The organism is Dysgonomonas termitidis (assembly GCF_042654545.1).
Taxonomy (GTDB): domain Bacteria; phylum Bacteroidota; class Bacteroidia; order Bacteroidales; family Dysgonomonadaceae; genus Dysgonomonas; species Dysgonomonas termitidis.
This window is the reverse complement of the sequence record NZ_JBHSGN010000071.1, coordinates 57,672-102,006: the sequence shown is the minus strand read 5'-3', so window position 1 is coordinate 102,006 and position 44,335 is coordinate 57,672. Positions and strand designations below refer to the sequence as shown.

At 41.1% G+C, this 44,335-nt stretch carries 39 protein-coding genes (1 of these 39 running past the window's edge); 23 read left to right on the top strand and 16 right to left on the bottom strand.

What is annotated here, in order from left to right; translation table 11 throughout:
* Positions 1–692: 692 nt before the first annotated feature.
* The 3 genes from gnd to pgl all read left to right on the top strand — a co-directional run bounded on the left by gnd (position 693) and on the right by pgl (position 3,966).
* Positions 693–1,589, top strand: coding sequence for a phosphogluconate dehydrogenase (NAD(+)-dependent, decarboxylating) (gene gnd / locus ACFO6W_RS11355; protein WP_379996460.1), 897 nt, complete (start codon positions 693–695; stop codon positions 1,587–1,589).
* A gap of 116 nt (positions 1,590–1,705) precedes the next feature.
* On the top strand, positions 1,706–3,241 hold the full coding sequence (gene zwf, locus ACFO6W_RS11350) for a glucose-6-phosphate dehydrogenase (RefSeq protein ID WP_379996458.1): 1,536 nt from the start codon (positions 1,706–1,708) through the stop codon (positions 3,239–3,241).
* Positions 3,238–3,966 carry a 6-phosphogluconolactonase gene (gene pgl, locus ACFO6W_RS11345; protein ID WP_379996456.1) on the top strand — a complete coding sequence of 243 codons (729 nt, stop codon included), beginning with the start codon at positions 3,238–3,240 and terminating at the stop codon, positions 3,964–3,966. Before zwf ends, pgl begins: the two co-directional genes overlap by 4 nt.
* Positions 3,967–4,012: 46 nt before the next feature.
* Here pgl and ACFO6W_RS11340 read toward each other — a convergent pair whose 3' ends face one another.
* Together ACFO6W_RS11340 and ACFO6W_RS11335 are read right to left on the bottom strand one after the other, a co-directional pair.
* The gene (locus tag ACFO6W_RS11340; protein ID WP_379996454.1) at positions 4,013–5,524 is read right to left on the bottom strand and encodes a GH3 auxin-responsive promoter family protein; all 1,512 of its coding nucleotides are present in this window, start codon (positions 5,522–5,524) and stop codon (positions 4,013–4,015) included.
* Entirely contained in the window at positions 5,521–6,222 is a 702-nt protein-coding gene (locus tag ACFO6W_RS11335) for a Crp/Fnr family transcriptional regulator (protein WP_379996452.1), read from the bottom strand. The genes ACFO6W_RS11340 and ACFO6W_RS11335 overlap by 4 nt, the downstream gene beginning before the upstream one ends.
* A gap of 265 nt (positions 6,223–6,487) precedes the next feature.
* On the opposite strand from ACFO6W_RS11335, the gene tig reads away from it, so the two are divergent.
* From tig to ACFO6W_RS11305, 6 genes are all read left to right on the top strand, one after another.
* A complete protein-coding gene (gene tig / locus ACFO6W_RS11330; RefSeq protein ID WP_379996450.1) occupies positions 6,488–7,870 on the top strand; it encodes a trigger factor in 1,383 nt (460 codons plus the stop codon).
* A gap of 236 nt (positions 7,871–8,106) precedes the next feature.
* Complete coding sequence (gene clpP / locus ACFO6W_RS11325) at positions 8,107–8,775, top strand: ATP-dependent Clp endopeptidase proteolytic subunit ClpP (RefSeq protein WP_379996448.1); 669 nt, start codon at positions 8,107–8,109, stop codon at positions 8,773–8,775.
* Positions 8,776–8,829: 54 nt separating this feature from the next.
* Positions 8,830–10,065, top strand: a complete 1,236-nt coding sequence (gene clpX / locus ACFO6W_RS11320) for an ATP-dependent Clp protease ATP-binding subunit ClpX (RefSeq protein WP_379996446.1) — start codon at positions 8,830–8,832, stop codon at positions 10,063–10,065.
* 97 nt (positions 10,066–10,162) lie between these two features.
* Positions 10,163–12,358 (top strand): DNA helicase RecQ, encoded by a 2,196-nt coding sequence (recQ, locus tag ACFO6W_RS11315; protein WP_379996444.1) that lies wholly within the window; start codon positions 10,163–10,165, stop codon positions 12,356–12,358.
* A gap of 4 nt (positions 12,359–12,362) precedes the next feature.
* Positions 12,363–12,830 carry a pantetheine-phosphate adenylyltransferase gene (gene coaD, locus ACFO6W_RS11310; protein WP_379996442.1) on the top strand — a complete coding sequence of 156 codons (468 nt, stop codon included), beginning with the start codon at positions 12,363–12,365 and terminating at the stop codon, positions 12,828–12,830.
* Positions 12,831–12,896: 66 nt separating this feature from the next.
* A complete protein-coding gene (locus ACFO6W_RS11305) occupies positions 12,897–14,495 on the top strand; it encodes a S41 family peptidase (protein WP_379996440.1) in 1,599 nt (532 codons plus the stop codon).
* A gap of 339 nt (positions 14,496–14,834) precedes the next feature.
* Here ACFO6W_RS11305 and ACFO6W_RS11300 read toward each other — a convergent pair whose 3' ends face one another.
* From ACFO6W_RS11300 to lon, 6 genes are all read right to left on the bottom strand, one after another.
* Complete coding sequence (locus ACFO6W_RS11300; RefSeq protein ID WP_379996438.1) at positions 14,835–15,083, bottom strand: DUF4834 family protein; 249 nt, start codon at positions 15,081–15,083, stop codon at positions 14,835–14,837.
* A gap of 127 nt (positions 15,084–15,210) precedes the next feature.
* A complete protein-coding gene (locus ACFO6W_RS11295) occupies positions 15,211–15,786 on the bottom strand; it encodes a manganese efflux pump MntP (protein WP_379996436.1) in 576 nt (191 codons plus the stop codon).
* A complete protein-coding gene (locus tag ACFO6W_RS11290) occupies positions 15,783–16,301 on the bottom strand; it encodes a nitroreductase family protein (RefSeq protein WP_379996434.1) in 519 nt (172 codons plus the stop codon). Before ACFO6W_RS11290 ends, ACFO6W_RS11295 begins: the two co-directional genes overlap by 4 nt.
* A 54-nt stretch (positions 16,302–16,355) precedes the next feature.
* Positions 16,356–17,306 carry a glycosyltransferase family 2 protein gene (locus ACFO6W_RS11285; protein WP_379996432.1) on the bottom strand — a complete coding sequence of 317 codons (951 nt, stop codon included), beginning with the start codon at positions 17,304–17,306 and terminating at the stop codon, positions 16,356–16,358.
* Between the two features lie 35 nt (positions 17,307–17,341).
* Entirely contained in the window at positions 17,342–17,887 is a 546-nt protein-coding gene (locus ACFO6W_RS11280; RefSeq protein WP_379996430.1) for a DUF4199 domain-containing protein, read from the bottom strand.
* Positions 17,888–18,671: 784 nt separating this feature from the next.
* A complete protein-coding gene (gene lon / locus ACFO6W_RS11275) occupies positions 18,672–21,152 on the bottom strand; it encodes an endopeptidase La (protein WP_379996428.1) in 2,481 nt (826 codons plus the stop codon).
* Positions 21,153–21,300: 148 nt separating this feature from the next.
* Here lon and ACFO6W_RS11270 point away from each other — a divergent pair, with 148 nt between their 5' ends.
* The gene (locus ACFO6W_RS11270) at positions 21,301–22,011 is read left to right on the top strand and encodes a tRNA1(Val) (adenine(37)-N6)-methyltransferase (protein ID WP_379996426.1); all 711 of its coding nucleotides are present in this window, start codon (positions 21,301–21,303) and stop codon (positions 22,009–22,011) included.
* Positions 22,012–22,037: 26 nt separating this feature from the next.
* Here the strand turns inward: ACFO6W_RS11270 and ACFO6W_RS11265 are convergent, their stop codons facing one another.
* The 3 genes from ACFO6W_RS11265 to panC are packed head-to-tail and all read right to left on the bottom strand — an operon-like array spanning position 22,038 to position 24,642.
* Positions 22,038–23,363 (bottom strand): MATE family efflux transporter, encoded by a 1,326-nt coding sequence (locus ACFO6W_RS11265; protein WP_379996424.1) that lies wholly within the window; start codon positions 23,361–23,363, stop codon positions 22,038–22,040.
* Between the two features lie 55 nt (positions 23,364–23,418).
* Complete coding sequence (gene panD, locus ACFO6W_RS11260; RefSeq protein ID WP_379996422.1) at positions 23,419–23,772, bottom strand: aspartate 1-decarboxylase; 354 nt, start codon at positions 23,770–23,772, stop codon at positions 23,419–23,421.
* An 18-nt stretch (positions 23,773–23,790) separates the two neighbouring features.
* Positions 23,791–24,642, bottom strand: coding sequence for a pantoate--beta-alanine ligase (gene panC / locus ACFO6W_RS11255; protein WP_379996420.1), 852 nt, complete (start codon positions 24,640–24,642; stop codon positions 23,791–23,793).
* A 226-nt stretch (positions 24,643–24,868) separates the two neighbouring features.
* Here panC and ACFO6W_RS11250 point away from each other — a divergent pair, with 226 nt between their 5' ends.
* The 5 genes from ACFO6W_RS11250 to ACFO6W_RS11230 all read left to right on the top strand — a co-directional run bounded on the left by ACFO6W_RS11250 (position 24,869) and on the right by ACFO6W_RS11230 (position 31,043).
* Positions 24,869–25,675, top strand: coding sequence for a glycogen/starch synthase (locus ACFO6W_RS11250; protein ID WP_379996418.1), 807 nt, complete (start codon positions 24,869–24,871; stop codon positions 25,673–25,675).
* Between the two features lie 97 nt (positions 25,676–25,772).
* Positions 25,773–27,206 carry a DUF4270 domain-containing protein gene (locus ACFO6W_RS11245; protein WP_379996416.1) on the top strand — a complete coding sequence of 478 codons (1,434 nt, stop codon included), beginning with the start codon at positions 25,773–25,775 and terminating at the stop codon, positions 27,204–27,206.
* A gap of 29 nt (positions 27,207–27,235) precedes the next feature.
* The gene (locus tag ACFO6W_RS11240) at positions 27,236–27,616 is read left to right on the top strand and encodes a hypothetical protein (RefSeq protein ID WP_379996414.1); all 381 of its coding nucleotides are present in this window, start codon (positions 27,236–27,238) and stop codon (positions 27,614–27,616) included.
* Positions 27,617–27,926: 310 nt separating this feature from the next.
* The gene (locus ACFO6W_RS11235; protein WP_379996412.1) at positions 27,927–30,215 is read left to right on the top strand and encodes a TonB-dependent receptor; all 2,289 of its coding nucleotides are present in this window, start codon (positions 27,927–27,929) and stop codon (positions 30,213–30,215) included.
* 180 nt (positions 30,216–30,395) lie between these two features.
* Complete coding sequence (locus tag ACFO6W_RS11230; protein WP_379996410.1) at positions 30,396–31,043, top strand: LysE family translocator; 648 nt, start codon at positions 30,396–30,398, stop codon at positions 31,041–31,043.
* Here ACFO6W_RS11230 and ACFO6W_RS11225 read toward each other — a convergent pair.
* A complete protein-coding gene (locus tag ACFO6W_RS11225; protein WP_379996408.1) occupies positions 31,040–32,425 on the bottom strand; it encodes a DUF3329 domain-containing protein in 1,386 nt (461 codons plus the stop codon). The genes ACFO6W_RS11230 and ACFO6W_RS11225 overlap by 4 nt on opposite strands.
* A 202-nt stretch (positions 32,426–32,627) precedes the next feature.
* Here ACFO6W_RS11225 and ACFO6W_RS11220 point away from each other — a divergent pair, with 202 nt between their 5' ends.
* Positions 32,628–33,608, top strand: coding sequence for a Gfo/Idh/MocA family protein (locus ACFO6W_RS11220; protein ID WP_379996406.1), 981 nt, complete (start codon positions 32,628–32,630; stop codon positions 33,606–33,608).
* Positions 33,609–33,634: 26 nt separating this feature from the next.
* Here the strand turns inward: ACFO6W_RS11220 and ACFO6W_RS11215 are convergent, their stop codons facing one another.
* Both ACFO6W_RS11215 and ACFO6W_RS11210 read right to left on the bottom strand, forming a co-directional pair.
* The gene (locus ACFO6W_RS11215; RefSeq protein ID WP_379996404.1) at positions 33,635–34,816 is read right to left on the bottom strand and encodes an MFS transporter; all 1,182 of its coding nucleotides are present in this window, start codon (positions 34,814–34,816) and stop codon (positions 33,635–33,637) included.
* Positions 34,817–34,828: 12 nt separating this feature from the next.
* Positions 34,829–36,706: an ABC-F family ATP-binding cassette domain-containing protein gene (locus ACFO6W_RS11210; protein ID WP_379996401.1), complete on the bottom strand. Its 1,878-nt coding sequence runs from the start codon at positions 36,704–36,706 to the stop codon at positions 34,829–34,831.
* Between the two features lie 548 nt (positions 36,707–37,254).
* Between ACFO6W_RS11210 and radC the strand changes: the two genes are divergently transcribed.
* The 5 genes from radC (at position 37,255) to ACFO6W_RS11185 (ending at position 40,445) form a co-directional block, all read left to right on the top strand.
* The gene (gene radC, locus ACFO6W_RS11205; RefSeq protein ID WP_379996399.1) at positions 37,255–37,953 is read left to right on the top strand and encodes a RadC family protein; all 699 of its coding nucleotides are present in this window, start codon (positions 37,255–37,257) and stop codon (positions 37,951–37,953) included.
* 223 nt (positions 37,954–38,176) lie between these two features.
* A complete protein-coding gene (locus ACFO6W_RS11200) occupies positions 38,177–38,491 on the top strand; it encodes a metal-sulfur cluster assembly factor (RefSeq protein WP_379996397.1) in 315 nt (104 codons plus the stop codon).
* 10 nt (positions 38,492–38,501) lie between these two features.
* Positions 38,502–39,323, top strand: a complete 822-nt coding sequence (locus ACFO6W_RS11195) for a UDP-2,3-diacylglucosamine diphosphatase (protein WP_379996394.1) — start codon at positions 38,502–38,504, stop codon at positions 39,321–39,323.
* Between the two features lie 85 nt (positions 39,324–39,408).
* The gene (locus ACFO6W_RS11190) at positions 39,409–39,756 is read left to right on the top strand and encodes a CidA/LrgA family protein (protein WP_379996392.1); all 348 of its coding nucleotides are present in this window, start codon (positions 39,409–39,411) and stop codon (positions 39,754–39,756) included.
* On the top strand, positions 39,753–40,445 hold the full coding sequence (locus tag ACFO6W_RS11185; protein ID WP_379996390.1) for an LrgB family protein: 693 nt from the start codon (positions 39,753–39,755) through the stop codon (positions 40,443–40,445). The genes ACFO6W_RS11190 and ACFO6W_RS11185 overlap by 4 nt, the downstream gene beginning before the upstream one ends.
* Positions 40,446–40,534: 89 nt before the next feature.
* Here the strand turns inward: ACFO6W_RS11185 and efp are convergent, their stop codons facing one another.
* Positions 40,535–41,101, bottom strand: a complete 567-nt coding sequence (efp, locus tag ACFO6W_RS11180) for an elongation factor P (protein ID WP_379996388.1) — start codon at positions 41,099–41,101, stop codon at positions 40,535–40,537.
* Between the two features lie 136 nt (positions 41,102–41,237).
* Positions 41,238–43,379: a M3 family metallopeptidase gene (locus ACFO6W_RS11175; RefSeq protein WP_379996386.1), complete on the bottom strand. Its 2,142-nt coding sequence runs from the start codon at positions 43,377–43,379 to the stop codon at positions 41,238–41,240.
* A 157-nt stretch (positions 43,380–43,536) separates the two neighbouring features.
* Between ACFO6W_RS11175 and ACFO6W_RS11170 the strand changes: the two genes are divergently transcribed.
* Both ACFO6W_RS11170 and ACFO6W_RS11165 read left to right on the top strand, forming a co-directional pair.
* A complete protein-coding gene (locus ACFO6W_RS11170) occupies positions 43,537–43,935 on the top strand; it encodes a hypothetical protein (protein WP_379996384.1) in 399 nt (132 codons plus the stop codon).
* Between the two features lie 62 nt (positions 43,936–43,997).
* Positions 43,998–44,335, top strand: partial view of a NanQ anomerase/TabA/YiaL family protein gene (locus tag ACFO6W_RS11165; protein ID WP_379996382.1) — the 5' portion only. Its footprint extends 109 nt past the window's final position; 338 of the gene's 447 nt are visible here — the first part of the coding sequence; its start codon is at positions 43,998–44,000; the stop codon falls past the right edge of the window.

The window sequence follows — 44,335 nt, the reverse complement described above, 5'->3', positions numbered from 1 at the left end:
AGGCGAATGTTGTTTTCTGCATTTTTGTTACCCGGTTGTTACTCACTATTTTTAAAAAGTAGGCTTATGTATTTATTATCAATTGATTACAAATACCATTTACCTTTGTTACCTTTTAACAGTTACAAGTTACTGCGCCCTGCAGGCAGTTACAAGTTACAGGTTGGCTAACGCCCTATTTTGTTTCACGCAAAGACGCAAAGGCGCAAAGGCGCAATTTTTTTACATCTTACGGGTTAATGACTGTTTACTGATATATCTGCAACTTTTTTAAAAACTATTTCTGAAAAGTCGACAGATAGGAAAATTATAAAATGCATATAATTTCGGGACAATAAGCAACATTAAACAGCATAAAGTATTTATTCGGTGCAAAGGGCGAATATTTATTTGCCATTACAAGCTGCCACAGGAAAAGTATTTCATGAATTACCGAAACAGACCCTACTCTCTTTTAAATATTGATAATTGAAATATAACGACAAAATAAATAGATAATATTTATGAAACATTTTTTAGATATAAATTATTGATAACCAATATTCACTATCGATCAGCGGAATAATATACTATTCTATTTTAACTTAAAATCATAAAAAAACACTAACTTCGTACGGTTTAAAAGATTAATTATCAAAATCTTTTCAGATACTAACTTGTTTATATTATAAAAATCAAAAATAGAAGCTAATATGAAAATCGGATTTGTAGGATTAGGCAAGATGGGCGGTAAAATGGTAGAACGCCTGTTGAATTATGGACACGAAGTAGTTGCTTACAACTTAACCCAAAAAGAAATAGATGAAGTAGTTGCAAAAGGAGCTATACCTGCCTCCAGCCTGAAAGACCTTGTGAATAAATTGGATGGACGCAAATTAGTATGGTTAATGGTTCCTGCGGGTAAGCCGGTAGATGCCAACATTGCCGAACTGCTTACATTACTTAATCCAAACGATATAATTGTAGATGGCGGTAATAGTTACTGGAGAGAGACCGTAGAACGAGGAAAAAAGATAAAAGAACACGGGGTCCATTACCTCGATTGTGGTACAAGCGGCGGTGTATGGGGGCTTCAGAACGGATACTGCCTGATGTATGGCGGTGATAAGGAAGCCTGTGACTTTGCCGAACCTATCTTTAAGAGCCTTGCCCCCGAAAACGGCTATATGCGTTGTGGCGAAAGCGGTTCCGGTCATATGGTGAAAATGGTACACAATGGTATCGAATATGGCATGATGCAGGCATACGCAGAAGGATTTGAGATAATGAAAAATTCGCCATACAATGTGGACTTAGAAAAAGTTTCCCGTGTATGGATGCAGGGTTCGGTTGTCCGTTCATGGTTGTTGGAACTGATAGGCAATGCACTTGAAGGGAACGAAAATCTGGACGGCATCAAAGATTATGTAGCCGATAGCGGCGAAGGCCGTTGGACAGTGCAGACCGCGATGGATTTTGATGTACCGGCACACGTTATTACAGCTTCACTCTTTACCCGTTTCGAATCGAGACAGGAATCATCTTATGCAATGAAACTTCTCGCAGCCATGAGAAATCAGTTTGGCGGCCACGAAATAAAGAAAGACTAACTTAGTTACTTCGCCCTACGGGCAGTTACAAGTTACGGGTTATAATAAGTCGGACACACAATAAGTCGCTTCTACAAACTCGTAACTTGTAACTCGTAACTCGTAACTAAAATACGATGAAACCAAAAATTATAAAAGATCAGGCACTGGTCATATTCGGTGCATCGGGAGATCTTACATACAGGAAACTGATTCCTGCTATATTCGATTTGCATAAACAGAATTCACTTCCTAAAAACTTTGCAGTATTGGGAGTGGCTCGCAGTCCTTTTACGGATGATTCTTTCCGTGAAAAGATGAAAGATGGTATTAAGCAATTCGCTACGGCTAAAGACGTCTCTGATGAAGAATTGAATACATTCTGCCAGAAACTTCATTATCTGTCTATCAATACAGATGACGGTAAAGAATACCCGAAACTGAAAGACCGTTTAGACCTGCTGGACAAAGAAGAAAATACTGCGGGAAATTATATTTTCTATTTATCTACTCCGCCTGCGCTCTATCCTCTCATACCTAAATTCCTGGCAGAGCAGGGATTGAACAAAGAAGATGATAATTTCAGACGGATCATTATAGAAAAGCCTTTCGGCACAGATTTGGAATCTGCCATTTCACTAAATGCCTCTTTACGCGAAGATTACGATGAAGAGCAGATATACCGTATCGACCATTATCTGGGCAAGGAAACTGTACAGAATATGCTGGTTACCCGTTTTGCAAACGGTATCTATGAACCTCTGTGGAACAGGAATTATATCCATCATGTCGAAATCACGGCTGCCGAAAGTATTGGCGTGGAAAATCGCGGAGGATATTACGACCATTCAGGTGCATTACGCGACATGGTACAAAATCATCTGCTGCAATTAGTAGCCCTTGTCGCGATGGAACCTCCGATGTCTATAGACTCAGTTTCGATACGGAACGAAAAACTGAAAGTATTTCAGGCTTTCCGCCCTATGTCAAATGACGATCTGTTCAAAAATGTCATTCGCGGACAATATACAGCTGCCAACATAAAAGGTAAATATGCCAAAGGTTACCGGGAAGAAAAAGATGTGGACAAGGACTCACGCACCGAAACCTATGTGGCTATGAAACTGTTTATTGACAACTGGCGCTGGGGGGATGTCCCTTTTTACATCCGCACCGGAAAACGTTTACCGACACGGGTATCGGAAGTAGTTATACACTTCAAGCCGGCTCCGCAACGATTGTTTCCGGAAACTACTGACCTTAACAATGACGACAACCAACTGGTAATAAGAATCCAGCCGGATGAAGGCATTCTGCTGAAAACAAAGATGAAAGTACCGGGAAGCGGTTATCAGGTAAAGAATGTGAATATGGATTTCCATTATTCGCAACTGCAAGACACCTATCTGCCCGAAGCATACGAACGTCTGCTGCTCGACTGTATGGTAGGCGATTCTACGTTATATATCCGGGGCGATGCCTTGGAAGCCACATGGAAATTTGTGCAACCCCTGCTCGATTTTTGGGAGAAGAATCCGGATGCGCCGCTACATGGTTATCCTGCCGGCTCATGGGGACCTAATTGTGCCGATGACCTGATTGAAGAAAAAAATCTGACATGGAGATATCCTTGTAAGAATCTGTCTGACGATGGTATATATTGCGAACTATGATAAAAGAAGAGATTAAAGTTTATGAAGATCCTAAGGCTTTAAGCAAAGGATTCACCGAGTTTGTACTAAAGTTGCTGGATGTATATCCGCACATCAACCTGGCCCTGTCGGGGGGAACCACGCCTAAGGTAATTTTTGACCATTGGGCTGAAAACTGTAAAGAGTCTATCGACTGGAACCGTATCTCGTTTTTCTGGGGGGACGAACGTTGCGTACCACCGGAAAATGTGATGAATAATTTCGGGATGACAAAGGACCATTTGTTCGACAAGGTGCCCGGCATTCCGAATAATAACATCTACCGCATACACGGAGAGAACGAACCGGAAGAAGAAGCGTTATGGTACGGCACGGTTCTGAAATCGAAACTAATGCAAAAACAGGACATGCCGAGCTTCGAGATCGTCATGCTTGGACTGGGAGATGACGGACATACCGTATCTATTTTCCCTAACCAGATTGAACTCTGGGACAGCAAAGATATCTGTGTTATCGGAGAGCATCCTGAAACAGGTATGCAGCGGGTAACTATCAGCGGCAAAGTGGTGAACAACTCACAGTATGTCGTATTCCTTGCCACAGGAAATAACAAGGCAGAAAAAGTCAGAGACATAATAAAGAACCGGAAGGAATACCTGAATAAATACCCTGCGGCGAAAGTAAATCCGAAAAGGGGCTATTTGTATTGGTTCCTGGACGCTGAAGCGGCAAGTTTGCTGGAATAACGCGCAAGAATAAAAAAGGATGGTCGTACAACCATCCTTTTTCATCTTATCTTGTCTGTTCTATAAACAGCCTTAGCCTGTCTATATAGTCCCTATTATTCGATAACCGAGGCACTTTGTTCTGGCCGCCCAGTTTCCCTATCGATTTCAGCCACTCATTGAATGTTCCTTTTGGCAAACTTTTTACGATAGGCAAACCTAAAGAGAGATTATAAGAACGCTTGGCTTCATAGTCTGAGTTTACTCTCTTCAGGTTATCATCCAAAGATTTGACAAACTCATCCAAATCGTCAGGCTCGACGGAAAACTCGATAAACCACTCATGAGCTCCGGTATTTTCGTCCCCAAAATAAACGGGGGCTGCTGTATATTCAGTTATCTGTGCACCGGTATCTTTACACGCTTCGGATAAAGCTCTCTCGGCATTGTCTATAATGATCTCCTCTCCGAAAGCATTGATAAAGTTCTTCGTACGGCCCGTTATCCGGAACAGATAAGGAGTAGTAGAAGTAAATTCGATAGTATCCCCTATCATGTAGCGCCAAAGCCCGCCATTGGTAGAGATGAGGAGAGCGTAATTCTGCCCGGTCTCCACTTCGTCCAATGTCAGTGTCCTGGGATACTCGCTATTCCATTCGCTCATCGGCACAAATTCGTAGTAGATACCGCTATCCAGCATCAGAAGCATATCTTTCGACTTATCGGAGAACTGTACTCCGAAGAATCCTTCCGAAGCATTATATATCTCCCAATAATGCATCTCAGGTTTTCGTATGATCTTCTTATATTGCTCTTCGAATGGAGTGAAACTGACTCCCCCGTGGAAAAAGACTTCCAGGTTAGGCCAGATATCAGTCAGTTCACGTCCTGTATCAGCCTTTATCTTTTTCAAGAGGACAAGCAGCCATGAAGGCACGCCCATAAATGCCCTGATATCATTCTTTACAGCATAGTCCGCTAATGCCTGCAGTTTCACTTCCCAATCGGGTAAAAGCGAGATACTCTCAGGTGTACGGCTTCTCTTAGCCCAGAAATACAGATTCTTAATCAAGATGGCGGATATATCTCCGGTAAAGATCCCGTCCCCTATGTTGTTTATCTGTTTACTCCCTCCCAGAACTAATGTCTTTCCGAAAAAGAATCCGGCCTTATGGTTTGCCTGCCCGTATATAGCGAGCATCTGCTCTCCACATTTGTAGTGACCCTTTGCCAGAGATTCCTGAGTTACGGGAATGTATTTGCTCTTATCCTCGGTAGTACCGGACGACATGGCGAACCACTTTACAGGTTTGTTCCACAACACGTTCTGTTGTTTATCTATCAGTATCTTATCAAGATAGGGACGTAAATCTTCATAATGGAAAACAGGAACCTGCTTCCTGAAATCATCCTTATTCTCAATTGAGGAAAAGTTATATTGATCTCCTATTGATGTTTGAGCTCCGTTGCGAAGCAAATAGGATAGTACTTTTTCCTGAGTACAGATTGGTTTATTGATGAATCCGGCAACCTCTTTATATTTGAAGTCCAGATATTTATGAGCAATATTGGTAATCATCCGATTTTGCTTATTCTTCGTAGCTTTTCTTCGTCTATTATCTTGATTTTTCGACCGTCGAGTGTAATTATATGCTCATCGACGAATGTAGACAATGTCCTGATGGCATTCGAGGTCGTCATATTCGACAAATTGGCGAGGTCTTCCCGTGACAAGTAGATACTGATAGTAGCGCCGTCTTCTTCCAGCCCGTAGTTTTCAATAAGGAAGATAAGCGATTCGGCCAAACGTCCCCGGATATGTTTCTGGGTAAGATTAACGACTCTCTCATCCGCAATTCCCAGATCTGTCGACAACTCACGGATAAAGAACATACCTAATTTTGAATTTACGGAAACTATCTCTTCAATAATCCGCATCGATATGAGACAGATGGTGGAGGCTTCAAATGCCGAAGCAGCAGTCACATAAGGCTGGTTTGCAAAATAGGCCCGGTAACCGAAATACTGGGTTGGACGTATCATCCTGATTATCTGGCTACGTCCTCCTACCCCATCTTTATATATCTTGACTTTGCCTTTGCACAGACACATCAGATCCTGAGGCGTTTCTTCTTCTCTGTAGATCACCTCATTCTTTTTATAGTCAAGAATCTTCGCGTTTGCCGAAATTAAGTCACGTTCCTTATTATTCAACAAATCCCAAATCTCCGGAATGCATTCCGATATACTCACAACATTGCTGCTATCTGCTACCATAGAGAAAAGCTTGATATATAAATCAGGTTCAATAATTAACTTAAAAACAAAGTTAGTATTTTTTTATATAAAACATGTTACAAAACATATTTTTAACGCATTATGCCTTATTTTTATAAAAAGGGCTTTGAGATTAATTATTATTTCTCTTTGAATATTACAATAATAAGACTATTTTTGCACCACCAAAAAAGAGAGCTGGGAAAGCTAACTTTTTCTTATACATTTGAATAAACTTGTAATAATTTAAAATAAACCCGTTAAGATGAATGTATCTCTAACAAATGTCGATAGTGTAAACGCTATTCTACAAATCAGTGTTGCTAAAGCCGACTATCAGGAAAAACTTGACAGCGCACTGAAAACTTTCCGCAAAAAAGCAAATGTACCGGGATTCCGTCCGGGAACCGTGCCTGTGGGTATGGTAAAAAAAATGTATGGTAAATCCATAATGGCCGAAGAAATAAACAAAATAGTAGGTGAAAGCCTATATAACTATATTCAGGAAAACAAATTGAACGTGCTTGGCGAACCACTTCCTAACGAAGAAAAACAACAGGCAATCGATTTTGCAACAGAAGGCGACTATGATTTCTATTTCGATATCGCCCTTGCCCCTGAAATTAAACTGTCGCTTACCAAGAAAGACAAAGTGACTTACTACAAGATTGATGTAAACGAAGAGCTTGTTGACAAGCAAATCGAGTCTTACAAAGCAAACTATGGTAAGTACGACAAGATCGAGGATGGCGCCATCGCAACTGACCTTATCAGAGGCACTATCTCTGAACTGGAAGACGGGAAAGCAAAAGAAGGCGGTATCAACGTAGAAGCAGGTGTAGTAATGCCATCTTACATGAAAGATGCCGACGAACAAGCCAAATTCGTAGGTGCAAAAGCCGGGGATGTAATCACATTCAATCCGGGCAAAGCATATGAAGGAAACGAAACGGAAATAGCTTCATTACTTCACATCGAAAAAGATGCAGTAGAAGCCATTGCTCCTGAATTTAAATTCGAAATTACTGAAATCACCCGTTACAAAGAAGCTGAGCTGGATAAAGATCTGTTCGACAAAGTATTCGGCGCAGATACAGTAAAAGATGCAGCTGAGTTCAAGGCTAAAGTAAAAGAAACTATCGAAGACCAGTTTGCTCCGGATAGTGATTACAAATTCCTCTTGGATGCAAAAGAACTGCTGGAGAAAAAAGTCGGAGACCTTCAATTTCCAGATGCTTTCCTGAAAAGATGGCTGCTAGCATCAGGTGAAGAAAGAACTGCAGAATCTATTGAAGCTGATTATCCGAAAATCGTTGCCGACCTGAAATTCCACCTCATTAAGGAACAAATCGCAAAAGACTATGATATCAAGATCGAGAATGAAGATATGAAAACTATTGCGATGCAGGCAGCAAGAGCACAGTTCGCTCAATATGGCATGATGAACCTGCCGGATGAAATGGTTGAAAATTATGCGAATGACATGTTGAAAAACAAAGACAACGCCCGCAACCTGCTCGATCGCGCAATGGAAAACAAGATAATCGATGCATTGAAAACAAAATTAGGAATAGAAGAAAAATCCATTTCACTGGATGACTTTCGTAAATTCTTCGAAAAAGAAGATGACAAACAGGAAGAAGCTTAAACCTGAATGAAATTATATAGCGGGCAGAAGGATAATTACTCTTTCTGCCCGTTTTCAGTGAAATAATAGAAGAAATACAGTGAATAATATCTCAGCTTTTCAATTTTTTATTTATAACTTTGTTTATAAGAAATGGGGCTGAATATTAGCCTCTTTTTTGTGCCGGTTACAATGGCATGATAATTGTTTATAAGACTTATAGTATTTAATTATTCACTTATTGAAAGGAAAACGTTATGAACAATGAATTTAAGAAATATGCTACCAAGCATTTAGGAATGAACGGACTTGCTCTAGATAAATATGTAGATATCACAAGCAGCTATATTTCACCCACTATCATAGAAGAGCGTCAGCTGAATGTGGCGCAGATGGATGTATTCTCCCGTCTGATGATGGACCGGATCATCTTTCTTGGCACCCAAATAGACGATTATACTGCTAATGTAATTCAGGCGCAGCTGCTTTATCTTGATTCCGCTGATTCCGGAAAAGATATATCTATCTACATTAATTCTCCCGGCGGTTCTGTTTATGCAGGATACGGCATCTACGATACCATGCAGTTTATAAACAGTAATGTCTCTACCATCTGTACAGGAATTGCGGCGTCTATGGCAGCCGTACTGCTTGTAGCAGGAGAAAAAGGCAAACGTTTTGCGCTGAAACATTCACGCGTAATGATCCACCAGCCACTAGGCGGCGCGCAGGGACAGGCTTCCGATATTGAAATCACCGCACGCGAAATAGGAAAAATAAAGAAAGAACTATATACCATCATAGCCGATCACTCAGGACAACCATTCGACAGGGTTGAAAAAGACTCGGACCGTGACTACTGGATGACTTCGGCCGAAGCCAAAGATTATGGTATGGTAGACGACGTTTTAATTAGAAATAAGTAATAATAAGTAATGGGTTCGGATAAAGCTTAGAACTCAATACTTATAATTCAATTTATGGCAAAAAAAGAAATAAACCAATGCAGCTTTTGCGGACGAAGCGATAAGGATGTGAACATGCTTATATCCGGTTTGTCCGCAGATATCTGCGACAGCTGTGCCGAACAGGCCTATCAAATAGTAAAAGAAAGCATCGAAGCTAAACAAAAATCGTCGATAGGCATTGATAAAACACAATTACCTGACCCTAAAAAGATAAAAGAATACCTCGACGGATATATTATCGGGCAAGATAACGCCAAACGCTATCTGGCTGTTGCCGTTTATAATCACTACAAACGGATATTACAGGAAAAGAACGATGATATTGAAATAGAAAAGTCGAATATTATCCTTGTAGGACCTACCGGTACCGGAAAGACGCTTCTGGCCCGTACAATAGCAAAGATGCTGCACGTACCTTTCGCCATTGTAGACGCAACCGTACTTACCGAAGCCGGATATGTAGGAGAAGACATAGAAAGTATCCTTACCCGGCTACTTCAGGCTTCGGACTATGATGTAGCATCAGCCGAGAGAGGAATCGTATTCATTGACGAGATAGATAAGATAGCACGCAAAAGCGACAACCCATCCATTACCCGTGATGTAAGCGGCGAAGGGGTACAACAAGGACTACTAAAATTATTGGAAGGATCAATCGTAAATGTACCGCCACAAGGAGGCCGTAAGCACCCTGACCAGAAAATGATCGCTGTCGACACCAAAAACATTCTCTTTATTTGCGGAGGAGCGTTTGACGGCATAGAACGGAAGATTGCCCAACGCCTGAATACTAAAGTAGTAGGATATGCCTCTTCTCTGAGAAATGCAGAAGTAGACAGAGAAAACCTGTTGCAATATGTAGCGCCCCAGGATTTAAAATCTTACGGACTAATCCCCGAAATCATCGGGCGTCTGCCAATACTGACATATCTGGATACGTTGGACCGGAGTGCTTTACGCCGAATTCTTACCGAACCTAAAAACTCTATCATAAAGCAATATATCAAGCTCTTCAAAATGGACGATGTGGAACTCACATTCGACGAAGATGTATACGAATTTATTGTGGACAAGGCGATAGAATACAAGTTGGGAGCAAGAGGATTGCGCTCTATTGTAGAAAATATAATGATGGACGCAATGTTTACCATACCTTCTACAAAACAAACGCAATTACACATCACCAAAGACTATGCCGGGGAACAACTCGAGAAGTCGCAAATGATAAAACTCAAAAATTCACAATAAAGTTTGTTTTTTTCATAAAAAATAGCCTATTTTAAGTTGGAGATTTAAAATTAGGACTTTATCTTCGTATAACATAATAGCCTATTTTTTTACAAATATGCCTGACCGAAACGATAAACTGACCGTTGCTTTAAAAAAGCATTTTGGCTTTGATAAATTCAAAGGAAACCAAGAGGCAATCATCCAGAATCTTCTGGACGAGAAGGATACTTTTGTCCTGATGCCTACAGGGGGAGGAAAGTCGCTTTGTTACCAGTTGCCGGCTTTATTGATGGGTGGTACAGCTGTTATCATATCTCCGCTTATAGCGCTGATGAAGAATCAGGTAGACGCGATGCGCAATTTCAGTGAAGAAGACGGGGTTGCCCATTTCATCAATTCATCACTCAACAAAGCGGCTATAGAACAGGTAAAAGGCGATATCCTTTCAGGCAAAACCAAGTTGCTCTATGTAGCGCCTGAATCCTTGACAAAAGAAGAAAACATAGATTTCCTCCGGCAAATAAAGATTTCGTTTTACGCTATAGACGAAGCACACTGTATATCGGAATGGGGACATGATTTTCGCCCCGAATACAGGCGGATACGTCCTATCGTTACCGAGATAGGTAAACATCCGATTATTGCGCTCACAGCGACAGCTACGCCAAAAGTACAGCTCGACATCCAGAAGAATCTGGGGATGGTCGAAGCCGATGTTTTCAAAGCTTCATTCAACAGAGAAAATCTTTTCTATGAAGTGCGTTCCAAAACGAACAATGTAGACAAGGATATTATAAAATATATCAAGTCGCAGGGACATAAGTCGGGCATTATATATTGCCTGAGCCGCAAAAAAGTAGAAGAATTCGCAGAGATACTGCAGACAAATAATATCAATGCATTACCATATCACGCAGGATTGGATGCAAATACGCGCTCGGCTAACCAGGATGCATTCCTGATGGAACAGGTCGACGTTATCGTAGCTACGATCGCCTTCGGTATGGGAATAGACAAGCCGGACGTAAGGTATGTAATACATTACGACATGCCAAAGAGTCTTGAAGGATATTATCAGGAAACAGGCCGGGCCGGACGAGACGGAGGTGAAGGAAAATGTATTGCCTTCTACTCCTTTAAAGACTTACAGAAACTAGAGAAGTTCATGCAGGGAAAACCTGTTGCAGAACAAGAAATAGGGAAACAACTGCTCCTTGAAACAGCGGCATACGCAGAGACTGCATTATGCAGGAAAAAGGTGCTCCTTCACTATTTCGGTGAAGAATATAAAGTAAGAAATTGTGGAAATTGTGACAATTGTGTAAATCCAAAAAAACAGGTGGAAGCTAAAGATTTATTGTTAACAGCTCTGGAAGCTGTAGTTGCGTTAAAAGAAAAATTCAAGACGGATTATGTTATTAATATCCTCAGAGGTAAAGAGACATCCGAAATTGAAACATACGAGCATCAGGATCTGGAAGTGTTCGGTTCCGGGGATGATGCCGATGAAGATACATGGAATGCAGTGATTCGTCAGGCCATTATCGCAGGATACTTTGATAAAGATATCGAAAATTACGGGCTATTAAAGATTACAAAAAAAGGAAAAGATTTCCTTAAAAAGCCTGTATCTTTCAAAATCACGACTGCGGATGAAGAAGATCTGGAAGACGATGACAACATAGACGATGTAGTAGTGAAAGGTGGTGGCGGCGGTTCGGCCGTAGACCCGGTATTGTTTTCCATAATGAAGGACCTTCGCAAAAAAATGGCTAAGAACAATAACGTTCCGCCATATGTGATTTTCCAGGACCCATCATTGGAAGCGATGGCAACCATCTACCCTATCACAATGGAGGAATTACAGAATATTCCGGGTGTAGGTGCGGGTAAGGCTAAAAGATACGGAGCCGAATTCCTGCAAATTATAAAAAAACATGTTGAAGAAAACGAGATTGAACGCCCCGAAGATTTACGTGTAAGGACCGTTGCCAACAAATCGAAACTGAAAGTAGCCATCGTACAGGCTATTGACAGAAAAGTGGCTCTGGATGATCTGGCCGAATCGAAAGGAATAGATTTTGCAGAACTACTTAATGAAGTTGAAGCAATTGTATATTCGGGAACCAAGATAAACATTGATTATTTCCTGCATGAAGTAATAGACGAAGATCATCTGGACGATATATTCCAATATTTCCAGGAAGCCGAATCGGACGATCTCGAAGAAGCAATCAACGAGTTAGGCGAATATTCAGAAGATGAAATCCGCCTGGTCCGTATCAAATTTATATCTGATATGGCGAATTAAAATAATGAAGAAAAAAGCAATCTTTCCGGGGACATTCGATCCCTTTACGATAGGACATCATTCATTGGTAAAACGGTCTCTCGCATTAGTCGATGAGATCGTTATTGCCATAGGAAAGAACGATGCAAAAAAAAGCTATTTTTCTCTTGAACACCGCATCGATATGATACGCTCCCTCTATAAAAACGAGCCTCGCATATCGGTAGAAACCTATGACAGTCTGACTGTGGATTTTGCCAAAACGGTCAAAGCTAATTTTATTGTAAGAGGTATACGTTCGGTAAACGATTTTGAATACGAAAAAACAATTGCCGACATGAACCGGAAAATTTCGGGAATCGAAACTTTTATCCTTTTCACTGAACCAGAACTCACACATATTAGTTCTACCATAGTACGCGAGTTGTTAAGATTCGGGCATGATGTCAGCGAGTTTATACCCGAAGGCATGAATCTGAAGACCCAGTATTAAATCTGAATTACGCAGAACAATACTCCGCATTTTGCGGAAACATAAATATAATCAAGATAAATATATATGAAAAGAGTTATTATCGCGGCTCTGTGCTTTCTTACTATTGTAGCTTCCGCCTCTGCCCAGTTCAAAATGAGTGAAGGGTCGAAAAAGGTAGCGACTACAATGGCAATCATCGAAAATCTGTATGTAGATGATGTAAATGACCAAAAGCTTGCAGAAGATGCTATTAAATCACTTCTTGAAAAGCTGGACCCTCACTCTACCTATATCAGTACAGATGAAGTAAAAGATATGAATGAGCCATTGGAGGGCAATTTTGATGGAATCGGGATTTCATTTAATATGATGACCGATACACTTTATGTCATCGAAGCTTTACCCGGAGGCCCTTCCGAAAAAGCCGGATTGATGGCCGGGGATAAAATTCTCTATGTAAATGATACGCTTATAGCAGGGACAAAAAGGTCGACAAAATATGTTATGTCGCGTCTTAAAGGGCCCAAAGGAACAAAGGTGAATGTAAAGGTTCTGCGCCGCGGCGTGCCGGAGCTGCTGGAATTCAAAATAACCCGTGCAAAAATACCTGTATATAGCATAGATGCTTCTTATATGGTGGATAACAATACGGGGTATATACGCATCATCCGCTTCGGGGCCACAACAACAAAGGAATTTCAGGACGCTTTAGCAAAATTAAAAAAGGAAGGAATGAAAAACCTCATACTCGACCTTGAAGGTAATGGCGGGGGATATATGGCTCCTGCAATCGACCTGTCAGACGAGTTTCTGAGTAAAGGTAAACTTATTGTCTATACAGAAGGATTGCGTCAACCGAGAAGGGATGAAGTATCGACTGAAAAAGGCGATTTTGAGAATGGGAAATTGGTCATTATGATTAATGAAGGTTCGGCTTCGGCGAGTGAAATATTGTCAGGTGCTGTACAGGACTGGGACAGAGGTGTGATTGTAGGTCGCCGCAGTTTCGGTAAAGGACTTGTACAAAGGCAAATCCCCCTACCGGATGAATCCATGATAAGGCTTACCGTTGCCCGTTACTATACACCGACAGGACGCTCTATACAAAAACCTTATACAAGTGGAGACCTTACCTCCTATAATATGGATGTAATAGAAAGATACAATAAAGGAGAAATGATGCATGCGGACAGTATCCACTTTCCTGACTCACTCAAATATACAACCCTGATGAATCACAGAACTGTATATGGGGGCGGAGGAATTATGCCGGACTACTTTGTTCCGCTGGACACGACAAATTATACACCCTATTTCAGAAATATTGCAAACAGGGGACTTATCTACAAAGTTGCATACAGTGAAGTGGATAATCACCGTAAAGAGATTCTGGAAGAATATCCAACAAAAGAAGTTTTTCTGAAGAAATACGTTGTTCCACAGAGCCTCTTGGAGAAGATTGTAGCTGCCGGAGAAGAAGAGAAAATTACATATAACGAGGATGAATTCAATAAGGCTTCGGACTTAATCAGAATGCAGCTGAAGATGCTTCTGGCGCGGGATGTTTATGATACGGAAACATCTCTCAAAATATATAACGGATACAGTGAGACATTCAAAAAAGCATATGAAATTATACATGATGATAATCTGTATAACAGCTTGCTCAAAGGAAAGAATTGAAATCCTATTATAGTACAAAGCGGGTTGCATTTTTTGTAAATGCAACCCGTTTCTATTCATGACATTTAAATATTGTATCTATCTGTTTCAGATAAAAGCCGGATTGGAGTTTCTTACTCATTTCAGTAATATTCCGCTTCATCTCATTATAATATCCGGGAGTCACGGACGAAAGAACCTGTCTGACTATTCAATCTCTTTTATCAAGGGACACATATATTCCCTGAGTTAAAGGTAAGACATATTTTTACAACCCGGAAAGAATGTATAAAAAGCCTGACCCGGCGATACCGGCTACGAAAAACCATGAGTGTTTAATGAAACAGAAGGGTATATCGTTCAATCTTTTATCTCCTCATACTTTACATATTCGCCCTCATCTTTCGAGAATATTTTTTTATTTGAAGCAGTATCTGCTCTGCCCGATGATGAAGTATTACCTGAAGTATATCTATTATTGGAAGTATATCCGCTATGTGACGTAGAAGGCTTTCCGAAGATAAAAGACGACACTCCTCTAACTATCGATAGCAGAACCATTACTCCGAATATAATTATGGCGAATATTAGAAAAAGCAAAAATGTCATTTTATATAAATTATTAGTTACTAACCCTGACAAATATAATACACTGGTGATAAATAAAACTATGAAACAACCTGTTAGTTCGATGGTTTCAATTTATTTAACAAGAGTTTATTATCTTAAACAATAATCACAGGAAAGCCATATGGGTCCGGGCCATAACCGTATGCTGAAATAATATGCTGCAACCGATAAGAATAAGAATTATACCTCCGGTAATATTTATACGCAAATTACACCTCTGCCCTGCCTTACATCCAAAAATGATACCAAATGAAGACATCATAAAAGTTACCACTCCGATAATCAATGCAGGAAGCAGTATTTCAACGTTCACAAGAGATAAAGACAATCCTACCGCCGTGGCATCTATACTCGTGGCTACTGCCAGACCAAGCATCACTTTAAAGTTAAGCGGATCGAATGGAGAGCTTTCCTCATCTTTCAGACTGGCTACTATAACCCTGAAGCCAAGAAAGCATAAAATACCAAAGGCCAGCCAATGATCAAACTGTTCAATATAACACGCGAATGTAAATCCCACAAACCATCCGAAAATGGTAAGACTCATCTGTATAAAGGCCAGCATACCGGCTATTTTGAGTACATTAATTGTTTTGTGGTTCCCTATTGCTGCCCCGCTAGTAAGAGCAACAACCAGGCTATCCATCGAAAGCCCTACTGCCAATGCAACAATCTGAATCATATCCATTCGGTTATTTCAGATAAGGACTTACGCTTCTTTTCTGTTGCAATACTTTTATCCATATCAATGTAACCGAGAGGGAATATGGCAATAGGTTCAAGATCCGGTGACAAGTTCAGCACTTCCGTCAGCAAACCCGGATTAAAGTTACATACCCAGCATGTACCCAAACCGCTCTCCGCAGCCGCAAGACATATATGTTCTGCTGCAATGGCCGCATCCACATCTCCGAAATCCTTATTATCCGATGCCGTTCTTTTCCATGATACGGAAGAATCTTTGCACACCACAATATGAACGGGAGCGGTTTTAAACCACGCTCTGTTATACGACTCCTGTATGCAGGATATCACGGATTGATTACGGATGATAAAAAATTTCCACGGCTGGTTATTACAGGCGGAAGGCGCGAGCCTCGCACATTCGAGAATGTAATTGATCTTATCTTCCTCTACCGACCGGGGAAGATAAGCCCTGACCGAATAGCGACTTTCGATGAGTTCTTTTAGTTTCATTAGTGATCTTATAGTTGCAAAAAATGCCGGTATTTTTACATCGGCATTTCAGATTTATAGTTCTTCTGTTATCTTATAATCGTTCCTGACTGTGGAATTTCGGGAGACAATTTCGCCTAAAAATCCTGCGAGGAATAATTGCGTGCCCAACAACATCATAGTCAGAGCAATATAAAAATACGGAGAATTTGTAACCAACGGATGCGGAATACCTTTACTGATAGCGTATAACTTATTCGCACCTACAATAACTACGGCTATCAGGCCCAGCAGGAACATAACCGTTCCCCATAGTCCGAAAAAATGCATCGGCTTACGTCCGAATACCGAAAGGAACCAAAGTGTAAGCAAATCCAGATAACCGTTTACGAAGCGGCTGAGACCTGCAAATTTACTTTTACCGTATTTACGCGCCTGATGATGTACAACTTTCTCCCCTATTTTATTGAATCCGGCTATCTTCGCCAGATAAGGGATATAACGATGCATATCGTTGTATACCTCTATACTTTTCACGACTTCTTTACGGTACGATTTCAATCCGCAATTAAAATCATGCAGCTTCACTCCCGACACTTTACGGGCTGTCGCATTGAATAATTTGGTAGGCAGGGTCTTTGACAACGGGTCGTAACGCTTCTTTTTCCAACCTGAAACCAAATCATAATCATCCTCCTTTATCATTTTGTACAAAGCAGGAATCTCATCGGGGCTATCCTGCATATCAGCGTCCATTGTGACCACAACATCTCCCTCCGCTTTCTGAAATGCACAATGAAGGGCGGGAGACTTACCGTAGTTACGTCTGAAACGTATTGCTTTTATTTCAGGAGAAGTCTTCTTTAAGTTACTTATAATATCCCATGACCGGTCTGTACTGCCGTCATCTACAAAAATTACTTCATATGAATACCCGTTCTCATCCATCACCCGCTTTATCCAAGCGTAGAGTTCAGGAAGAGATTCTTCTTCATTCAGCAACGGTATTACAACAGATATGTCCATCGGGATACTACTATAGTTCGTTAGAGGCTCTAAGCCTATTTATTATTCATATTATTATTTGTACTATTTACAAGAAAGCTCATAAGAAAACCGAGGATCACCCCCAATATCATATTACCTATAAATTCGGAAATAATATATAATGGCTTCCCCGTAACGATATACATAAATATTTCTTTCTGATCCGGCTGGAGATTAGGCATTTTATCTACCATCGCGATAAAAGGGGCGGTCATCTTCATGAAAAAACCCGGATCGATGAACTTAAAGTGAGCGTACATAATCACAGCTTCGAAAAACGAAGCAAAGAAACAGATCAGTACAACGAAAAAGACACATGACCATATACCCTTCGGCTTATCCGGTTCTGAAGCTTTATATTTAAAAGTAAAAATATATATAAGCAGGAACGTGCCTACATTTAGTAAATAGAATATATAGATGAAGACATGATCCGAAAATCCCGCCCCTATCTTAAACATGTACTTGAACATCCAAAAAAGCCCCAGCATAGCGCCATAATGCATGGCATACCTGAGTAACGACGTTCCTCTTTCTTTTATATCCGTACTATCGATCATTGTGGTACAAAGGTAACAGAAAACAATGAATAATTAAGAATGAATAATTAATAATTTGGTTGCCATACTGAGGAACGAAGCATCTCTTTTATAAAAAGTTTCTCTCACCGAGACGCTAAGGCTCAAAAAGGTAACACATATCAGTTAACAGTAAACAGTTAGCAGTAAACAGTCATTAACCCGTAAGATGTAAAAAAAATTGCGCCTTTGCATCTTTGCGTGAAACAAAATAGGGCGCTAGCCAACCTGTAAGTTGTAACTGCCCAAAGGGCGCAGAAATAACATTCGCCGAAGCGAAGGCGAGGCAAACTCGTAACTGTTAAAAGGTAACAAAAGTAACAGATATATCAGTGAACAGTAAACAGTCATCAGTAAACAGTATTTCATGCAGAGACGCTAAGGCGCAAAAGGTAACAAAGGTAACAGATATATCAGTGAACAGTGAACAGTAAACAGTAAACAGTCATCAGTTAACAACTTGTATCTCGTTTACTCGTATCTTGTCTACTCGTAACTCGTAACTGCTTTAATCAATATTTCAAAGAGCTAAAATAATATAGATAAACATTTTCTTTTTTTTCGCATATTTCTATCTCTGATTTTAGTTTCTCGCTAAGCAGGTGAAGATACAGATCACAAGTACACGGTTGCAAACCATGTCTGCTTCACTTACTATATGAATAACACACAGGCTGCAAGCCTGCGCAGGCGGGTAAATACAAATGTAAAAGGATTCTTTAAAAACAAATAAGTGCAAATCGGGGATTTGCACTTATTTGTTTTATCAGTTCGCTACCTTTTCCTCATTTATAGACAAATCCAGTGGTTCATTTACTTTCTCCTTTAACAGGGCTATATCCAGAACCTGCTTTATATCATCCACATAGTGGAAAGTCAACCCTTTCAGATAAAGCGGCTTAATTTCGTCGATATCTTTCTTATTCTCGTTACATAAGATTATATCTTTTATCCCTGCGCGTTTAGCCGCCAGTATTTTTTCCCGGATACCTCCTACCGGCAATACTTTACCGCGTAAAGTAATTTCACCGGTCATGGCAAGGTTTGGTTTCACTTTACGTTGGGTAAAGGCCGAAGCCAAAGATGTTACCATAGTAATACCTGCCGACGGACCATCTTTCGGAATAGCACCTTCCGGTACGTGGACATGGACATTCCAGTTATCAAACACTTTTTCATCGATGCCGAAGTATTGAGAATGGGAATGAAGATATTCCAATGCCAATACGGCAGATTCTTTCATCACATCGCCCAGGTTTCCGGTAAGCGTCAGTTTACCGCCTTTACCCTTGCTCAAAGACGTTTCAATAAAGAGTATTTCTCCTCCAACCGATGTCCAGGCCAGACCTGTAACCACTCCGGCATAACCATTTCCCTGATACTGATCGCGTGTATATTCTATGGCGCCGAGATATTCGTGTAAATCTTCAGGCTCGATCACCTTCTTATATTTTTCTTCCGAGGCAACCTTCCGGGCAACCTTGCGCATCACCTTGGCTATCTTTTTGTCCAGTTCACGCACACCGGATTCACGTGTATAATTCTCAACGATTTTCTCTATTGTCTTTTTCGGAATATCTATAACATCTTTAGCCAACCCATGATTTTCGAGCTGCTTGGGAATCAGGTGACGGCGGGCTATCTCCACTTTTTCCTCAATGATATAACCACTTACATCGATCAGTTCCATACGGTCGAGTAATGGCTGGGAAATTGTAGACAGGTTATTAGCCGTAGCAATAAACATTACTTTCGACAAATCGTAATCAATATTCAGATAATTGTCATGGAAAGCCGAGTTCTGCTCAGGGTCCAACACTTCCAGCAGGGCTGACGAAGGATCTCCCTTAAAATCATTGCCCACCTTATCCACTTCATCGAGTACAAATACAGGGTTCGATGAGCCTGCTTTCAGTATATTCTGAATAATACGCCCCGGCATGGCCCCGATATATGTACGGCGGTGGCCTCGAATTTCAGATTCATCGTGTAATCCACCGAACGAAACACGTACATATTTACGGTTCAAGGCTTTCGCTATGGATTTACCTAACGATGTTTTACCTACTCCGGGAGGGCCGTAGAGACAGATGATAGGCGATTTCAAATCACCTTTCAGCTTCAATACTGCCAGGTGTTCGATTATGCGCTCTTTTACCTTCTCCAAACCGAAATGATCCTGATCCAGTACTTTCTGCGCATTTTTCAGGTTGAAATTATCCTTGGTATATTCGCCCCAGGGCAAATCAAGCAATGTCTCTATATATGTAAACTGAGTGGAATAATCAGGAGACTGCGGATGCAGACGTTCCAGTTTACTCATTTCCTTTTCAAATGTTTGAGCAGCCTCTTTGTTCCATTTCTTCTTTTGTCCCCGTTGCCTGAATTCATCCAGATCGGCCTGCTGAGGGTTTCCTCCCAGTTCGTCCTGTATAGTCTTGATCTGCTGTTGCAGGAAATACTCTTTTTGCTGCTGGTTCAGCTCTTCACGTGTTTTCATCTGAATATTGAGCTTCATCTCCATCATCTGAGTTTCACGGTTGAGGATAACAAGCAGGCGGTATGCCCGCTCTTTGTCATCATCTATCTCGAGTAAACTTTGTTTTTCCGTCCCGGATACAGGAAGGTTGGCACAACAATAATTCACCAATAGCGAAGACACGACATCCGACTTAAGGCGTTGTATAAATTCTTTTGGCGGTTCACCATACATACGCAGCATTTGTATTGTCATATCCCTTATAGAATCCAACAATGCCTTGTATTCTGTATCGTTTTTAAGAACAGGTACTGTTTCTCGTATTTCGTAATGCCCCTTGAGAAAAGGTTCGGTCTGTGTCAGTTCTGTCAGTCGGAAACGCCTTTTGCCCTGAAAAATGACAGTTACATTTTCATCGTCGGGAAGCTCGATCACGCGTATAATCTCACCGATTACTCCCATTGAGTACAGGTCGGCAGATTCCGGATCATCATTTTCTGCGTCCTTTTGGCAGACAAGGCCGACATACTTTCCTTTCAGACGGTTTACACTCTTTATTAGTTTCAATGATTTTTTACGGGCTACCGAGATCGGCATACTCGTTCCGGGAAAAATCACCGTATTACGAAGCGGTAAAATCGGTAATTCTTCTTTCAGGTCTTTTTCGTTTATATAGCAATCTCCATCATCAAAGTCATTGGATATGATTGAAATAACAGGTTCGTTACTTTCGCTTAGATGAAGAAAATTTTTCTTTTTATTAGACATATTATCCTTTTATTTAAATTGGATTTACCCCCTCATCTGCAAGGGGCTGTAAAATTACAGAATTATAATTAACTTTGTTTTAATATATAACAAAATTTGTGCCATAATAGATTTCAGAATTGACATTTCAGAATAAAACAGACAAAACATGCCGAATCCCTATTTCAAGTTTAAACAGTTCACCATATACCATAACCTTTGTGCTATGAAAGTGGGTACTGATGGGGTATTATTGGGGGCATGGACAAATATTCCTGAAGCAAAGAAAGCCCTCGACATAGGCACGGGCACAGGCCTGATAGCCCTGATGCTTGCCCAAAGGGACAACAAGCTATGCATAAATGCTATCGATATAGACAGTAATGCAATAGAGCAGGCAAAAGAAAATATCAGGCAGTCACCTTTTTTTTCACAAATACATATACTCGGATCATCGTTACAGGACTTCAGGTTATGCGGCCAGCAATATGACTTAATCGTTTCCAATCCTCCGTTTTTCATCCAATCATTAAAATCGCCGCATGATGGACGAACATTGGCCCGTCATACAGACAGTTTATCGTCGGACGAATTATTAGAAATTTCAGCAGCCTTATTAACGGACAATGGTAAACTTTCTATTATATATCCATTCGGACATAAGGAAACATTATTCTCTTTATCAAAAAAACACAACTTATACCCATCCCGTGTCACCAACGTATATCCGACTCCGGTATCCTTGCCTAAGCGGGTACTGATCGAATTTTCAAAAACAGAACTGCCATTAATTGAGACCAATCTGATCATTGAAAAAGATAGGCATGTATATTCTGATGAATTTACCGGATTGGTTAAGAATTTTTATCTGAAGATGTAACCTATAATAAGCAGGCTATATATCATTTACACAATCTTATGCTGCCATTTGGCATATCTCAGATACAAGGACGAGAACAATAGCAAGCCACCCCAATATACATACTCCACTGTCCAGCATACTGCCACGGATGCCGATTTGTATATTACTATCCAGTACATATACAGGACGTAGGACACCAAGGTTATTATTTCGAGTTGCAAAGCTGCACGGGTGTTTCCTGTACCTGAAATGGAATTGAATATCACCGTACTCAGACTACAGACAGGCAAAGCAAATACCACTACCAATAATGGCGTTACCGATTCGGATATCAAAGACACATCTTCGTGCGAGGCTATTAATGATATCCAGAATTCAGCCCCAAAACCAGTTACCAGCATCACAATGATAATGACTCCGAGGCTCAGCGAGCAAATCCTCTTTATAAGAGGTATTACATCTTTTATCTTCCCTGCGCCCATCGTATTGCCTACGAGAGTATTGGCCGTGGTCGCAAAAGCATTCATCGGGATAAAGAAAAGCATATAGAAGCTACGGACGATATTTGTGACAGCCAATGCCCGTGAAGAATGCTGTTCAATTGCCATAAAGAATATGAACCATGTAGACATGGATATTAAATACTGGACCATCGTAAAGGATGAAATATTCAGGATACTCTTTACAATAGAGAATCTGAATCGCATTTTCATAAAACCGTATTTCTTGAGATCTACTGTCTTCAGTGTATATATTACAAAGAACAGCACGGATGCTATTTCCGATATCACGGCAGCAATGCCGGCTCCTTCTATTCCAAGTTCGGGGAAGCCAAATTTACCGAATATGAGGACATAGTCTCCTATAAAATTGACCACTGCCATTACTACCGCATTCATTGTCAATACAGGAGTACGGGCTATACCTACATAGAAAGCCCGGAACATGACATTTATGGAAGCAAAGAAAAAACCGTATATACGCCACGAAAGGTAAGAATGTACAGCCTCGTAAACCTTCTCCGATTCCATGAAACGGGGAAGCACATATTCGCTCAGCAGGGAGGAACCTATAAATAGCATCAAAGCAATAAGTTCCAGGAAGATTACTCCCTGAATTACAATACTGCCAATCTTATCATAATTCTTCTCGCCATTGCGGCGGCTAATCATAATCTGGCCTCCGATACTGAATCCGAAACAAAGCGTAAAAAAAGCGATATAATAGATACCGGCCAGTCCGGACGCACTTTGCTCCACCTCACCTACTCTGCCCAGAAAGATAGTAGCGGTAATCTGGACAATATTCTGAGCAAGCAAGCCTAACATAATAGGCAAACTTACCTTCCATATATCTTTGTATGAATACATAATCCGCGCCGATAGCTATTAGCACATAGCTATTAGCATCTTTAAAGTGTCAGTTTTATTTAATCAGCCTGTTAGTTTTTGTATCGGGAAATGCGACCCACGGCTTGAAAGTCTTGGCTTCCTCAAAGTCCATATGCGCGTACGACATGATGATAACAATATCTCCGGGCTGGACTTTCCGGGCCGCCGCCCCATTCAGGCATATAGCGCCCGAACCTCGCAGCCCTTTTATAATATAGGTTTCGATACGTTCCCCGTTATTGTTGTTGACAATCTGCACCTTCTCTCCTTCGATCAGGTTTACGGCATCCATCAGGTCTTCGTCTATCGTGATACTTCCTATATAATTCAAGTTGGCTTCGGTTACCGTAACACGATGTAACTTCGATTTTACAACCTCTACAATCATTTTTTCGTTTCCTTAAATTTAGCTATTCGCCTTGTATATAATATTATCTATCAATCGTACTTCGCCACAGAATATAGCGATGCAACCCACTATATAATCGCTATCCTTCCAATCTGCCACCGACTGTAAAGTATAGCCATCCACAATTTCGTAATATTCAACTTTCAGTTCGGCAAAAGAGTCCAGTACAGCTATCACCTCCTTTATCACCTTCTCTACAGAACTATTCTTCATCCACTCCTTACTTTCCGCAAGAATCCTGGATATATTTACCGCAACTTCTTTCTGAGCAGCGGTCAGTCGCTCGTTGCGGCTGCTTAGAGCCAACCCGCCGGGCTCCCTTACAATAGGCATCGGGACGATACCGACATTTAGCTTCAGCTGTTTCACCATCTCGCGTATAATTGCCAGTTGCTGAAAATCTTTTTCCCCGAAATATGCCCTGTCAGGCTTCACTATATCAAACAGGCGGCTTACCACCTGGGCAACTCCATTAAAATGGCCCGGACGATGCTCGCCTTCCATTACCTTATCTATCTGCCCGAAATCGAATTGCCGCGTATCCGGTTGCGGATAAATCTCATCCACAGAAGGAGCAAAAACCACGCCAACCCCTGCCGATTCCATATATTCACAGTCCCGTTCCAGATTTCTCGGATATTTTTGCAGGTCTTCCTTATTATTAAACTGGGTAGGGTTTACAAAGATGCTCACAATGCAAACATCGTTATCGGCAATACATTGTTTGACAAGAGAAAGATGCCCCTCGTGCAAAGCCCCCATAGTGGGAACAAAACCAATCGTTTTACCTTCCGAACGCAGGGCTGTAACTTTGTCACACACTCCCTGAGTTGTTTTAATCAAATCCATTTATCCACATCAATAAAAAACGGATACAAAGCAAGTAAATATTTATGGATTGGCGAAACAATCCAGGTTTTTTGTTCGGTAATTTAACGTATAAAATTGCTCAAAAGACTACTCATCCCTCGTAAAAAGAGAGAATTCAACATTTTGTGAAGCAAAGTTTGCAAAAAAGAAGTTTTTTTTTTATTATCTTTGTACTCTCAATCGAATTCAGAAGAGAGTAAATTAAATGGGTACAAAAAAAGTTTTATACATCACACAGGAGATAACGCCTTATCTGCCTGATTCACCAATTGCGACAAATTGTAGATACTTACCTCAAGCTATACAAGAAAAAGGCCAGGAAATCAGAACATTCATGCCCAAATTCGGAAGCATAAATGAAAGGCGGAACCAACTTCACGAAGTGATACGGCTTTCGGGTATGAATCTAATCATCGATGATACCGATCACCCCCTGATTATCAAAGTGGCATCTATACAGGCTGCCCGGATGCAAATCTATTTTATAGATAACGACGACTACTTTAAGCGTAAGCATACAATAGCTGACGATAAGAATGTGGAGTTCACCGATAATGATGAACGCAGCATATTTTATGTAAGAGGCGTATTGGAAACAATAAAAAAACTGCGTTGGATACCTGATGTGATAGATTGCCACGGATGGATGACCGCACTGACCGGCTTATACATAAAAACAGCATACGCTGACGATCCTTGTTTTAAAAACTCGAAAATTGTATATTCTTTATACAATGACGACTTTAAGCAACCGTTCAGCGATAAATTTATCGACAAACTAAAATTTGACGGAATAAAGGACAAAGATGTTGACACACTAAAAGGTGTTGTCGATTACGAAACACTTTCTAACTTTGCCGTGAAATATGCAGATGGCGTTATACAAAGTGAAGAGAATGTGAATAATAACATCCTTGACAACGTTAATAAATCAGGAAAAAAATTCCTGTCTTACCCTGGTAATTTAGACGTTTCCGTAGATGCCATCAATAATTTTTACGAGAATCTTTAAAGTATCTAAAATAAATACAGAAAATTGCTGTTTTATTTCTTGAGAATAGCATTTTTTTTGATATTTGAACCCCAAATTGAATTTAACAATAGTTTGAATGAAAATTAAGACATTATTGATTCTGGCGATCACTCTTTCCACGATAACATTTGTGGCTTGTGATGATGACCTAACCTCCCTCGGTAGCAGTATACAACCTGGCGGTGACGATATATTCGTAGGATCCGACACACTTAACCTCACAGCTGTAACCCGTTCATTTAACGATTCTGTATATGCGCGCACTGTTTATGGTCTACTCGGAGAGTACACCGATCCTGTATTCGGCAAGATAAAATCCGACTACTTATGCGAGTTCTACTGTGCAGAAAATTCAGCTTTCGCAGATCCGTATAAAATGGGAATAACCATTGATTCTGTCAGGCTGAATACGGAGTTTACATATTATACAGGAGATACCGTATCACCTATGGGGCTATCCGTATATGAGGTCACAAAACCTCTGAAGGCTTTCTTCTTTACAAGCGTAAATCCTGAAAATTACTGCGATATGCAAAAGTTGCTGGGGCAAAGTATCTTCTCGATACAGGATGTTCCCGACACAGTCATCAGCAGCACCAGAATCAGGACTATTTCAACCAATCTCAATTTAGAACTGGGTCTCCGTTTTTATAACGAGTGGAAAAATTCGGACGGAGCTACTTTCAAAAACTCCAATGCCCTGAAAGAATTCTTCAAAGGCGTATATGTAACCACTAACTTCGGTTCGGGCAGCATTATCAATGTAGACTATACAGAATTCGATATCTACTATACATATACATACCAAAAAGGAGATGCCTCGGAAAACACCGTTGACAGAGATACTCTGGGTGTATTCCGTTTACCTGTGACACCTGAGGTTATACAGTTGAACCATGTCAAAAATTCGCCTCCGGCTGATATGGATATCCTCGACAAGAAATTGGAAAAGCCTATCAACAACGAATGGCCTACCAAAACATATATGAGTACTCCTGCGGGACTATATACAGAAGTGACCATTCCATTGGATGCTATAGTGAATGCCGCGGTAGCTGGTGCAGGTAAAGATGCGGTTATCAATGCCGCTAACTTTAAAATACTGGGAAATACGGAAATGGAAGCAGGATCGGGTCTGAGCAGACCTTCGGATGTCCTGTTTATAAACAGAGACTCGTTACCGAATTTCTTCTTTAACAGAAAATTACACGATGCGCAAACCAGCTTTATAACGACCCGTTCCTCCAGCAACAATTCATATGACTTTGGAAATCTGGCAAGTGTCATCAATCACTATGCAAAATATTACAAGGAGAAAGGGGTATCGCCTCTTCCCGACTTGAAATATCTTATTATTCCGGTATCAGCTGCATATACGCAAACGACAAACTCGAGCGGATATACTGTCAATGTGATAACGGATCTGTACAATCAGATGTTTCCTACATCGGCCATATTAAGAACAGAACCGAAGAATATGAAAATGTCTATTATATACAGTAAATACTAATAGTACGAAACAGATAACATAATATAACCGTGTCTGCAAAACAGATAAGAAATACAGCTAAAGTACTGCTCTTATTATATATAGGATACTTTAGCTGTGTTTCTTATTTTATTCATACACACGTCTATAACGGGGTTATATATGTCCATTCCCACCCCTATAATAAGTTTGCAAAAGATGCAGACGACAGCCAGACACCACCTTTCGAAACCCATCATCATACATCGGCGGGCTTCTTTACTTTCAATCAGTTATCAAACCTTGCTTCATTCGAAGCATTGGAGAATAATAATATAGGCGAAATAATCCAGCCTGTACAAATTGTTACATATAAACAACTCTCTCCACAAATAGTTACACCTCCTGTTGTAGCTTACTTCAGCCTCAGGGCGCCACCTAGATTATCGTAATTCTTAATAACAATATTTTTTCGATTCAAGAAATATAATTTAGGATTGATACACTTCTGTATTCAATCCCAATCTTGTATAAACATACGGTCGATCTATTCTCGATAAAATTTCGGAAAAGATTGAAATAGAGGTGTAAACAATGACTGTTTACCCCGAAATAACCTAAGGCTACAGACCTATCTATTTCAAATACAATAAGTAGCTAGCTTAAAAAATGTATTATCAACACTATCTTTCACTTATATCGATAACCTGTAGCGGCATTTTTTATTCATGCAGCCGGATTATCGACTCTAAATAATTCAATATGAAAAAGATTATACTCTTATCATTCTATATATTTTGTGTTATTGGGCTCTTAGCTCAGCAAACAAGCAGATCATCTCTCAAAGGCCATGTACTGGACGGGCAGACAGATGAACATTTACCGGGTGTAACAATCTCAATAGAAGGCACCCAAATGACTACGGTAACAGACGAATCGGGACATTTTGCCTTAGAAAATATTCCGGCAGGAACGTACATCATAGTGACACAATATATTGGATATTCATCTCTGAAGCAAGAAGTCACAATAGAGAGGAACACTACCAAAAACGTTTCCCTTTATATAGAACCCGAAAACCAGTTGCTCGGCGAAGTAATGGTTACAGCTTCTGCCCGGAGTCTCAACAGGCAAATGTCGCCCATAGTTGTAAACCAGCTGACGGCCAAGACATTTGAGGCTACCAATTCCAATTCTCTTTCGCAAGGGCTGAACTATATGCCGGGACTGAGAGTAGAAACAAACTGTCAGAATTGCGGAACACAGGAAGTACGGATTAACGGACTGGAGGGACAATATTCTCAGATCTTAATCGACGGACAACCTGTATTCAGCTCATTATCTACAATGTACGGGTTGGAACAATTACCGGCCAATATGATAGAGCAGGTCGAAGTCGTGCGTGGGGGAGGATCTGTGCTATATGGAGCTAATGCGATCGGCGGAGTTATAAATATTATAACAAAAGAGCCCGAAAAGAACTCTTATCAGGCAAAATATAATATGTCTCTCATCGATGGCAAATCGGCGGATAATATCCTATCCCTCAATTCGTCTTTTGTAGACCGCTCCAAGAAATCAGGTATATCCCTGTTTGCAAATATGCGTAACCGTAATCCTTGGGACGCTAATGGGGACGGATTTTCGGAAATAGGGAAAAACAGGGCTTCTTCTATCGGTTTCCGATCTTTCTCCAAACCAACCTTACATGATAAGTTTACACTGGAGTATCATTATATTTCTGAATACCGTCGCGGCGGGGACAATATGAGCCGTCCGCCACACGAAGCACTGATTGCCGAAACAACTGATTACAGGATACATTCGGGTAGTGCCGGATACACCCATTCAAGCGATGACAACAAAAAGAAGCTTACTATCAACCTGTCTGCTCAAAAGACCGGACGGGATAGCTACTATGGGGGAGGATACGACCCTGATGGATATGGAAATACATCGGAACTGGCATTGACAGGAACAGTCCGTTATGAAATAAATATGGACAGATTCCTTTTTATGCCGGCCAAGTTCACAGCCGGATTCACTCAGGAATATACAAACCTCCATGATACGATTCACAGCCGCACTGTGAAGCAAATAAAGAACATAAGCAGCCTGTATGTCCAGAATGAATGGAGGGACGACAACCTTACTTTCATTGTCGGCCTGCGGGGAGATAAACACAATAAGCTGGACAATGTCAACATTATTCCCAGAAGCAGTATCCGTTACCGCATTGGAGAAAATACCAATCTGAGAGCAGCGTATTCGATGGGGTACCGTGCCCCTGAGATCATTGCCTCGGATCTGGATATACCCGTTATAGGAGGTAGTGCAACCATTACCCAACTGGGAGAAAACCTGAAAAGGGAATATTCGAACTCCGTAAACGGGGGGATTGATTTCAGCCTCTACAACGAAAAGGTATATTCCTATTTTCTTCTGGAAGGATTTTATACCAAAATAAACAGGGTCTTCATTGTTGAAGAGACCGGAACAGATGCCGCAGGAAATACAATAATGACCCGTCGGAACGGTGATGGAGCATATGTATACGGATTGAATCTGGAGACCACCATACAACCTGTAAACTGGCTCGAGTTGCAAGGGGGCTTTACCTGGCAGAAAAGCCGGTATACGGAACCTGTAAGCTGGTCGGGAGAAGATTATGTAGCCCCTGTAAAAAGGATGCTACGTTCGCCCGACACATACGGATTCGTTTCTGCTACAGCGACTCCGAAAAAAAGTTATGCCGTATCCCTGTCAGGAGTATATACAGGCTCTATGCTCACACCCCACTTTGCCGGAGCAGAGGGTGTAACAAGGGATGAAACCGTAAAAACAAAGAGTTTCTTCGATACAACAATCAAATTATCTTACTTCTTCAATATTAGCTCAACAAATAAAATAGAGATTAACGGGGGGATACAGAACATGTTTAACCAGATACAGAAAGATTATGACAGAGGCCCTGACCGGGACTCGGAATATATCTACGGGCCGTCACAGCCCCGCACATTCTTTATCGGGCTGAAAATTAGTTCCCTATAATTAACATTAGCAAGCCGTTAAGCATTTTTAATCTAACGGCTCGCTTGCTTTTAGCCATTTATGTGATATTTTCTAAGATTTTGATACTATCTTTGTGCTGTAGCGCAGTCAGATCGGCGGATAATATAGCTTTTGTACATTACTTTACAAGGGCGAAACGTCTGACATAAAAGGTAATTAATGGTATATATCATTATAAAAGGTTTGTTTATCGGATTCTTATCTTCAGCTCCAATGGGGCCTGTGGGTATGCTTTGCATACAGCGCACCCTGAATGAAGGCAGAAAAAACGGTTTAATAACGGGTATAGGCGCTGTGGTAGGCGATATGCTGATAGCGTTGTTAGCCATTGTTGCCGCTCTGGGACTGGGTTTCAGCACGGAATTTATCCAACAGCACGAAGGTCCGCTCAAAGTCGTGGGTAGTATTGTCCTCATCGTTTTCGGATATATCGTATTTAACAAAAACCCCTCGAAAAGCCTCACAAAACTAAAAGAGAAGTCGGTCTCTACCTGGACAGTGTTCATTTCTTCTCTTATCCTTACCGTTTCCAATATTGCCACCTTATTCCTTTATATAGCACTCTTTGCCCGGTTCAATGTTATTGATGCCGATAAACCTTTCGGTTACGACCTCATAACGATTCTGTTTATCGGGATAGGAGCATTTCTGTGGTGGTTGCTGGTAACCTACTTTGTGAATAAACTGCGTAGCCGGTTCAACCCGAGAGGATTACAGATATTTAACCGGATAATAGGACTGTTACTTATCGGATTAGGAGTTGCCGGTATCATTACCGGAACACTGATGGGTATAGATTTCTTCTAATCACGCCCTTTCAGCCTGATCTTTATTCCATAGTGGCGAGTCATCAACTCTTCTGAAAACGGATCTTCTCCATGTATATATGCACTACCTTCATATCTTTCGAATTCGCAGGAAGCGACACCTTTCCGTTTGGCCTCTTCTATCTTTATTTCCCTTTCTTCCATTATATTCCTGAAGGTATTAATATCTTTTGCCGCCAGATAGAACGTGAAAAAAAAGCTGATGGTTCCTATTGTTATGACCGACAAGCGTAACTGACGCAGGAGTTTCTGACTGAAATCGAGGTTGTAATATAAAATCCCCGCCCCGACAATAAGAAAAGTGACAACACCGAACAATGCCCTGCGGGGAAAAGTAGGTGAAAACAACATCGCATACACTGCAGCGATAGCGGCTATGGAATAGATAATACTCAGTTTCAATTTATCGTTTCTCCCCCCTCCGGGAAAACGGTAGTATAATATATATATTACCAGACAACTCAAGATCAATGTGCCTGAATAAAAAAAGAATGTAAGTGTACAATTGAATAGCCTGTAGGCAATGACCGAGAAGCCAAATGCAGACTCCCCTGCCCTCTCAAAATTACCGGGAGCCAGAATCAAAATCGCATAGCCTATGATACCACCCAGCAACCCCGAAACAGCCCATACCGGTATTTTCCATTTATGCGACCTGTAATAGATAAAGAAAAAGGCTATAATAAGGACCATCGCGCCTGCTGTATTCTCGTTGGTCCATCCGGCGATAATACCGGAAAGAAAAAGCCCTGCCGATACCAGTATCTTCCCTGCGACATTTAATTCGCCCCCTTTATAAAAACGGTATGGAAGCAGAAATAAAAGAATAAGGAACGTACACCATAGATAATTAGCCGAACCCGTAAGCCATAATACCGTATCTCCAAATACAGGTTGCATAAACCAGATGGCTAAGTTGATGAATATGAACAGGGATAAACTCGCCTTGTTTCGTCCTGTAACATGAAAATAGATAAGAAGAGCGTAGCCCAGATACACCAATGTGTTCAATACATCGGCAAAATAAGCAGGCAATAATAGCAGTGCCTGCGCTATAAAATGCGCTACGCTGCGTCCTCCCCACTGATAATAGTGATTAATCTGGGACTGGACAATATCTCCTATAGACGCGACACGTATGTTTTCTCCATAGATAAACAGATAGGCAAAATCATCGGATATAAGCGGGGTAAGTATATTCAGAAAGAGTAAAGCAGAAAGGCAGAAAAGAACTGTCAGAGTCCACAGGAATGACTTTTTCAGCTTGCTATCGCCTATCCTGTCAATTACACGCTCTGTCCTGGTATATATATCCTTTAGTGAAGAAAGAGCACGTTCAAATGTATTTGATTGTATATTCATCCGTTATACGTTATATCTATGCAAATGTAGTATAAAAAACAAAAGCTACAAGCTTTACGGTTTGCGTCATTAGCACATTTCCGGATCAGGGTATTGGCAAAGCTGCCAATCTGCCAATTGATTTACTTTCGGATAAAGAAGAATATATCCGGATTATTTCTTAAATTAGGGCTCTGTACTTTCAATAAAAAACCGAAGAATTATGGATAAAATAAAATGGGGAATAATTGGAGCCGGGAATGTATGTGAAAAGAAAAGCGGCCCTGCCTTTTACAAAATAGAACATTCTGAACTTGCTGCCGTAATGCGCCGCGATGAAACCAAAGTAAAAGATTTTGCCGCCCGTCATGGTGTGAGTAAATACTATACGGATGCAGAGCAGTTAATAAATGACGCCGGCGTAAATATGATATATGTGGCCACTCCGCCCGCATCACATAAGGAATACGCCATCAAAGCCCTGAAAGCGGGAAAACCTGTCTATGTGGAAAAACCGATGGCGATGAGCTATGCAGAATGTATGGAAATAGTGGATGCTGCCAAAAATGCGAACCAGAAACTATTCGTAGCTTTCTACCGTCGCGCCCTGCCCTATTTCCTGAAAGTAAAAGAATTGATCGACAATAACAGAATAGGAAAAGTCCTGACTGTTGATGTAAAGTATTTCCGTCCGGCCAGTGAATCCGATATGGATACCCGGAATCAAACATGGCGTGTGAACAGGGAGATCGCAGGAGACGGCTATTTCTTCGATCTGGCCCCGCATACGCTCGACATCCTCGATTTCCTGTTGGGGGAGATAGAAGAAGCTAAAGGATATGCACAGAATCTCGGAGGTTATTATTCCGTTTCGGACACTATATCTGCGATTATGCAGTTCAAATCAGGAGTCACAGGCACAGGACAATGGTGTTTCGTTTCATCCGGACATGCCCGGCAGGATACAATCATTATCAACGGTACTGATGGATTTATCCGTTTCAACACATTCGACTTCCGTCCTATTTGCCTGACCACGGCAAAAGGAACCGAACTGTTCGAAACCGAACATCCCGAACATATCCAGCAGCCGCTTATTCAAACCATTGTCGATGAATTGAGGGGTGCAGGAACCTGTCCGTCTACAGGAATATCAGGCGCAAGGACGTCAAGGGTGATGGATATGATAATCAACCCCTCCTAGCCTCCCCAAAGGAGCCGGGTGGCTGGTTATCTTAACCGGTTTCTTTCGAACAAGACCCTTGAGCAGGTCCAGTATATAACGACACTGATAAGACATAAACCGGATGCGACAAGGTATAAGGTCTCGAATGAAAAGAAGCCTGTAATATATCCGCCTAACAACATGCCTATTGCCAACCCGAGATCGAAACCGATAAGATACGTGGAGTTGGCAGTTCCCCGCTGACTGTTTTCGGCAAGGTTTATATACAGGGTCTGCAAAGCCGGAAACATCATCCCGAAACCGACACCGATAAACAGCCCCGATATACAGAATGCATAAATATTGTGTATAGTGGCAAAAGCGAAGAATGCAATAGCCACAATGGCCATTGCCGATACATTCACCTCATGTATTTTACCCCTGTCTACCAGCTTACCCGCGAATACCCGAGATGCGATGATACCGCCCGCCCAGAACAGGAAGAAGATACCGGCATTAAATATCCCGATCTGCTTCCCGTATTGCGCTACAAAAGGGCCTATTGTACCCCAGGCAAAACACGGCAGCAACTGATTGAGAAATACAGGCCAGCCTTTCAGGAGGAAAAAACGGTCCAGCGAAAGTTTTTGGGCTTGTTCTATTTTGGGCCTTTCAGGTGCTTTAATCATCGCAGTGGCCACAATACCCAATGTTCCCATAGCAATGGCGCACCAAAGTAATATCTGAAAGCCCCAGTTATTGTATATATGTATTGCGACGAAAGGCCCTATGGCCATTGCCACATTCATAAAAGTACCATAATAACCTATGCCCTCAGCCCGCCGCTCGGTTGGTACTACGTCTATCGCCAGTGTACTGGACGATACGGTGGAAAGCCCCCATGTAATACCGTGCAGGAAGCGCACAAGGATAAAAAGCATGACTGTTGTAGCCCAGAAGTAACCGAAAAAGATAAGGACATAGCATGAAAAAGCTATTAGGAGAACTTTCTTCCGGGAATACAAATCGACTATATAACCGGAGAATGGACGAACAAACATAAGGGCAATAGCATATGATGCCAGTACGATCCCCGTTTTAGACTGGGCAACTCCCATCTGCTCTGTTATGTAAAGAGGGATAGAGGGCATCAGTAAATTGAATGAACAGGCCATCAGGAAGTTTGCAAGGCAAACATTCAGATAGCTTAACGACCATAGCTTCGGTTTCGCAATTTGGATTTCCATAACACATTAACGTTACAGGAGGTCACTAAGTTCCATCCAGCGCATTGTTTTTTCATCTATCTCATCAATCAATTCGCTGATGCGGTTCGATTTGGATAGCAATTTGTCAGTAGAAAGAGTTCCGCTCGACAATTCGTTTTCAAGTTTCTCTTTTTCCTCTTCCAGTTTCGGAATCAGGACATCAAGTTCTTCAAATTCCCGTTTTTCCTTGAACGACAGCTTTTTTTTATCATCACTCTTCGGTGATACAGCCTGAGGCTTATTTTCTTTTGGCTTCGCGGACAGCTCTTTTTCTTTCTCAATGGTTTCCTGTATCTCTTTCCATTCCCTGTATTCAGTATAATTACCCGGAAAGTCTTTAATCTTCGCGTTCCCCTGAAAAGCAAGCAGATGGTCTACCACTTTATCCATGAAATAACGGTCGTGGGAAACCACTATCACACAGCCTTTAAACTGTTGCAGGTATTCTTCCAATATATTGAGCGTGACGATATCCAGATCATTGGTAGGCTCATCCAATACCAGGAAATTAGGATTGGTTATCAGCACCGTACACAAATACAGGCGGCGTTTCTCTCCTCCCGACAACTTATAGACAAAATTATGCTGCTTTTCGGGCGGAAACAGGAAATGTTGCAGGAATTGGGATGCTGTCAGACGGTTGCCATTACCTAAATCAATAACCTCAGCTATATTTTGTATCACATCCAGCACTTTCATTTGTTCATCGAACTTTAGTCCGTCCTGACTGTAATAACCGAATTTCACCGTCTCGCCGATATCGAAATTTCCTTTATCGGGAGCAACTTCCCCCATCAGCATTTTTATAAAAGTAGATTTCCCTGTCCCGTTATTACCGACAATCCCCAGCTTTTCATAACGGGCAAATACATAATTGAAATCCTCTACAATCTTAATATCGCCAAAAGCCTTATATACATGCTTCGCCTCAAATATCTTGTTACCGATATAGGAGCCTTTCATTTGCAACTGGACGTTTCCGGCATCACGCACCTGTTGTGCTTTTTTCTCCAGATCGTAGAATGCGTCGATTCGCGATTTTGCCTTTGTCCCCCGTGCCTGCGGCTGGCGGCGCATCCATTCGAGTTCCTTGCGCATAAGGTTATTGGCCCGGTCTATCTCCACATTCTGAGCGCTGACCCGTTCATCCCTTTTTTCAAGGTAATAAGAATAATTTCCTTTATATTGGTAGAGCTGCTGCTGGTCTATCTCTATAATCTCGTTGCAAACCCGGTCGAGGAAATAACGGTCATGCGTAACCATCAACAGGCTAAGGCGCGAACGTTGAAGATATTCCTCCAGCCATTCCACCATATCCAGATCGAGGTGGTTGGTAGGCTCATCCAGTATAATAAGGTCAGGTTCGGTAATCAGCACATTGGCAAGGGCTACCCGCTTGAGCTGCCCTCCCGATAATTCTGAAATTTTCTGTTCGAAATCCGTAATCTTGAGTTGTGCCAGAATCTGCTTTGCCCTATGCTCATAGTCCCATGCCTGCAACATATCCATCTTTTGCAGGATATTATCGAGATTGGAATGGTCTTTTGAATTTATCACTTTCTCATATTCCGCAATCAGTTCCGTGATCTCGTTTCCTGAACTAAAACAAGCCTGCAAAACAGTAAGATCGCCAGGATATACAGGGTCCTGCTCCAGATAAGCCACGCGTAAATCGCGACGGAAAACAACCGCGCCGTTATCGTACGATTCCCTTCCGACAAGTATATTGAGTAAAGTAGTTTTGCCCGAACCATTTTTTGCGATCAATCCTATACGTTCTCCTTCAGCTATTCCGAAAGATATTTCACGAAACAGTATAAGGTCGCCAAAGCTTTTTGTTAGTCCGTCTACCTGTAAAAAAGATGCCATAGAAAAATTTTTAGACAAAGGTAAGCAAAAAGAGAGAGTTTGCAGTCCATTATATTTATTCTGTAAAAATCAATTTATTTTAGGGACGTTTATCTATATACCAAAAGCGTTCTTTCTCATTTTTAGATTACTCTGTTACAAAAAAGTCGACGGATTACCAGTAGACGAGATACAAGATACGAGTTGTTAACTGCTGACTGTTTACTGTTCACTGATATATCTGTTACCTTTGTTACCTTTTAACAGTTACGAGTTACTTCGCCCTTCGGGCAGTTACGAGTTACAAGTTGGCTGGCGTTTTGTTTTGTTTCACGCAAAGACGCAAAGGCGCAAAGTTTTACATCTTACGAGTTGTTGACTGATGACTGATGACTGCTAACTGTTAACTGATATTATCTGTTACCTTTGTTACCTTTTGCGCCTTAGCGTCTCTGGATGAAATACTGTTGACTGCTAACTGTTGACTGTTGACTGAAAAAACTGTTACCTTTGTTACTTTTTAACGATATATAGTAAATAAAACACAAACAGACTTTACTTTTTGAACTATGGATAACAAAACAAAACTGAATATCAAAGACTGGGCAGAAGAAGACCGTCCGAGGGAAAAAATGCTTATGAAAGGAGCCGGAGCATTGTCCGACGCCGAATTGCTGGGTATCCTTATTGGTTCGGGAAATAAGAACGAGACTGCGGTCGAACTGGCGCAACGCATCCTCCATAGCGTATCCAATAATCTGAATATATTGGGTAAGCAGGAGATAAAAGACCTCATCAAGAACTTTAACGGTATCGGCGAGGCTAAAGCGATAACCATAGCTGCAGCGATGGAGCTGGGAAAACGCAGGAAACTATCGGAAGTAGTTGTGCAGCCGCAGATAACATCGAGTGAAACAGTCTATCAGATGTTCCATCCTATACTGGCTGACCTGAGGCACGAGGAAGTCTGGGTATTATTATTGAACAGAGCGAATAAGGTATTGAAGAAAATACAGGTTAGCAAAGGAGGTGTTACCGGTACTGTCGCCGATATCCGCATGATAATGAAAGAAGCGATAGATTCTCTTGCTTCGGCTATGGTACTTTGTCATAATCATCCGTCGGGCAACTCTGATCCGAGCGGTGATGATGATAATATTACCCTCCGGCTGAAAGAGGCAGGGCAAATAATGGACGTCAGGCTTCTCGATCATATTATAGTGTGCGACCATTCATATTACAGCTATATGGACAGAGGGAGGATGTAGGACATTGGGTACTCAAAAAACTCACGACTTATAACTCATAACTTGTAACTTAGTATTACCTTTGTGGCACGAAACAATTAGAAGAGAGTATTTAATGACGCGCTTGAAACTATGACAATCAGCCGTCATTATACTTGAATAGTTAATAAAGAGGCTTGCAGCCTTAAAATAGTTATAAACTAATAATATCCGGAATTGTTTATAACAAATATAAATTTGAATTATGAGCGAATTACTAAACTTAGAAGTAAAAATAGTAAACATGTTGAAAACTGTTTACGATCCCGAAATACCTGTCAATGTTTACGATCTCGGCCTTATTTATGAGGTGGAGGTAGATGACGATAATAATGTGACTATCACAATGACGCTGACTGCGCCCAATTGCCCTGCTGCCGACTTTATTCTCGAAGATGTAAGGTATAAGGTAGAATCTATCCGGGAAGTGAATAATGTCATAGTTAATCTGACATTCGAACCCCAGTGGAACAAGGATATGTTGAGCGAGGAAGCCAAACTGGAATTAGGATTTTTATAAACAGGACAGAGTGGGGAAGAAAGTCTATTTCTTATCAGATGTACATTTAGGGTCTGCTTTTCACAAAAAGAATGTGGATAAGCATCAGCAAATGACCCTGCCTTCGGTCAAAGTCGACAATCATTATTTTCCACAACACGAAGTGGAGAGAAAGCTTTGCCGGTGGCTCGATATGGTTAAAGGCGATGCTCAGACAATTTATCTGCTCGGGGATATTTTCGACTATTGGTTCGAATACCGTAATGTAGTACCCCGCGGTTTTGTCCGTTTCCTGGGAAAAATTGCCGAGCTGACAGATATGGATATCGAAGTGCACTTTTTTATCGGCAACCACGACATCTGGGTTACGGACTATCTTTATAAAGAATGTGGGATGATCGTCCATACTCAGCCCTTAGTCAGGGATATTCATGGTAAGAAGTTTTTTCTGGCGCATGGAGACGGATTAGGAGATAACTCCGCATCATTCAAACTTTTGCGAGCTCTTTTCCATAATAAGTTTTGCCGGAAACTTTATGCTGCCATTCATCCCAGATGGACAGTAGGCTTTGCCCAGTGGTGGTCGAATCATAACCGTGAAAATGATGAGATGCCTGATTATTTCGGTGAAGATAAGGAACATCTCGTTCTTTTTGCAAAGAATCATCTGAAGCTTGCTCCCAATATCAATTACTTCATATTCGGACACCGCCATATTATGCTCGACCTTATGCTCTCGATGCAAAGCAGGATTGTAATATTGGGTGACTGGATTAAATACTTCTCCTATGGGGTTTTTGATGGAGAGAATTTCTCACTGGAAATCTTCGAAGAGTCGGAAGAAAGCAGATAGGTTGTAGAAAAAATGAGGACTTATAACTCATAACTTACAACTTAATACTACCTTTGCATCCGAGTTAATTTAGGAGGTTATCATTATGAAAATGGTAAAAGGTATCTTTATCATTCTTATATTCTATTTTCTGGGACAAGGTATCAGTTATGTGATTAATGGATTTGTGCCGGGGAATATTATCGGAATGATCCTATTGTTCTTCAGTCTTTACTTCAAAGCTATCAAACCAGACTATGTGAAGGATGTCGCCAATGCTTTTACCCGCAATATGGCTATATTTTTTATCCCTGCCGGTGCCGGGTTAATCGGCTCTTACGGACTGATTAGCAAATTCTGGATGTCTATCCTTATTATATGTTCGGTAAGTACAGTTTTGGTTATTGCCGTGGTTGCCGTCATTCAACAACAAATGGAGAGGAGAAGAAAATGAAAGCACTATTTGAATCCACAGAATTTATACTCCTGCTCATTTTCGGGAGTTATCTTTTTGGGCAGTGGGTTTTCAAGAAGACAAAGATAGGCTTGTTACACCCGCTCATCATATCGATCGCTATCATTATCGCTTTCCTGAAAATATCCGGTATCAGCTACCAGACTTTCGAACGGGGAAGTGAATTTGTCAGCTTTATGCTAGGCCCTTCGGTCGTAGCTTTGGGATACGTGTTATACGAACAACTGGCTTACCTGAAAGGGAATGTCGTATCCATACTCACATCAGTGTTTATAGGCAGTGTCGTCGGAATTATGAGTGTTATTATACTTGCGAAACTGACAGGTGCAGACCAGATACTTATCCACAGTCTTGAGCCTAAATCAGTAACCACGCCTATTGCCATGAGTATAGCCCAGCAATCGGGCGGAAATGTTTCGCTTACGGCTGTAATAGTAGTAGCTTGTGGTATCTTCGGAAGTATTGTCGGTCCGCCGATATTGCGCCTGCTTGGCATTAAGAGCAGTGTTGCCAGAGGTCTAGCGATGGGAGCATCTGCTCATGGGGTCGGAACTGCCAAAGCGATGGAGATGGGGGTAATAGAAGGAGCTCTCAGTGGACTGGCTATCGGACTAATGGGAGTAATGACGGCCTTACTGATTCCTATCGTACATCAATTGTTTTCATGAGTTGTTTCAACTCTTTTTGTGCTTGCAAAACGTTTCGGGCCCCCTATTTTTATAAACAGAGAGCCCGATTTTATTCTTAACCGAAAGACTTAACCTTTCACACGTTCTACATACGAACCATCTTTCGTGCTGATCTTGATCTTATCGCCTTCATTGATGAAAAGCGGTACACGTACCTCCGCACCGGTTTCCACAGTTGCGGGTTTCAATGTGTTGGTAGCTGTATCACCTTTCATTCCGGGCTCGGTATATGTAACCTCTAAGATAACATTAGTCGGCATCTCGGCTGTCAGTATCGCTTCTGTTTCTGCATGTACCTGTACCTCTACCTTGTCACCTTCTTTCAGGAATGCCACCCCTTCAATCATATCTCCGGCAATGGAAATCTGCTCGAAAGTCTCGGTATTCATGAAATTATAACCCATATCGTCCTGATAAAGATATTGATAAGGACGTCTTTCGATACGCACTTCGTCGAGTTTCACCCCGGCATTGAATGTCCTTTCCAGAACACGTCCGGTAGTAACGCTACGCATTTTTGTACGGACAAAAGCTGCGCCTTTACCCGGTTTTACGTGAAGAAACTCAATAATAACATAGTATTGCCCGTCGATGTCGATGCACATACCATTTCTTATATCTGCTGTTGTTGCCATTAATTGTATTTTATGTTTAGATTAAAAAAATTCGAGTTGCAAAGATAATTAAAAACAGTTACGAGTTATGAGTTATAAGTTATGAATTAAGGGTTTTCGCCCAAAAACTCCCAACTTATAACCCATAATTTATAACTTATTTTACAAATCCCCTGTTTTTTAACAAGTAAATAGGATTTGGTTCTGCCCCTCTGAATTTTTTGTATAAAGTCATAGGTTCATCTGTTCCGCCTTTCGACAATACATTCTCACGGAACGACTTAGCTGTTGCCTGATCGAAGATATTACCCTTTTCCACAAAGGCCTGGAACGCGTCCGAATCCAGCACTTCCGACCATAAGTAACTATAATATCCTGCAGAATAGCCACCACTGAATACATGTTGGAAATATGTACTTCTGTATCGAGGTATAATTTCCGGTATCAGTCCTATTTCAGCCATTGCATCAGCTTCAAACTTGTCTACATCCAGTTTCTCAACACCCTCTGTCTGCTTAGGGTTAAAGTTTGGAGTAGCGGTTATTGTATACCATTTCATATCCAGAATAGCAGCCGCTACAAGTTCTGTAGTTCTGAATCCCTGATTGAAGTATCCTGCATTCTGGATTTTCTGTATCAATTCGTCAGGAATCACCTTACCCGTTTCATAATGTTTTGCATACATTTTCAACACTTCCGGCTCAAAAGCCCAGTGTTCCATCACCTGCGAAGGCAACTCCACAAAATCACGGTACACTGAAGTTCCCGAAAGCCCGTTATATGTACATTTAGACAAAAGCCCGTGCAATCCGTGACCAAATTCATGGAACATAGTTTCTACCTGATCCAGAGTAAGAAGTGCCGGTTTGCCATCTGTCGGTGGATTATAGTTTCCTACATTGTATATCAACGGGTGAACAAATTCTCCCTTGAATATTTCCTGCTTGCGGAAACTGCTCATCCATGCACCCGGACGTTTACCCTGACGCGCAAAGTCATCAAAGTATATCATACCGATAAAAGAACCATCAGCGTCATTTACCTCATATGCTTTTACATCTTGCTGATAAACCGGCACATCCGTTTTTTGCCTGAATGTAATGCCATACAATTTATTCGCAACGGCAAATACTCCTTCACGTACATTATCGGCTTTGAAATATGGTTTCAATGCATCTTCGTCCAAAGCATATTTTTCTTTACGCAGTTTTTCCGCATAATACGCCCAGTCCCAAGACTCGATCTTAATGTCCTTTCCTTCTTTTTTAGCTATTGCCTGCAATTCTGTCGCTTCTTTCTTTGCTTGCGGCAATGCATATTTCCAAATGCCGTTCAGCAGGTTCATCACATTATCCGGAGTCTTAGCCATTGTTTCTTCGAGAACGTAATCGGCATGCGTATCATAACCAAGTACATTAGCCTTTTCCAAACGAAGACTTACTATTTTCTTTATATTCTCTTTATTATCGAACTCGTTATTATTGTCGCCCCGCATATACATGGCTTTGTACAATTTCTCACGCAGTTCACGGTTGTCGGCATATTGAAGGAATGGTTCCCAGCTGGGCTTGCTCAGACCGAACATCCATTTGCCTTCCATTCCTTTATCTTTCGCCATTTTGGCTGCCGCCGCGATTATATCTTCCGGCAATCCGGCGAGGTCTTCTTTTTTATCTATTACCAGCTGATAATTATCTGTTTCTTTCAACAGGTTCTGATTGAAACTTAAAGCCGTAGAACTCAATTCTTTATTTATCTCGCGCAAACGGTCCTGTTTCGACCCGTCAAGCAATATACCTGAACGAACAAAACCTTTATAGGTTTTATCCAGCAACATTTTCTGTTCAGTGGTCAGATTAGCAGGTGCCGCGTCATATACAGTCTTGATACGGGCAAAAAGCTTTTCGTTAAAATTGATATTATCATAATGCTCTGTCCGCTTAGGAGTAATTTCTTTCTCAATACTTTGGTAAGTAGAATCGGACATTGTCCCTGTCATTACCGACAGCACTGCTCCTACCCTGTTCAACATCCTGCCCGATTCATCGAGCGCCACAATCGTATTTTCGAAAGTCGGGGCATCCGGGTTGTTTACGATGGAATCTATTTCGGCATTGTGCCTTTTCATTCCTTCTTCAAAAGCAGGCAGGTAATGCTCTGCTTTTATCTTGTCGAAAGGAGGCACACCATTAGGAGTACTAAACTCTGAAAAGAAAGGATTATCCGCATCCTTGGTACTTGTAGTATTACAAGAGTAAACCATAATTAAAAAACTAATAATAAATAGAAACTTCTTCATACAGTAGTATTTATGTGAATGAATTGATTTTTAGCAAAAATAGGTAAAAATTACTGTACGCTAAAACATAGAGATAAATATGAGAGATAAAAATCGGGAATATTAACAGATAATCCGATTAAAATCCTTAAACTTGTAAGAATATTTTTTCAAAACCATGAATAAACTGTTTATGAAACAAGGTTTACTCTATATCATACTACTTGTCGGTATCATTATATCCCCCGGATGCACAGAAAGCGTTGACAGTCAGTTGAAAAAGTTGTCGGAGGAGGCAAATACCAAATGTCCGAAAGTGCTGGATCAGTGGACAAGACTGGACAGTTGTGCCGCTTTCCCGAATCAGACGATAAGGTATTACCATACCCTGAGCGAAGTAACCATTACCGATACTACCCTTTTTAAATCGCAGTTACAGCCCCAGATAATAAGTTCGGTGAAAACAAATCCCGACATGAAGTTTTTCAGGGAAAACAATGTCACTATGCAATACGAATACAGGGATCAGACAGGCAAATATCTTTTCTCTGTAAACATTAGCCCGGAGACCTTATAAGTAACGGGACGAATTTAATATAACAACAAACAGGATTGCGATTTTACTAAAAAATAAATAATATGATACTAGACAGTTTAAAAAATGCAGAGGCGTACTACAAACTCCACCCTTTGTTTAAAAAAGCGTTTGAATACCTGAAATCGGTTGATTTCACCAATACGGAAACAGGCAAAACAGAAATTGAAGGTAAAGATCTTTTCCTGATGGTCAGCGATAGCGATATGAAGACTGAAGAAGATGCCAAAATGGAAGTACATAACAAATATATAGACATACAACTCCCGGTAAGCAAACCCGAAACATACGGATGGAAAGCCCGTGCGGAACTCAAAGAGGAACGTGACGCGTTTAATGAAGAAAAAGATATTCAATTCTTCTTCGATAAAGGTACGACTCT

What these genes read in the sequence shown, in the direction of transcription:
- ACFO6W_RS11185 (WP_379996390.1), top strand. Translation starts at nt 39,753, where the DNA reads ATGAAAGCACTATTTGAATCCACAGAATTTATACTCCTGCTCATTTTC.
- ACFO6W_RS11270 (WP_379996426.1), top strand. Translation starts at nt 21,301, where the DNA reads ATGCCGAATCCCTATTTCAAGTTTAAACAGTTCACCATATACCATAAC.
- ACFO6W_RS11175 (WP_379996386.1), bottom strand. Translation starts at nt 43,379, where the DNA reads ATGAAGAAGTTTCTATTTATTATTAGTTTTTTAATTATGGTTTACTCT.
- ACFO6W_RS11220 (WP_379996406.1), top strand. Translation starts at nt 32,628, where the DNA reads ATGGATAAAATAAAATGGGGAATAATTGGAGCCGGGAATGTATGTGAA.
- radC (WP_379996399.1), top strand. Translation starts at nt 37,255, where the DNA reads ATGGATAACAAAACAAAACTGAATATCAAAGACTGGGCAGAAGAAGAC.
- coaD (WP_379996442.1), top strand. Translation starts at nt 12,363, where the DNA reads ATGAAGAAAAAAGCAATCTTTCCGGGGACATTCGATCCCTTTACGATA.
- ACFO6W_RS11280 (WP_379996430.1), bottom strand. Translation starts at nt 17,887, where the DNA reads ATGATCGATAGTACGGATATAAAAGAAAGAGGAACGTCGTTACTCAGG.
- ACFO6W_RS11215 (WP_379996404.1), bottom strand. Translation starts at nt 34,816, where the DNA reads ATGGAAATCCAAATTGCGAAACCGAAGCTATGGTCGTTAAGCTATCTG.
- ACFO6W_RS11295 (WP_379996436.1), bottom strand. Translation starts at nt 15,786, where the DNA reads ATGATTCAGATTGTTGCATTGGCAGTAGGGCTTTCGATGGATAGCCTG.
- clpP (WP_379996448.1), top strand. Translation starts at nt 8,107, where the DNA reads ATGAACAATGAATTTAAGAAATATGCTACCAAGCATTTAGGAATGAAC.
- ACFO6W_RS11305 (WP_379996440.1), top strand. Translation starts at nt 12,897, where the DNA reads ATGAAAAGAGTTATTATCGCGGCTCTGTGCTTTCTTACTATTGTAGCT.
- ACFO6W_RS11300 (WP_379996438.1), bottom strand. Translation starts at nt 15,083, where the DNA reads ATGACATTTTTGCTTTTTCTAATATTCGCCATAATTATATTCGGAGTA.
- ACFO6W_RS11265 (WP_379996424.1), bottom strand. Translation starts at nt 23,363, where the DNA reads ATGTATTCATACAAAGATATATGGAAGGTAAGTTTGCCTATTATGTTA.
- ACFO6W_RS11245 (WP_379996416.1), top strand. Translation starts at nt 25,773, where the DNA reads ATGAAAATTAAGACATTATTGATTCTGGCGATCACTCTTTCCACGATA.
- ACFO6W_RS11340 (WP_379996454.1), bottom strand. Translation starts at nt 5,524, where the DNA reads ATGATTACCAATATTGCTCATAAATATCTGGACTTCAAATATAAAGAG.
- ACFO6W_RS11170 (WP_379996384.1), top strand. Translation starts at nt 43,537, where the DNA reads ATGAATAAACTGTTTATGAAACAAGGTTTACTCTATATCATACTACTT.
- ACFO6W_RS11190 (WP_379996392.1), top strand. Translation starts at nt 39,409, where the DNA reads ATGAAAATGGTAAAAGGTATCTTTATCATTCTTATATTCTATTTTCTG.
- ACFO6W_RS11335 (WP_379996452.1), bottom strand. Translation starts at nt 6,222, where the DNA reads ATGGTAGCAGATAGCAGCAATGTTGTGAGTATATCGGAATGCATTCCG.
- efp (WP_379996388.1), bottom strand. Translation starts at nt 41,101, where the DNA reads ATGGCAACAACAGCAGATATAAGAAATGGTATGTGCATCGACATCGAC.
- ACFO6W_RS11225 (WP_379996408.1), bottom strand. Translation starts at nt 32,425, where the DNA reads ATGAATATACAATCAAATACATTTGAACGTGCTCTTTCTTCACTAAAG.
- tig (WP_379996450.1), top strand. Translation starts at nt 6,488, where the DNA reads ATGAATGTATCTCTAACAAATGTCGATAGTGTAAACGCTATTCTACAA.
- pgl (WP_379996456.1), top strand. Translation starts at nt 3,238, where the DNA reads ATGATAAAAGAAGAGATTAAAGTTTATGAAGATCCTAAGGCTTTAAGC.
- ACFO6W_RS11200 (WP_379996397.1), top strand. Translation starts at nt 38,177, where the DNA reads ATGAGCGAATTACTAAACTTAGAAGTAAAAATAGTAAACATGTTGAAA.
- panD (WP_379996422.1), bottom strand. Translation starts at nt 23,772, where the DNA reads ATGATTGTAGAGGTTGTAAAATCGAAGTTACATCGTGTTACGGTAACC.
- ACFO6W_RS11235 (WP_379996412.1), top strand. Translation starts at nt 27,927, where the DNA reads ATGAAAAAGATTATACTCTTATCATTCTATATATTTTGTGTTATTGGG.
- clpX (WP_379996446.1), top strand. Translation starts at nt 8,830, where the DNA reads ATGGCAAAAAAAGAAATAAACCAATGCAGCTTTTGCGGACGAAGCGAT.
- ACFO6W_RS11250 (WP_379996418.1), top strand. Translation starts at nt 24,869, where the DNA reads ATGGGTACAAAAAAAGTTTTATACATCACACAGGAGATAACGCCTTAT.
- ACFO6W_RS11285 (WP_379996432.1), bottom strand. Translation starts at nt 17,306, where the DNA reads ATGGACATATCTGTTGTAATACCGTTGCTGAATGAAGAAGAATCTCTT.
- ACFO6W_RS11290 (WP_379996434.1), bottom strand. Translation starts at nt 16,301, where the DNA reads ATGAAACTAAAAGAACTCATCGAAAGTCGCTATTCGGTCAGGGCTTAT.
- gnd (WP_379996460.1), top strand. Translation starts at nt 693, where the DNA reads ATGAAAATCGGATTTGTAGGATTAGGCAAGATGGGCGGTAAAATGGTA.
- lon (WP_379996428.1), bottom strand. Translation starts at nt 21,152, where the DNA reads ATGTCTAATAAAAAGAAAAATTTTCTTCATCTAAGCGAAAGTAACGAA.
- ACFO6W_RS11210 (WP_379996401.1), bottom strand. Translation starts at nt 36,706, where the DNA reads ATGGCATCTTTTTTACAGGTAGACGGACTAACAAAAAGCTTTGGCGAC.
- ACFO6W_RS11230 (WP_379996410.1), top strand. Translation starts at nt 30,396, where the DNA reads ATGGTATATATCATTATAAAAGGTTTGTTTATCGGATTCTTATCTTCA.
- panC (WP_379996420.1), bottom strand. Translation starts at nt 24,642, where the DNA reads ATGGATTTGATTAAAACAACTCAGGGAGTGTGTGACAAAGTTACAGCC.
- recQ (WP_379996444.1), top strand. Translation starts at nt 10,163, where the DNA reads ATGCCTGACCGAAACGATAAACTGACCGTTGCTTTAAAAAAGCATTTT.
- zwf (WP_379996458.1), top strand. Translation starts at nt 1,706, where the DNA reads ATGAAACCAAAAATTATAAAAGATCAGGCACTGGTCATATTCGGTGCA.